Source organism: Shewanella sp. Choline-02u-19 (assembly GCF_002836205.1).
GTDB lineage: Bacteria > Pseudomonadota > Gammaproteobacteria > Enterobacterales > Shewanellaceae > Shewanella.
This window is the reverse complement of the sequence record NZ_PJBE01000012.1, coordinates 1-57671: the sequence shown is the minus strand read 5'-3', so window position 1 is coordinate 57671 and position 57671 is coordinate 1. Positions and strand designations below refer to the sequence as shown.

53 protein-coding genes (1 of these 53 running past the window's edge) are annotated in these 57671 nt (G+C 43.5%); 26 read left to right on the top strand and 27 right to left on the bottom strand.

All coding sequences use genetic code 11. The features are described 5' to 3' along the window. The 6 genes from CXF83_RS02300 to CXF83_RS02275 all read right to left on the bottom strand — a co-directional run. Positions 1-1228 carry the 5' portion of a formate dehydrogenase subunit alpha gene (locus tag CXF83_RS02300; RefSeq protein ID WP_101090113.1) on the bottom strand. 1622 nt of this gene lie to the left of the window's left edge, so the window shows 1228 of its 2850 coding nt (coding positions 1-1228); its start codon is at positions 1226-1228; its stop codon lies off the left edge, out of view. A gap of 35 nt (positions 1229-1263) precedes the next feature. Further along, positions 1264-1461, bottom strand: a complete 198-nt coding sequence (locus CXF83_RS02295) for a twin-arginine translocation signal domain-containing protein (protein ID WP_101090114.1) — start codon at positions 1459-1461, stop codon at positions 1264-1266. A gap of 154 nt (positions 1462-1615) precedes the next feature. Further along, complete coding sequence (locus tag CXF83_RS02290) at positions 1616-2281, bottom strand: TorD/DmsD family molecular chaperone (protein WP_101090115.1); 666 nt, start codon at positions 2279-2281, stop codon at positions 1616-1618. Positions 2282-2291: 10 nt separating this feature from the next. Then, positions 2292-3971, bottom strand: coding sequence for a 4Fe-4S binding protein (locus CXF83_RS02285; protein WP_101090116.1), 1680 nt, complete (start codon positions 3969-3971; stop codon positions 2292-2294). A 144-nt stretch (positions 3972-4115) separates the two neighbouring features. After that, the gene (locus CXF83_RS02280; RefSeq protein ID WP_101090117.1) at positions 4116-4739 is read right to left on the bottom strand and encodes a DUF3306 domain-containing protein; all 624 of its coding nucleotides are present in this window, start codon (positions 4737-4739) and stop codon (positions 4116-4118) included. Next, positions 4736-5206, bottom strand: a complete 471-nt coding sequence (locus CXF83_RS02275; protein ID WP_101090118.1) for a DUF3305 domain-containing protein — start codon at positions 5204-5206, stop codon at positions 4736-4738. Before CXF83_RS02275 ends, CXF83_RS02280 begins: the two co-directional genes overlap by 4 nt. A 293-nt stretch (positions 5207-5499) precedes the next feature. Between CXF83_RS02275 and CXF83_RS02270 the strand changes: the two genes are divergently transcribed. Both CXF83_RS02270 and CXF83_RS02265 read left to right on the top strand, forming a co-directional pair. Next, positions 5500-6327 carry a formate dehydrogenase accessory sulfurtransferase FdhD gene (locus tag CXF83_RS02270; protein ID WP_232775011.1) on the top strand — a complete coding sequence of 276 codons (828 nt, stop codon included), beginning with the start codon at positions 5500-5502 and terminating at the stop codon, positions 6325-6327. 45 nt (positions 6328-6372) lie between these two features. Beyond that, positions 6373-7278, top strand: a complete 906-nt coding sequence (locus CXF83_RS02265) for a helix-turn-helix transcriptional regulator (RefSeq protein WP_101090120.1) — start codon at positions 6373-6375, stop codon at positions 7276-7278. Between the two features lie 8 nt (positions 7279-7286). On the opposite strand, the gene CXF83_RS02260 is transcribed toward CXF83_RS02265, so the two are convergent. The 3 genes from CXF83_RS02260 to CXF83_RS02250 form a co-directional block, all read right to left on the bottom strand. After that, positions 7287-7658 (bottom strand): nuclear transport factor 2 family protein, encoded by a 372-nt coding sequence (locus tag CXF83_RS02260; RefSeq protein WP_101090168.1) that lies wholly within the window; start codon positions 7656-7658, stop codon positions 7287-7289. A 123-nt stretch (positions 7659-7781) separates the two neighbouring features. Then, entirely contained in the window at positions 7782-8834 is a 1053-nt protein-coding gene (rlmF, locus tag CXF83_RS02255; RefSeq protein WP_101090121.1) for a 23S rRNA (adenine(1618)-N(6))-methyltransferase RlmF, read from the bottom strand. Positions 8835-8895: 61 nt separating this feature from the next. Then, positions 8896-9294: a flagellar basal body-associated protein FliL gene (locus CXF83_RS02250; RefSeq protein ID WP_101090122.1), complete on the bottom strand. Its 399-nt coding sequence runs from the start codon at positions 9292-9294 to the stop codon at positions 8896-8898. 154 nt (positions 9295-9448) lie between these two features. Between CXF83_RS02250 and CXF83_RS02245 the strand changes: the two genes are divergently transcribed. Beyond that, positions 9449-10018, top strand: a complete 570-nt coding sequence (locus CXF83_RS02245; protein ID WP_101090123.1) for a chorismate--pyruvate lyase family protein — start codon at positions 9449-9451, stop codon at positions 10016-10018. An 87-nt stretch (positions 10019-10105) separates the two neighbouring features. Here the strand turns inward: CXF83_RS02245 and CXF83_RS02240 are convergent, their stop codons facing one another. The 3 genes from CXF83_RS02240 to CXF83_RS02230 form a co-directional block, all read right to left on the bottom strand. Then, the gene (locus CXF83_RS02240) at positions 10106-12943 is read right to left on the bottom strand and encodes an immune inhibitor A domain-containing protein (RefSeq protein ID WP_101090124.1); all 2838 of its coding nucleotides are present in this window, start codon (positions 12941-12943) and stop codon (positions 10106-10108) included. A gap of 300 nt (positions 12944-13243) precedes the next feature. Continuing rightward, entirely contained in the window at positions 13244-15403 is a 2160-nt protein-coding gene (locus tag CXF83_RS02235; RefSeq protein WP_101090125.1) for an MGH1-like glycoside hydrolase domain-containing protein, read from the bottom strand. 141 nt (positions 15404-15544) lie between these two features. Further along, positions 15545-16135, bottom strand: a complete 591-nt coding sequence (locus CXF83_RS02230) for a YhgN family NAAT transporter (protein ID WP_101090169.1) — start codon at positions 16133-16135, stop codon at positions 15545-15547. A 240-nt stretch (positions 16136-16375) separates the two neighbouring features. Here CXF83_RS02230 and CXF83_RS02225 point away from each other — a divergent pair, with 240 nt between their 5' ends. Both CXF83_RS02225 and CXF83_RS02220 read left to right on the top strand, forming a co-directional pair. Next, entirely contained in the window at positions 16376-17914 is a 1539-nt protein-coding gene (locus tag CXF83_RS02225; RefSeq protein ID WP_101090126.1) for a metal transporter, read from the top strand. Positions 17915-17979: 65 nt separating this feature from the next. Then, positions 17980-18729 carry an NRDE family protein gene (locus CXF83_RS02220; RefSeq protein WP_101090127.1) on the top strand — a complete coding sequence of 250 codons (750 nt, stop codon included), beginning with the start codon at positions 17980-17982 and terminating at the stop codon, positions 18727-18729. A gap of 51 nt (positions 18730-18780) precedes the next feature. Here the strand turns inward: CXF83_RS02220 and CXF83_RS02215 are convergent, their stop codons facing one another. Further along, positions 18781-19203, bottom strand: coding sequence for a YybH family protein (locus CXF83_RS02215; protein ID WP_101090128.1), 423 nt, complete (start codon positions 19201-19203; stop codon positions 18781-18783). 133 nt (positions 19204-19336) lie between these two features. Between CXF83_RS02215 and CXF83_RS02210 the strand changes: the two genes are divergently transcribed. After that, a complete protein-coding gene (locus CXF83_RS02210) occupies positions 19337-19888 on the top strand; it encodes a lysophospholipid acyltransferase family protein (RefSeq protein ID WP_101090129.1) in 552 nt (183 codons plus the stop codon). A 67-nt stretch (positions 19889-19955) separates the two neighbouring features. Next, positions 19956-20576, top strand: coding sequence for a LysE family translocator (locus CXF83_RS02205; protein ID WP_101090130.1), 621 nt, complete (start codon positions 19956-19958; stop codon positions 20574-20576). 331 nt (positions 20577-20907) lie between these two features. Here the strand turns inward: CXF83_RS02205 and gltS are convergent, their stop codons facing one another. Further along, the gene (gene gltS / locus CXF83_RS02200; RefSeq protein WP_101090131.1) at positions 20908-22131 is read right to left on the bottom strand and encodes a sodium/glutamate symporter; all 1224 of its coding nucleotides are present in this window, start codon (positions 22129-22131) and stop codon (positions 20908-20910) included. 165 nt (positions 22132-22296) lie between these two features. After that, a complete protein-coding gene (locus CXF83_RS02195) occupies positions 22297-22446 on the bottom strand; it encodes a DUF2986 domain-containing protein (RefSeq protein WP_101090132.1) in 150 nt (49 codons plus the stop codon). A gap of 789 nt (positions 22447-23235) precedes the next feature. Between CXF83_RS02195 and CXF83_RS02185 the strand changes: the two genes are divergently transcribed. The 4 genes from CXF83_RS02185 (at position 23236) to kdsB (ending at position 27578) form a co-directional block, all read left to right on the top strand. Then, positions 23236-24315: a glycosyltransferase gene (locus tag CXF83_RS02185; protein ID WP_101090134.1), complete on the top strand. Its 1080-nt coding sequence runs from the start codon at positions 23236-23238 to the stop codon at positions 24313-24315. Between the two features lie 262 nt (positions 24316-24577). Beyond that, positions 24578-26188, top strand: coding sequence for an aldolase catalytic domain-containing protein (locus tag CXF83_RS02180; RefSeq protein WP_101090135.1), 1611 nt, complete (start codon positions 24578-24580; stop codon positions 26186-26188). Next, entirely contained in the window at positions 26172-26828 is a 657-nt protein-coding gene (locus CXF83_RS02175; RefSeq protein ID WP_101090136.1) for an HAD family hydrolase, read from the top strand. Before CXF83_RS02180 ends, CXF83_RS02175 begins: the two co-directional genes overlap by 17 nt. Before the next feature lie 30 nt (positions 26829-26858). Continuing rightward, positions 26859-27578, top strand: coding sequence for a 3-deoxy-manno-octulosonate cytidylyltransferase (gene kdsB / locus CXF83_RS02170; RefSeq protein ID WP_101090137.1), 720 nt, complete (start codon positions 26859-26861; stop codon positions 27576-27578). Between the two features lie 51 nt (positions 27579-27629). Here kdsB and CXF83_RS02165 read toward each other — a convergent pair whose 3' ends face one another. Genes CXF83_RS02165 through CXF83_RS02145 form a run of 5 tightly spaced genes read right to left on the bottom strand, consistent with a single transcriptional unit; the run spans position 27630 to position 33024 of the window. Next, a complete protein-coding gene (locus CXF83_RS02165; protein ID WP_157822890.1) occupies positions 27630-28637 on the bottom strand; it encodes a glycosyltransferase family 52 in 1008 nt (335 codons plus the stop codon). A 4-nt stretch (positions 28638-28641) separates the two neighbouring features. Continuing rightward, positions 28642-29706, bottom strand: coding sequence for a CDP-glycerol glycerophosphotransferase family protein (locus CXF83_RS02160; protein ID WP_101090139.1), 1065 nt, complete (start codon positions 29704-29706; stop codon positions 28642-28644). 29 nt (positions 29707-29735) lie between these two features. Next, positions 29736-30821 (bottom strand): glycosyltransferase, encoded by a 1086-nt coding sequence (locus CXF83_RS02155; RefSeq protein ID WP_101090140.1) that lies wholly within the window; start codon positions 30819-30821, stop codon positions 29736-29738. Further along, positions 30818-31903, bottom strand: a complete 1086-nt coding sequence (locus CXF83_RS02150) for a hypothetical protein (protein WP_101090141.1) — start codon at positions 31901-31903, stop codon at positions 30818-30820. Before CXF83_RS02150 ends, CXF83_RS02155 begins: the two co-directional genes overlap by 4 nt. Positions 31904-31962: 59 nt before the next feature. Continuing rightward, positions 31963-33024, bottom strand: coding sequence for a glycosyltransferase family 9 protein (locus CXF83_RS02145; protein WP_101090142.1), 1062 nt, complete (start codon positions 33022-33024; stop codon positions 31963-31965). A gap of 84 nt (positions 33025-33108) precedes the next feature. Here CXF83_RS02145 and CXF83_RS02140 point away from each other — a divergent pair, with 84 nt between their 5' ends. Continuing rightward, a complete protein-coding gene (locus tag CXF83_RS02140) occupies positions 33109-33843 on the top strand; it encodes a 3-deoxy-D-manno-octulosonic acid kinase (protein WP_101090143.1) in 735 nt (244 codons plus the stop codon). 42 nt (positions 33844-33885) lie between these two features. On the opposite strand, the gene waaA is transcribed toward CXF83_RS02140, so the two are convergent. Beyond that, on the bottom strand, positions 33886-35157 hold the full coding sequence (waaA, locus tag CXF83_RS02135; RefSeq protein WP_101090144.1) for a lipid IV(A) 3-deoxy-D-manno-octulosonic acid transferase: 1272 nt from the start codon (positions 35155-35157) through the stop codon (positions 33886-33888). A 178-nt stretch (positions 35158-35335) separates the two neighbouring features. On the opposite strand from waaA, the gene CXF83_RS02130 reads away from it, so the two are divergent. From CXF83_RS02130 to glpG, 5 genes are all read left to right on the top strand, one after another. Next, complete coding sequence (locus CXF83_RS02130) at positions 35336-35995, top strand: TetR/AcrR family transcriptional regulator (RefSeq protein WP_101090145.1); 660 nt, start codon at positions 35336-35338, stop codon at positions 35993-35995. A gap of 390 nt (positions 35996-36385) precedes the next feature. Continuing rightward, positions 36386-37582, top strand: coding sequence for a glycine C-acetyltransferase (locus tag CXF83_RS02120; protein ID WP_101090147.1), 1197 nt, complete (start codon positions 36386-36388; stop codon positions 37580-37582). A gap of 89 nt (positions 37583-37671) precedes the next feature. Beyond that, positions 37672-38697, top strand: a complete 1026-nt coding sequence (gene tdh, locus CXF83_RS02115) for an L-threonine 3-dehydrogenase (protein WP_101090148.1) — start codon at positions 37672-37674, stop codon at positions 38695-38697. Between the two features lie 64 nt (positions 38698-38761). Next, positions 38762-39070, top strand: a complete 309-nt coding sequence (glpE, locus tag CXF83_RS02110; RefSeq protein WP_101090149.1) for a thiosulfate sulfurtransferase GlpE — start codon at positions 38762-38764, stop codon at positions 39068-39070. A gap of 280 nt (positions 39071-39350) precedes the next feature. Continuing rightward, on the top strand, positions 39351-40190 hold the full coding sequence (gene glpG / locus CXF83_RS02105) for a rhomboid family intramembrane serine protease GlpG (RefSeq protein ID WP_101090150.1): 840 nt from the start codon (positions 39351-39353) through the stop codon (positions 40188-40190). Positions 40191-40254: 64 nt separating this feature from the next. On the opposite strand, the gene elbB is transcribed toward glpG, so the two are convergent. Next, positions 40255-40908 carry an isoprenoid biosynthesis glyoxalase ElbB gene (gene elbB / locus CXF83_RS02100; RefSeq protein WP_101090151.1) on the bottom strand — a complete coding sequence of 218 codons (654 nt, stop codon included), beginning with the start codon at positions 40906-40908 and terminating at the stop codon, positions 40255-40257. Between the two features lie 386 nt (positions 40909-41294). On the opposite strand from elbB, the gene polA reads away from it, so the two are divergent. Beyond that, positions 41295-44048 (top strand): DNA polymerase I, encoded by a 2754-nt coding sequence (gene polA, locus CXF83_RS02095; RefSeq protein ID WP_101090152.1) that lies wholly within the window; start codon positions 41295-41297, stop codon positions 44046-44048. Positions 44049-44717: 669 nt separating this feature from the next. On the opposite strand, the gene yihA is transcribed toward polA, so the two are convergent. Then, complete coding sequence (gene yihA, locus CXF83_RS02090) at positions 44718-45386, bottom strand: ribosome biogenesis GTP-binding protein YihA/YsxC (RefSeq protein ID WP_101090153.1); 669 nt, start codon at positions 45384-45386, stop codon at positions 44718-44720. A 169-nt stretch (positions 45387-45555) separates the two neighbouring features. Here yihA and CXF83_RS02085 point away from each other — a divergent pair, with 169 nt between their 5' ends. From CXF83_RS02085 to hemN, 5 genes are all read left to right on the top strand, one after another. After that, complete coding sequence (locus CXF83_RS02085; protein WP_101090154.1) at positions 45556-46176, top strand: c-type cytochrome; 621 nt, start codon at positions 45556-45558, stop codon at positions 46174-46176. Between the two features lie 1488 nt (positions 46177-47664). Beyond that, positions 47665-48342 (top strand): class I SAM-dependent methyltransferase, encoded by a 678-nt coding sequence (locus CXF83_RS02080; RefSeq protein ID WP_101090155.1) that lies wholly within the window; start codon positions 47665-47667, stop codon positions 48340-48342. Between the two features lie 45 nt (positions 48343-48387). Continuing rightward, entirely contained in the window at positions 48388-48933 is a 546-nt protein-coding gene (gene yihI, locus CXF83_RS02075) for a Der GTPase-activating protein YihI (protein WP_101090156.1), read from the top strand. Between the two features lie 89 nt (positions 48934-49022). Further along, complete coding sequence (locus CXF83_RS02070; protein ID WP_101090157.1) at positions 49023-49490, top strand: DUF2489 domain-containing protein; 468 nt, start codon at positions 49023-49025, stop codon at positions 49488-49490. Between the two features lie 264 nt (positions 49491-49754). After that, positions 49755-51131, top strand: coding sequence for an oxygen-independent coproporphyrinogen III oxidase (hemN, locus tag CXF83_RS02065; protein WP_101090170.1), 1377 nt, complete (start codon positions 49755-49757; stop codon positions 51129-51131). A 342-nt stretch (positions 51132-51473) separates the two neighbouring features. On the opposite strand, the gene CXF83_RS02060 is transcribed toward hemN, so the two are convergent. The 4 genes from CXF83_RS02060 to CXF83_RS02055 all read right to left on the bottom strand — a co-directional run bounded on the left by CXF83_RS02060 (position 51474) and on the right by CXF83_RS02055 (position 54053). Further along, positions 51474-52757, bottom strand: a complete 1284-nt coding sequence (locus CXF83_RS02060; protein WP_232775010.1) for an alkyl/aryl-sulfatase — start codon at positions 52755-52757, stop codon at positions 51474-51476. 6 nt (positions 52758-52763) lie between these two features. Next, positions 52764-53129, bottom strand: a complete 366-nt coding sequence (locus tag CXF83_RS22765) for an MBL fold metallo-hydrolase (RefSeq protein WP_232775009.1) — start codon at positions 53127-53129, stop codon at positions 52764-52766. Positions 53130-53209: 80 nt separating this feature from the next. Then, positions 53210-53446, bottom strand: a complete 237-nt coding sequence (locus tag CXF83_RS22760) for a hypothetical protein (RefSeq protein WP_232775008.1) — start codon at positions 53444-53446, stop codon at positions 53210-53212. Positions 53447-53813: 367 nt separating this feature from the next. Then, positions 53814-54053: a hypothetical protein gene (locus CXF83_RS02055; RefSeq protein WP_101090158.1), complete on the bottom strand. Its 240-nt coding sequence runs from the start codon at positions 54051-54053 to the stop codon at positions 53814-53816. A 162-nt stretch (positions 54054-54215) separates the two neighbouring features. Between CXF83_RS02055 and CXF83_RS02050 the strand changes: the two genes are divergently transcribed. The 3 genes from CXF83_RS02050 (at position 54216) to CXF83_RS22435 (ending at position 57583) form a co-directional block, all read left to right on the top strand. After that, positions 54216-56012 carry a DUF885 domain-containing protein gene (locus tag CXF83_RS02050; protein ID WP_101090159.1) on the top strand — a complete coding sequence of 599 codons (1797 nt, stop codon included), beginning with the start codon at positions 54216-54218 and terminating at the stop codon, positions 56010-56012. Between the two features lie 112 nt (positions 56013-56124). Next, positions 56125-57099, top strand: coding sequence for an alpha/beta fold hydrolase (locus CXF83_RS02045; RefSeq protein ID WP_101090160.1), 975 nt, complete (start codon positions 56125-56127; stop codon positions 57097-57099). A gap of 295 nt (positions 57100-57394) precedes the next feature. Beyond that, positions 57395-57583 carry a hypothetical protein gene (locus tag CXF83_RS22435; protein ID WP_157822891.1) on the top strand — a complete coding sequence of 63 codons (189 nt, stop codon included), beginning with the start codon at positions 57395-57397 and terminating at the stop codon, positions 57581-57583. The last annotated feature ends 88 nt before the right edge of the window (positions 57584-57671 follow it).

Below are 57671 nucleotides of genomic sequence, written 5' to 3'. Positions count from 1 at the left end.
ATCCATAATATCCTGGCAAAGTATCACATAATAAACCAAAGTCAGTTGCACCCTGAACATTATCGTGACCACGCAAAATATTCGTACCACCACCAGACACGCCCATATTACCTAGGGCTAACTGGAGAATACAGTATGAACGAGTGTTCGCATTACCGATGTGATGCTGAGTACCACCCATACACCAAACAACTGTACCAGGCTTAGTTTCAGCTAAAAGCTTAGCAACACGGTACATCTGCGCTTTTGGTATCCCAACCACGTTTTCAACTTCAGCTGGATCATATTTTTTCACTTCTTCACGGATACGTTCCATACCGTAAACACGCTGATTAATGAAATCTTGATCTTCCCAACCATTTTCGAAAATGTGCCATAACAGGCCATAGATGAATGGAATATCAGTACCCGGACGGATATGTACGAACTCATCAGCCTTAGCTGCAGTTCGAGTAAAACGAGGGTCGACAACAATAATTTTAGCGCCACGCTCTTTACCTTCCAGAATATGCTGCATCGCGACAGGATGCGCTTCTGAAGGGTTAGAACCGATAAACATCATCACTTTGGAGTTGCGCATATCGTTGATTGAGTTGGTTTGCGCACCGTAGCCCCAAGTGTTTGCAACACCGGCTACAGTGGTAGAGTGACAAATACGCGCTGAGTGGTCGACATTGTTGGTGCCCCACATTGCCGCTAATTTGCGATACATATAACATTGTTCGTTAGAGAACTTGGCACTTCCCATGAAGAAAACTGAATCTGGACCAGACTCTTTACGGATATCAAGCGCTTTTTGTCCCACTTCTTCAATCGCTTGTTCCCATGAAAGACGTTTCCACTTACCGCCTTCTAGCTTCATTGGGTATTTAAGACGCTTAGCTCCATGACCTACTTCACGTAAAGCCGCACCTTTTGCACAATGTCCACCCGCATTAAATGGGTGATCAAATGCAGGTTCTTGACCTGTCCAAACACCATTTTGGACTTCGGCGTACACACCACAACCCACTGAACAGTGAGAACAGATAGTACGCTTAATTTCAGTTGGGGCATCGTGAGGTACATCTTTTGCTTCTGCTTTACGCATCATTCCTGCGCCAAGCATTGATGCCGCAGCAATACCACCTGTTGCGAGACTCGCAGACTTGAGGAATTGACGACGGTTTAAACCTAAGACAGCCTTAGTAGTTGTGGCTGCTTGGTCTGTTTTGCGGGTTAATCGCATCACACACTCTCCTTTAATTATTGACTACGAAACGCTTATTTACTGCGTAACGACGCATAATAACTACGAACATGATCGGACTCTTGGTAGCCATCGCCTTTCGCAGCGGGGGCAACTTCAGGTGTCGCAGCTAGCGCTTGACCACTGACCGTTGCCACTGCGCCAGCGGCACTGCCGATCGCCAATGCTTTAAGCAGTTGACGACGACCCATGTCGGAAGCTTGCTTCTTCATAGTGTCTCCTTTGGTTTTACTGATATTGAGATAATTTGCTTAATAAAGATTAAACGTATCACTCATTTAATATAGAGATTGCTCTCTTTTTTTGTCTATGCCTGCTAACTCTAAGACTCAGCAGACATAAATTCAGCCTTACACTAACAATGGCTTACGAAGCCAGTTCGTTAGTGCTTGGTTCAATCTTTTCCGCTTCGCTGCCTGGGCAGTTAACTGGAATATTTAAACTTAACTGTTCAAACTCATTTGCTTCGATAACAAAAAATGCTTTTGCAAGTTCTGCTACCGTGGCATAAAACGCCGCGCTGGGTGTTTTAGCTAACGTTTCGCAAAAACGTGCAATCCAGCTACCCATATGGCGCTGATAGAACGCTAGCTGACGGTAACCTGGTGCTTCAAGGATCAAAGTGCCCATCACTTCGCATAAAGCGGCAACGTGATCTTCAGGTTCTTTCACTTCCTCTTCGCGCTCGAAACCAAGCTGCATTAGGTCATTACGTAACAAGGCTAATGGCTTATCCATTAGTGACCCTGTCATAAACCAGCTGCCATAAGGTAAGATTTCACCACTGCCCACACCGAGGAAAATATCGAAATACTCATCCTCAAGCTGCTCTGAAGTGAATTGCTCTGCCGCCAACTTGAGTCCAACCCAAGCTTTGGTCATATCGCTATCGTCATTAGCATCAATCTCTAATCCCGCTAAAAACTGCAATAATTCGGTGCTAGGCTGGCGACGTAATAGTGCAGCTAGTAGCTGATAAATATCCGCTCTCAACTGATCGTTTTCTGAAACTTCTCTTACTAATTCGGTCATGGCTAAACTCTTATCGCAGTTGCTTTTCAGGATCTTGAAGAATGTCTTCAAACATGTCTTTCACTCGACAGTCGCCACACATCTTTAAACGATCTGTGTTGGCACTGAAGGCACTGTGGGTTCCTACCACTTCTAGCATCCGTTTGACCATGGATTGCGTTGCGAATGGTGTGCCGCAAGTAATACATTCAAACGGGGCTTCCTCATGTAAGGTTTGACGCGCCTGACGCGCAGCTTTATCTAAATTAACCTGTGGCGTTAAGCTGATGACGTTTTCAGGACAGGCGGCTTCACATAGTCCACATTGCACGCAATCTTGCTCTACAAAGTGCAGTGAAGGCAGGTCACCACCGTCGGTTAACGCTGCAGTAGGACACGTTGCCACACAAGACATACACAAGGTGCAGCTCTCAACATTAACGCTGACACGGCCATAAGGGATGTTACTTTGAGACAGGCAAGTGTCGACTGATGCCGCTTGGTTATTGAGATGATCGATAGCCTCATAGATCGTTTCACGCTTGGTTGTAGCCACAAATTCTGCAGGTACTATAACTGGCCAGCTTGCGCTGGTAGTCAGCAGTTCAGATAACTCATCTGCACCCGCTTCCGTTAAGTGATGTTCGCTGATTAAGCTAATACGACGTGGTTGCCCCATCTCATCGAGAATGTCGTTGGCTAACGCCAGTTCACCCTTCAGCATTTGAGTTAGTGTAGGCGCTGTAGCATCAGTGTTAAGGATCAAGATTTGACGAGCGCCCCAGGCAAGAGACGACATCCAGTGATCAACACTAGCGACGGTTATCTCTTCCAATTCAACAGGGATAATATCGCCCGCTAATTGGTCAGTGACCAGTTCTGCACCTTTACCAATATCATGGAACAACACGACAGGGGCTATTTGCGCTTTCGAGCGAAAACGAGTCACCAGTTGATTCAGATAGGTATGCATAGATTGCGGAGTCGGAAGGTCATAACTAATCGCGCCTGTTGGGCACGCATTCGTACAACTACCCGCACCGTGGCAGAGGTATGGATCGATTTCGATTTTTTTCTCAACACTGGCAATCGCATCTGCGGGGCAGAAATTCAAGCAACGAGTACAACCTTCATTACCATTACGATTATGTGCGCAGATGTCGCTATTAACTTTGATATAACGCGGCTTGTCGAACTCGCCGATTAGATCGGGTAACTGCTCAATTGCTTCGGCTAGTTTGACTTGATCTTGGCCAACATAAAAATAGCCAGGCGGTAGCATTTCAAGGTTAATACAAGGACTCATGCTCAAATCAAGAATCAAGTCGAAATGCGCTTTACGAATAGCAACAACACTTAAATCCGCACTACCCTCTTCATGTTCAACTTTAACTTGGAATTGACCAAGGAAACCTTTTATCTCGATAAGCTTGTTGTAATAGCTCTCAACATCTTCAGCTGAAGTCATGACGAGCTCTAAATGTGCTTCGTCTTGGCTAGTGATGGCTTCGTTTGCCAAAATGGCACACTTACCCATGTGGGACAATTTGTCGGCTGCTAGACGCGCCAAGTCTTCTGGCCCGATAACGAGCACATTGCCCTCGGTGGTATAACTCACGGTCGGTGGGATTAGATTTTGAATAACCTGGGTCCCAGCAAGAACCTGTTGTCGAACCTCTTTGAGTCCAACTTGTGTTTCACGATTGCTCACATTGCGTTCCTGAACAGTTCTTTGGCTGCTTCTATACTTATAAGTTGCTGTTTATTTAATGCGTCTATCATTAACGCCAGCTTTACCCTAAGTACAGCAATTCACATACCAATATTGTGGAATTAAAAACACTCTATACTGACGTTAAACAACTTTGTTTGTTATGGCGTCTGGGTGCTCTGGTTCATTTTGGGCTAATTCATCATCATCAACGTCCAAAATGTCCGATACCTGTTTAGTATCGCTAACAACTTCAGTTTCAACAGTATTTTCAGCGTCGGTCATCTCATCTGACTCAAGCTCTGAAACTGTTTCAATTTCGTTCTCCTCCTCATCATCTTTTTCTTCAACGACATGACGGAATACTTTCTTTGCCAATTCAGCAGATACTTCAGCCGACAACTTAGGTTGATTACTGTAGTCCAATGCATATTCAAGCAGCCCATCAATCTCACTAAAATGAGGCTGTTTCCAAAGGGCTTTTAGTGCAGCAGATTTAGCAGCAGGGTCTACGTTGGCGCCCATAAAGCTGGCAAAACTGCCACCAACTTCAATCTTTTCTGGATCTGGAAGGTCTTCCGCAGTGAGCAGTGTTTCTTCGCCAGACTCAATGACCTCAGCATCAGTACTTTCTGCTGTGGTTAACGTCTCTGACGGTGCGAGTTCAGCTGTTACCGATTGTTCCTCAACGGCTTCAGACACCTCTATATCAGCTTCCTGCTCTACTTTCTGTCGACGCAAGTTCCAACGTGACAGCAAACCACTCATGAGTTACCCGCTAAATGATTGGTACTTGGACCTTCATTCTTGCGTCGGTTAACATGTTTCGCGCGGCGATGAGCCTTGATTTCGACTTCACCATGACGAGTAATAAACGCTTCAATCCAACACGCGATAGCGGGTGGCATCAGAATATTAAGCACCGGGGTATCGCCTTCTAGGCAGCTTGCTGCAACATTTTGATCAGCTGATAGGGCTGCGGGGATCCAGTCACCGTCATGGTTTTCATCACAAACGATGTATAACATAGCGTTATCCATGTCGATATTGATACGGTAACTACCGCGTTCGTCTTTATGCAGTTCTAGCAAGACGAGAGTGGCACCTTCTGGTGCGGCGTGGGTAGCAGGAAGGATTTGATCGACTTCCCACTGTACTGAGGTCCATCTTCCGACTTGTGTCTCAATCTTTTTAAGAGAAACGTACATTGGCCATTGGCTTTCGGTATGTTGCATTCAGTCTCCGTCTTGCCTGAGATGGCTGCCTAAATGACAGACCAACTAAATAGATACTTATCTAACAAAGCAATTTATGTGCCACACAGTTTGGGCAAAATAGTTTGAACTGGATCAACTAATATCATCCAAGACTAGGACATTTTGTCCAAATAGCAATCTGCAATAGGACATAAAAGGGCGACTGATAGCTAATAAATGTGATCTGCCACTAACTTTATCTCTTATAAAGTTAGGTACAGATATTGCTTAGTATTAGACGCATTTAATTCTCTTAACTGATGATGGGCTATATGACAGCAAACAAGAGCAACCCAACTTTAATCAAAACTAACACCGAAGTCCCCCTGACAATTGCAGTGACAGCAATTAATGAGAAGGGCGAAAAAGTGGATAAATTTATTGCTTGCGAACGCCCACTCACTGTTTATTTAAACTGGCGTCCGATAGTAACCTTGATGACATTAGGTGCCAGAGCAGAAGCTCTTGCGTTAGGTTATCTCAAGAATCAGGGCTTTATTTCTGACCTGAGTAAGCTCGAATCTGTCATTGTCGATTGGGATGTGAGCTCAGCCGCGATTATTACCAGTGAGACAATCGAAGATTTAGATGAAAAACTATCGGAGAAAACAGTCACTTCAGGTTGTGGCCAAGGGACGGTATACGGCAGTTTTATGGCTGGCCTCGATGACATCAATCTGACAACACCACAAATTAAACAAAGTACAATTTATAGCTTACTTAATAATATAAGTGCCTATAACGAAACTTATAAGAATGCCGGCGCCGTGCACGGTTGCGGTTTATGCCAAGGCGACCAGATAAAAGGTTTTGTTGAAGATGTCGGTCGTCACAACGCGGTGGATACACTTGCTGGTGAAATGTGGCTTAATCATGATTTCGGACACAACAAATTATTTTATACCACTGGGCGCTTAACCTCAGAAATGGTGATTAAAGTTGCCAAGATGGGCATACCCGTTCTGCTTTCTCGAAGTGGCGCCACGCAAATGGGGTTAGAGTTAGCACAACAAATGGGGATTACTATGATAGCTCGCGCTAAAGGTCGCCACTTTTTAGTTTATAATGGTGCTGAAAACATTGAATTTGATGCTATTTAACCTGCCAAATGATGACCAAACGATTTTGCGCCACAAGGACAGAAAATGACTGAGCCAACAGAACTGATCTACATGAGTGCTAGACAGGTCTCGGAGTATCTTGATCTCAATGAGAAAAAAGTCTACTCAATGGCGAATGATCGTATTCTCCCTGCGACTAAAATTACTGGTAAATGGCTCTTTCCTAAAATATTAATTGACCGTTGGATTATGGACTCTTGCCACAGCGGTATGCTATCAGATCGTATGCATATCACTGGCAGTGATGACCCTTTACTGTCGATGTTGGTCGCTCGCATGATGTCGCAGGTCGGTAAAAGTGAGCTCATCAGTTATAGCTCCACGGGCTCCCGTCTGGGGCTAGATCTATTATCTCGTGGTTATGCTGATGTATGTACTTTACATTGGGGCAGCGTTGAAGAGCGTGCAATCCGTCACCCTGCTTTACTGCAAGGTTACGCAAACCACCAGCAATGGGTGATGGTGCATGGTTATACCCGTAAACAAGGCTTAATGATGCGCCCCGATATGCATCACCGTTGCCAAGAACTGGACAAAATATCCCAACAGTCTTGGCGCTGGGTTGCACGTCAGGCTGGTGCTGGCAGTCAACAGCACTTAGAGCAATGGTTAATGAAGCAAGGCGCTGCGTTTGAGCAATTAAACTCAAGTTTAGTGGCACAAAGCGAGCGAGAACTTGCGGGTTATATTGCCAGAAGTGATGCGGATATCGGTTTCGGTTGTCAATCTGTAGCACTTGAAAGTGGTTTAAGCTTTGTGCCATTGGTAACAGAGTCTTTTGATTTTGTTATGCCACAAGGCATTTACTTCAGACGTCAGCTGCAACGTTTATTCAATTTACTGGCCGAGCCACAAACAAAGCAATTAGCAGCAACACTCGGTGGGTATGACTTAACGGATTGTGGCAAACTCCTTTGGAATGGACAATAAGCCCACTGTCAAAATGGTTTACAGGGTGTGCCCTGGTGAAACACCATTTGCCAAACCTCTTGGTGGTTACGCCAAATAGAGCTTCGCATAGAAAAGCTGGTGATGTTATTACCAGCTTTTTTTAGCTTGGCGCGATAAAAGACCTGACATAACCCAGCTTTGAGCTCTCGCACTTCAAAATGGCTGGTTTCAATATACGGGGCGCGTTCATCCGGTAATCGAGCGAGTACTTCCGCTTTACCAAAACGACAACCCGTTGCGGTAAACTCCATAAAGTCATCACTAATTAGACGTTCTAGCTCCCCCCGAGATGCTCTCACCTCAGGCTTCTGCAGATATAGCTCCAACTGTATGAGTAGATGTTCTAACTTGAAATTCACCACTAAACCCAACTAACTCAACCACATTGCTATCAGTCTAGGCTAAGTTTTGAAATAATTGAAATAGTTCAGCCGGTTATTTCGAACTTTAAATACACACCGGTAAGAAAGCGCATTAATAGCTTAAAGTTGATCCCGATATTGCTGCCATAACTGTTGCTGCTCAAGCGTTAAAAATGTCCAAGCCAAAATACGGGTAATTTTGTTACCTTGGTGCATCTCAATCACTTTAATCTCGCGCGCTTTAACTTTTTGCAGTAACGATTGCGCAGGCTTTAAATTCTCTTTTTTAGATACTAAGGTAGTGAACCATAAACATTGATCGGCAAACATTTGGCTTTCGGTGATCATGTTACTCAAAAACTGCCTCTCGCCGCCTTCACACCAAAGCTCCGCTTTTTGACCACCGAAATTAAGCACTCCAGAATCAGCTTGTGGTACTGCAACTGTACTTTTCTGCCCAAATTTAGCGGCACGATTTGCGGCAAGGTTAGTGAGTTTACGTGTTGTCCCGGCATTCGCTTCGGCAAGAGATGCGTGAAAAGGCGGGTTACAGATAGTGACATCAAAACGGTCACCCTTACCAATAACACCTTGAAATACATGTTGGGAGTTACACTGTAATCGAGAGGAAAACTTGTTACTAAGATCGGGGTTATTAGCAAAAATTTGTTGGGCATTGTTGATTGAAATAGGATCAACATCGCTACCAACAAATTGCCAGCCATAAGATTGGATCCCCAACAGCGGATAAATAACGTTCGCCCCGGTACCAACATCCAACGCCCTAATTTTTTCACCTTTAGGCACACGCTGCTTACTCAATTTGGTTATCGCTAGCAGATCAGCTACATGATGAATGTAATCTGCCCGTCCCGGGATCGGCGGGCATAAAAACCCTGACGGAATATCCCAAGCATCTACAGCGTAATGATGCTTAAGCAAAGCAGCATTGAGTGCTTTAACCGCTTTAGGCGCAGAAAAATCTATCGATAAATTACCAAATGCATTGGTACTCACAAATGGCTTAAGTTCGCCATAACTGTTCATTAACGCGGGAAAGTCATAGCCTGCATTGTGAAGATTACGCGGATGCATCCCTTTATTTAGCTTTGGAGCGGGCTTGTCAGTTGTCACAGATGCTAGCGTAGTAGGCGTTTTCGTCGGTTTATTCATGTTCACTCTGCTGCATAACTTCACTATGGCGACGTAAAAATCGATATCGGCTAAGGTGATTTTAATCGTATAGATATTTAGTAAAAAGTAGATTAACCACCAGATCTTTACCTGTTTCTTGTTCTAGTAGGCGATTGACCATCTCATAGCACTCTCGCCTAATTTCCTCTTTACCAGTCAACGACTTCACTTTGTCTTCAGTTTGATTACCCAAAATCTCTACGATCGCGGCTCGTAATAACGGATCGTGTCTTTCCAAACTCACTAAATCTTCAGGATTTTTTACCATTAACTCAACGCTAAGCCTGACATAGCCCAGCTTATTTCGATTAGATATGTAGTTAGTGACGATTTCAGGCTCAAAACCGTAATAAGCGTATTCCTCTAGCGGTTTGTCATTCGCAGCAAACAGACTAAAGCTGCTTAAACCTAAGAGTAATATCGCGATAATTGTTTTCATTGTGGAACTGACTCCTAGTCGATATGTGATGAGGCAAAACCTCATGCTATTTTCTTATCACGCCAACCTACCCGTTCAACGCCGACAACGGCTATCTGGGATGACACTGGCATGCTAGACTGCTTCGGTTTGCTAACATTGTACCGAGAATTAGATGAGTGTGACTAGGTTAAGCTTCCCCTATGGTGAATCAATTAAGTGGATTTCACCAGAAAAAATAACTAATTTGCCTTCGCCGCCTTTTAAAGATTGGTTGCTAAGCACCAGTAGTTTGACTGAAAAGCTAAAAGCTCAATGCCAACATTTCGAAGTAAAAGTACTAGGTGAAGACACCCTTTCACCGCTGACCAACGAGTATCCCGATTATCAACAAGTGTGGATCCGTGAGGTATTGTTAGTCTTGGATGGCGTACCTTGGATTTTTGCTCGTACATTAATCCCTGGACGTTTGCTCGAAAAAAAGCAGCAGGACTTTCTGGGCTTAGGTACGAGACCGTTAGGGGAGTTGCTCTATTCTAAAGATGAATTCACTCCGGGCAGAATTGAAATTGCACATTTTGAGGCTTGTAGCAAAATAGCCAAACTCGCCGAATCGTTAGACCAAGATACCAGCCATGCACTTTGGGGGCGTCGACGTTATTTCCAACATGAACAAGAACAACTCATTGTGAGTGAAATATTCCTACCAGCCGCTCAAAAGGCCATTGCGGCACTCACAAATTAATCGCCGTTACATTGTTCAGATTAGAGTAATAAGGCAAGCCACTTTACGCAAATACAGTGCTTGCCCAAACTGTCCAAGTTTAAATATCTAAGTCCAAATGTCTATTCGGCCACTCAGCATAATTTTACGGCGATAACCCGCAAGCAAACATAAGAGCCCTATCGATAACATGCCTAAACCGCCCCCGCTGGAACTACTCTTCTGAGTCGTGGTGGTTGTCACTGCTGACGCGACGTTGATCATACCTCTCATAACACCGATTTTACCTAGACTATCCGTTACGGTGAGTATTACATTATAGTCGCCTGCTGCTACGTATGTATGTGATGGAGATGTCTCGATACTGGTCGCGCCATCGCCAAATTGCCATGCATAGCTCAGCTCACCGCTGCCACCCACCGATTTATTATTAAAGGTCACCGACAGACCACTCACGGTTAATGTAAAACCAACATCTAGCACTGCGCTAACATTCACCGTCGTGCTATTGGTAAACTCAACGCCATTGCCGTCAGTAATGGTCAGTGTGACTAAATAGCTGCCTGCATTATTGTAGGTATAGCTAGCCGCCGCCTCAATGCTCGTTGCACCATCGACACCAAAGTCCCACGCATATTGGTAAGTGCCATCACCACCACTGACAGCTGCCGTAAAGGTAACTTGAGCGCCCTGTTGGCTTTGAGAAATAACAGCGCTCAACTCTGTCGACGGCTCAGTCATCCCACTATATTTAAACTGCACAGTCGCGCTGCGACTATTTTCTGCTTGTGTCATCACCTCTATCGATAAACCGAGCTCAGGTAATGCCATGCCAGACTCAGGCTGAAGCGGCGCCGTATAATCGCTGGCGTCATCAAATAGCTTGTTAGCCGATAAATGCTCATCAGACGAGCCGCCATAGCTGAAAAATGATTGGTTAAAGAGGCTAAACGCAGCATCACGGATCTGAAACTCAGAATCTAAACTGCCAATCAAATTCTGATCGGCATCAACAACTCCAATCAAGCTGTAGCCTGCATGTTTGCTGACTTCATTTGAACTGTAATCATTGTTCTCTAACCAAAGCACCACCCCAGGGTCGTAACGTTGACTCTTCAAACCTTTATCAACGCCTTGGAGACTCCGTAGCTGAACAATGTAGCGACGATCTTTACCTGGTCGCGTATCAGTGACACGTAAAAAACCGGCGTAAGCAATATCCGTTAAGGTTTCCGCGCCATTGAATAACACCACGGTATCAGCTTGATTAATGCTGATATCATCAATCACAATACCGTAATCTCCAACGGCTTGATCAGTAACGTAATTGATTGCTAAGCGTACATTGCGTCCAGCATAAGGACTTAAATCATACTCGAGCTCGACCCAGCCATTGGTCCCTTCGGCCGCAGCCAAATCACTCGACTTGCCCGTTATGATGTTACGTGCTGAATTTCTTCCATTGCTGGCTTTGGTGTAACGCCCTTCCAGCGCAATACCATCAACCATAATTTGAGCATAATCATAATCTAACTCAATACTCCAATGCGCTTTCATCAATAGTGTTAACGGTGTCGCCACGGGGAGTTCAATATCAAACGACATCGCATGATTAATCATGTCACCTTGATCAGAATAAAATTGGTAATCCCCCGCATAAGGGGCGGTAAAACTAACTTCCTCAGCAGGGATAGCCAGTGACACCTGATTAACTTGATCATGATTCACCGCCTCAACTAAGGCGATATCCAGTCCCGATGAGTCGAGTGTGTTTAGCAAAACTTTTTGCTCAGACACCCAATTGCCTTGATATTTACCTTGTAGGTATGAACGTGCATAAGGGCTAAATCCAGTGGGTTCGGTACCTCGAATGGCACCTGACCAACTACCTGAAGCCATAACTGACCAAAAACCGACGGGTGAGCCTTTGCCTTTAGCGCTAATATCGTATTCATCTGGTAGGCCAAGATCATGACCGAATTCATGTACGCATACCCCCAGTGCCGCATCGATAGGCTGAATAGTATAACTAGACAGCTTCATACTGGTTCCAGGGATAGTGTACGGAGTGATTGATGAACGATGCGACCAAATAGCATCGGCACCTAACATTCCTCCCCCTGTTTCTTCACCAATACTGGAGTGGAAAATCATCACATGATCTATCTCACCATCAGGTTCGTTTAAGTTACCATTTTGGTTAACGTCAAACGGGTCTTCAACATCATAAGTCGCTAATTCAGTACTACTCATCTGGGCTGTGGCGGCACTCACGGCTTCTTTAACCAGCTCTATTGCCCCAATATCATCATCTGCATCATCGTTTCCACCATAAGCTGCCGCGTTATTTGCCGCTCGGTACCAGCCTTTAACGTCACCGGTAAAAAAGAAACTACCACCCGATTCAGCCTGATAATACTCATAGCCTGTCATTAACGTTTGCCCTGTTGGGCCAGCATAACCATTGGTCGAAAACAGTAAGTTGTTATAATGTTCAGCAGTATAAGCGCTGTAATACATAGAGGTATCACTACTGCTTAAGCCATTTTTGTCATAAGGGAGATCGGGGAAATCGATCAATACCGCCAACACTTTAACGGTTTTGTTGGTGATACTTTGTGTTTGTGCAGCTGTAAAACTGACAAACTTATTTGTTTGCTTTTTTTGCTGCAGGCGGGCCGCTTCGTACCGAGCTTCACGTAGCGATATTTTTCTCGCCCCTCTTGAACGAGCTATAAAAGCTTCAACAGCCTGTTTTTTTTCGGTATCAGATGCACTGCTGGCGACTTCTCCCCGCTTAATTAACCAATAAAGAACACGCTCTTTATCGACAATATTAGCATCCGCGGTAGTGCCATAAATGGGGACTGCCAACGCTGTATTCATCACGACCAAAGCACTCAGTAAAAAGCTAATAACGGCACTTTTTTGGAAAAAACCCTTCATCTCAAGCGCTCCTCTTATTGCTGCTTTGTACTGCATAATCATTTATGCCCACTCGAATGCTGTCACTCTGTTAATAATCAGACCGCATTGTTGCAAATAAGTTTTCATCTTTAGCTATCTATTTTAGGAGAGTTTGCAGTAAAAGACCTAAACCACAGAATACGGCTAAAAATACTAGTCACAAAATCAGTGCCAATAAGTATCAATATATATAGCCCAGCCCAACATAACGCAGTCAAATTGCAGAGCTTCCATCGTTAACATAAACGATGGAAGCTCTAAATATCGAAGGATGAATACTTACTCAGGTCCGCTTAACCAAGCATCGTAGATGAGCAATAGCACCGAGGCTGACCAACTAAAGTTAGTACAATGCAAGCCTTCACCAGTGATTGGATGATAGTTTTCGCGAATAGGACTTTGTCCAATAATCCCCTCGCCTTCGGTCACAAGTTGCAATGCTAATCTTTGCGCCTGCTCGTGGTAACCATAGCGAGCGATACCTTGTAAGCCAAACAAAGCTTGATCGAGCCAGACAGGGCCGCGCCAGTATTGCGCTGCGGCAAAATGAGGACTGTCGGCACTGACGGTTGGAAATGGCATTTTGGTGCCAAACTGCTGTTGATTCAAATGACGGTCAACAATGATTTTTGCTTGCGCATTCGATGCTGCACCCGCCCATAATGGCAACCAACCTTCGACTCCTTTGCCTTTATCGATCATCAACTCGCTATCCGTTGCGGTATAGCGAATATCGTAGAAGAACCCCGATTCTGGATCATACATCTGCATCTGGATCTGTTTGGCTAGCCGCTCTGCTTCAACATCCCACTTTTGGACATCTGCATCTAGCTCAAGCACCTTTGCCATCTGCTGTAAAAAGCGCTTCTCCGCATAAAGATAGGCGTTAAGATCTACCGACTCCTGCGACACTGAATAGCCCACCACTTTGCCACCTTGACTGTTTTGCCACACTTGTAAGCTAGCGTCGGCATCAAACCTGGGGGCATTATCCATACCAGACTCCCATGCAGCAGCCTCAATAATGGCCTCGACATTGAGCTCGCCATCATCATTAATGTGCGCAGGGTGAAGATTGGCACCATACTCCGCCAGACCATTATCATTATTATCACGGTTGCGATACCACCATTGATGATAGGCAACAAGTTTCGGGTACATGCTGTTAATGAACTCACGGTCACCATCTTGCTGATAGATCTGCCATACCGCCCATGCAGCTAACGGCGGCTTGCCATTGCGTTCGTTCCAATTTCCGCCTTCACCACCACGCTCTGAGTCCTGATTATAGAAAATAGCATCGGGCAAGCTTCCCGCATCTTGTGGCCGTACTTTGTCTTGCTCTGTGTACTGGTAATCAAACATCGCCAGTACATTTGATTTAGCTAACTCAGGCTCAAATCGTGCCACTGCAACCGCTTGCTTCCAAGTATCCCAAGCCCACACGCCATTAAACCACTTATAAGTGATTGAGGGGGTAATACCATCATGCAGCAGTGCACCTGCGGGGCTGCGCCAGTTATGTATGATGGTTTGCATACTCTTGACTGCAAGCTGACGTGCCGTTTTATCGCCACCGACTAATAGCTTGTCCATTCTGCTTTGCCAGCGTTGTCGGTTGTTTACTAGCTGTTGCTCTATCTGTTGCCAATCGGGATCAGTATGCGCTTGTGCCTCTTTCTCGTTATGAAAATAACGCTGTGCGCTTTTGAATAAATAAGATTGCTTGGCAGCAATCGTGACAGGTTCAGCAATGGCCAAATAACCCGACTGGGCATTAATTCTAATCGCCATATCACGGTCAAACCAAAGCTGATATTGGGCATCCGCGAGTTGCATACGCCATGTTTGCATCACCGGCTTAAAGTGCCAGCTGATATGATTTGCGCTCGATTCAGTCTCAGAAATGAGCGAGTGTTGTGGTTGTTCTGGGTGACTGGCAAAAGGTTGGCCACGCCATACTAACTGCCATTGCTGATCGCGGTTTGAAAGATTTGTCAGCTCAGTCATCACCGTTGCAGTGCGGTTGTCGCTATAACTCAGTTTCAAACTGACTTTTATATCTGACCATGTATAGGTTTGAACCAGCCCATCGGGCTGGCTGTGAATATCAATTTTGGCGGCACTATCAAAAGATAAGAACTTATCAGTAGTGACGTTGATCAGCTGTAAGCGTTGCAAACTATCGCTAAGGTGCAGACTATACTCTTGCGCAATAAACAGCGGCCCGGTGAAGCTGCCATAGTACTCAGCAGAGTTGGGCAGATGAAAACCATGCCATGCGCCTTGATCGACATATACAGAGCCTATGCTCAAGTTACCTTTGTTATCTCGCTGCTCCATTGAAGTTGGCACTCCCTGATAAGGCAGCAAATTTTGATAATCAACAGAATCGATGGAGGTCAGACTTGCAGCACAAAGCAGTAGGCAGGTAATCATGATTGTTATTATAATTTTTGAATATTGTATTCAGAGTATTACAGGCTAGTATTTGTTCTGCAACATTTGTATTTCACGATTAAGTCCTACGATGTTGATTGGCGTAACGGCAAGTGACACCAATCAAGATAAGAGTTGTTGCTAGAGTGCCTTCATATAACTTGCAATGCCATCGAGGAACATCTGCACCGATATCATCACTAGCACCATGCCCATCAGCCGTTCTACTGCCGTTAAACCTTTTTCTCCTAACACTTTAGTAAAGACTTTATAAAACAATAGAATGATGGCACTTAATCCCCACGCGGCAAGTAATGCAACGGTCCAGTCCATCATTCTGCTGCCATCGGTATGAGCGAGCAAGATGAGCGCCGCCAACACCGAAGGTCCCGCCATCAATGGAATAGCCATTGGCACAATGAAGGGCTCTTCACCTGCTGCCAGTCCGACAACGCCACCAGGCTGTGGAAAAATCATTCTAATGGCGATCAAAAACAGAATAATACCGCCCGCAATACTCACTGATTCTGAACGTAGGTTAAGGAAATTAAGGATCGCTTCACCCGCAAACAAGAACAACATCATAATAGCTAATGCAAAAAGCAATTCACGGATCAACACGCGACGACGCTTTTTTGGCTCGATGTGCCTTAAGATGGAGGCAAATATGGGTAAGTTGCCCAACGGGTCCATAATGAGAAATAGCATGACTGCCGCTGAGAAAGTATCCATTGTATCCATTGCTTGGGTGACGCCTAATGACTTGAAAAGAAGATTATTCTAGTATGTTTTACAGTAAAGCTAACAAAAAGTTATAAAATATTTGCACTCGTCAACAATACATTAAGAATTAACATGAATTTGGCCGTAGTTATATATCAATGTAAATTCGGCTTATCGCTCTGCTAATTACCCTTAACACTGGTATACTGTGGCGCTTTTTCGCACTCGCGGATTTTAAATGGGTTCCCTATGCTGTATCTCTTAGCTAGCTGTATCGCACTATTATTAGGACCCTTGTTTTACCGGTTTTTTTCATCGGGAACGGGGTTACAAAAAGGCCTAGACGGATTCATATTCGTTTCACTGGGCGGCTTAGTGCTGATCCATATTTTACCCGAACTTTTAGAGCACGGTGGCTTTCTGGCTATTGTGTTTGTCATCATTGGTATTTGGGGGCCCACGCTGAGCGAACGCTTATTTCATCGTTACTCTGAAGTCACCCATAACCTGACCCTTATCCTTGGTGTTGGTGGATTACTGCTGCATACCATTACTGATGGCGGTGCAATGATTTTGGCCCAGCAAGACGGTAACTCACCGCTGCTTGCCCTCGGTATTATCTTGCATCGCTTGCCTGTTGGTGTCGCTATCTGGTGGCTGCTAAAGCCTCAAGTTGGCAGCCGTTGGGCGATGTTAGTTTTGACCGGTATGATGCTGCTAACGGGCATTGGCTACTTTGCTGGCGAACAGTTCTTGTCGCATCTAAGTCTGGAAAATACGGTTTATTTACAGGCGTTTGTTACAGGTTCCATATTGCACGTTGTGTTGCATCAACCCCATGGTCAACCCAATACAGATAAACAGGGTCGATTTGAGTACCACGCGGGGATAGGAAGTTTACTCGGTATCGGACTGCTCTTTCTGCTATTAATGATGGACTCTGGTGGAAATGATCATCAGCACAGTCATTCAACTGAACATCTATTGGATTGGATGCTCACCATTGCGCCGATCTTATTACTCAGCTATGCCGTTGCGAGCATTCGTTTTTACTTTGGGCTAACACCTCAAAATAAGGCGCTCGGTCAACGCTGGTTACAACGACTACTAGGCCCTGAAGCGATCATCATTACCGGCTTGTTGCTCGGACCTATTTTCGCGCTCATCCAAGCGATTTCAGTCGTTTTGATAGGTGCGTTGTTAACTTACTGCAAAGTTGAACCAACAGATCCCCATGACTCATTGCCAACCTCTGCGGTGCGTTTTGGTTTTGCCCACTTAGTTGACCGCAGTGCGCCTTGGATTGTGCTTAGCCTTATTTTAGCCAACTTAATTGGTCATCCAGCAGTGCCTTTATCCAACCCAATAGTGCAAGTTGCTGTATTACTATTGGTGTTTTTACCGATGCGTTTTTGTAATCTCGGCGCCGCGGTACTATCACTTTCATTGGCTTATAGCGGCTGGACGACAACAGCAGTAATGTTGCCATTAATTGCCGCACCCATTATCAACTTCGCGCAGTTAAAGTTAATGGGTTGGCCACAAAGAGTGGCCTTGTTTGTTCTCCTCTTCGGCTTACTTGCCGTTATTGAATGGATCCAACCGCAATGGCAGGCATTGGGGCATTTACCACACCTACTCAACAGTATGAGTCTTTGGGTGGTTGCCGCCTTGTTTGCAGCCAGCTTACTTCGCTTAGGCCCGCGTAAATTTATGAGCCGACTCATGTTACTTAAAACGAAGCCGCACGCTCATGAGCACAACCACGACAATGGTCATCATCACTAAGCCAGAATAGCTTTTCTTGGGGATGAGTATTAGTCTGTACTCATCACTCCATTTTATTCTGGCTTATGTGCATTCTATTTGTCGCCCTCGAGGCGCACCCTGAATACCCACTGATTATTTGCGCCAATCGTGATGAATTTCATCATCGCCCGACCGAACCCGCTCATTTCTGGCCCAGTCATGACCAGCTACTCGCAGGCAAAGATCTAGAGGCGGGTGGCACTTGGCTTGGTGTTAATCAACATGGCATGGTTGCGGGGTTAACCAATATTCGCGACCCTGAGTTAATTCAGTCAGATATGAGAAGCCGCGGGGAATTAGTCCTAAATGCGCTAATGGACGGTGGCATAGATGAGCCATGGTTAACACGTTATAGCCCATTCTATAATCCATTTAACCTGCTATATGGCGATGAACAGGCGCTATATTGTTTTGATAGCCGTAGCCAACAACTCATGCAACTTACGGCTGGATTTCACTCTATCAGTAACGGCGCACTTGATGATATATGGCCAAAAATGTCACGCGGTACTCAAGCGATTCAAGCGCACATAACCAATAACAGTATCCCCTGTATTGATTCGCTGTTGGCCATTATGAAGGACGGGACACAGGCTCCAGATGCCGAATTACCAAAAACAGGGGTAAGTTTAGAGTGGGAACGCCACCTTTCATCGATCTATATTCACCACCAAGAGTACGGTACCCGTTCAACCAGTATTATTCTGAAAGACAAGCATGGAAAAGTGCAGTTTTCTGAAGTGCGTTATGATGGCAAAGGCAGGGATCTAGGCCGGGATGATTTTACCTTATAAGCACTCTACACCCTAGGTGATGACGTGTACCACCATCTATAGGCTTAGTGACTAATCAGAAGTGTGATCATGGGTTATCACCCAGCGATCATCTATCTTCTCTACTAACAGGGTAAAAACACCATTGGGATTATCTTTAGCTCGCTCAAGCGCCCAGCGGCCAACAACAATCGCCGCATAATTGCTCAACATTTTAGTTTCTTTGATAGTGAAAGTCAGCTTACCCAAGGTTGCTTTATCTGGGTAATGCTTTTTATATGCAGCAAGGGTTTCTTCCCAGCCATAGCGAAACTTGCCATTAGATACAAAGCGCATTTTTTCGTTATGCCAATAGCCTTGCATGTATTCGTCTAAGTCCCCCTGGTTCCAAGCTGCTGCTTGTCCAGCCAAAACATTAGCAATATCATCCGTCGGTACCGCATTCGCGTTAAATGCTAAACATAGTAGTAAAACGCTGAACCCTTTTTTAAACATGACTCTCTCCACACTATTGCGTGTACTATACCCAAACACCATTCAGGCATCTTATTACCCATTATGGCTGTTCATTGGTAAAAGTCACAGAAAACAATAATACTAAGAATAAAGCTAGGGCGGTTTTCATTACATGTTTCAATCATTTTTCAAATTCTTACTCAAAGCCAGCGGCTGGAAAATATCGGGTGCATTGCCAACCGATCATCAATATATCGCTATCGTCGGTCCGCATACCAGTAATTGGGATTTTGTCATTGGCCTAGTCGCGCGTGGCGCTATGGGAGCCAAGGTTAACTTTTTGGGTAAACATCAGCTTTTTATTCCGCCTTGGGGTTGGTTCTTCCGCGCAATGGGCGGCACGCCCGTAGACAGAAGAAAGAATAATAACTTGGTCGATGCCGTCGTTGAGATCTTTAATAGCAATGCGAACTTTAGCTTAGCACTCGCACCTGAAGGTACACGTAGCCCAGTAGCACGTTGGAAAACGGGGTTTTATCATATCGCCAGTAAAGCTCAAGTCCCCATCGTCACTGTGGGGTTAGATTTTGGCAGTAAGACCGTTGTCATTCCTGAAGGCAAAGACACCACCGATGATATCCAACAAGATATGGATAATATCATCGCTTTCTATCGCTCCATTAAGGGACGTCATCCCAAAGTGATCCCTGATTTCCAGCGCTAAGCATCATTGCCTAAAGATAATTTGCCCGCTATAGTGCAGCCAGATCCTAGACATTGTATAAAATATTATGATTTTTGATACTTGGCTGCTGTACCTTTTCGCCATTCTGCTTATTGCTATCTCCCCCGGCACTATGGCCGTGTTATCGATGGGGCACGGTATTCATTATGGTAAAAGCCGCTGCTTAGCGACCGCTTTAGGTAGCGTGACTTCCGCACTCATACTGATGATGGCATCCGCCGCGGGTTTAGGTGCGTTATTAAATGCAACAGAGTATGGCTTCACGATATTGAAATGGTGTGGTGGCGCTTATTTACTCTTTCTAGGCATAAAACTACTGCTCACCAAAGCTGATGGGCAAGGCCTCAAGCTAGCGCAAGCAAAAGGAAATGGAGCGCCTCTGCAGCTATTTAAACAGGCCTTTTTAGTCGGGATAAGCAATCCAAAGGATCTACTCTTTTTTGCTGCTTTATTCCCACAGTTTATCGATATCACCCTGCCGCAAGGGCCACAGTTAGCTATATTGGCGCTAACCTGGGCGATAGTCGACTTTAGCTTCGTTATGATTTATGCGTGTATGGCAAATGTACTTGCGCCAACACTAAAATCCAGCAACAAACTGCATTGGTTTGATCGCACCAGCGGCGGGGTATTTATTACCCTCGCCGCCATTTTATTGATCCGTTAAATTATACCAATTCCACTAAAGATGTGATCAATTCAGAGCTTTCTCAGGGCTTTCAATTCAAGGCGCATTGTGGAAGAAATGGTTATTCCCTTTTAAGACCATGCAACGCAGCAGTGAATCTCCTGAGAAGCTCACTGCGTGCGGCTGATGTTTAAGGCATAGGAAATCCCTTAACACAGCGCATGTGGCTTTCGATATACGCCTGCATGGATGCAGAAGGTAGAGCGAAGCAGGATGCTAGAGCCGAGAATAACTATTAGCTACAACCCACGTGCTTCTCTAAAGTGATTTAAATTCCCGCTGAATGACCAACTATTTAATGGAATTGGTATTACAGGATAAAGCCAATATAGCCCTGCAGCACAATTAGATTAACGATATCGATAAAAAACGCACCCACAATCGGCACTACCATAAATGCTTGTGGAGAGGGGCCATTTCGAGACACTAACGCCCCCATATTCATCACTGCCGTTGGGGTTGCCCCCATACCAAACCCGCAATGACCACCCGCAATAACGGCAGCATCATAATTCGAGCCCATCAATCTAAAGGTGACAAAATAAGCAAAAAATCCGAGCACTATTGTTTGCACTAATAAGATAATCAGCAGAGGAATGGCCAGATCAAAAATCTCCCATAGCTTTAAGCTCATTAATGCCATCGCTAGAAACAGTGATAAAGAAACGGTACCCAATATATCTACACATTCACTATTGGTTTTATACCCGCGAGTTAATTCGGTAAGATTGGTTATCACCACACCAAGAAACAATGCATAGACAAAGTCAGGCATTTTTAACCAGCGGATCTCAAACACCGATACCAAGTGCTCAATCCACCTAGCACCCACTACGCAAAGTAACAAAATAAACAAGGTCTCCATGACGCTTTTGGCGGTGACTCGGTCCTCTTCAAGCTGATCATAGGTAACAAGATCGGGGTGATCTTTATGATGATTTCCCCCTATGCCATAAGATGATACCAGTTTGTTTTTATCAATTAATCTCTGTGCAACAGGGCCACCAATAATCCCGCCCATGACTAGACCAAATGTTGCGGCGGCCATCGCAAACTCTAGCGTACTCATACCATAATTGTCAGAAAACGTTTGTGCCCAAGCGGCACCAGTACCGTGACCGCCTGATAACGTAATAGAGCCTGCAACCAAGCCCATTAATGGTTCTAAGCCTAATGCTGTCGCTAGACTCACGCCGACGGCATTTTGAATAACAATGTAGATGGAGGCTATGCCAAGGAAGATAAACACCTTCTTGCCTCCTTTAGCTAACAGCTTATAGCTTGCAGCCAAGCCCACCGTACTAAAAAACATTAGCATTAAGGTGTTCTGCATCGGCAAAGAGAACTTAAGGGTAATATTCTGAAAATGTAAGGCGGTGGTAATGGCCGCAACCACTAACCCACCGATAATGGGTTCTGGAATGTTGTACTTTTTAAAGAAACCCACATGGCGATTAACACTATGCCCGATAAATAGCACCATTATCGCGACCAAAAATGATTCTAGTTCCCCGATTGAATATACGATATCCATGAAACTCCTATCCGTTACATCGGCTTCGCAGTTAGCACTGCTAAGCTAAAATTAGCCGAGCATTCTGCCATATCTATTAGGGTAATTAATATTAGCTGAGTCCGAAATATGAATATTCATGTAATAAAACCACATTTTTGAGCAATAATTACTCTACGCCATCTCTTAGAGAGCCTTTTCCGCTACCTCTAATGCTTCCAAACGATCTCTTTCAGCTTTAGAAACGTATTTTGGTTTGTTACTAGTATTCATTTTGGCGTTGGCTTTTTTAGCCTTACCCATAAATTTTTTGGTGATTTTTTTAGTGCGGTTCATTGTATTACTTTAGTATAAATTCATGTGATAGATTATAACTTAAAATCGACATATCTGTTTTTATGAACCAAACATTTATCCTTTTGTGGCTAAAAAGGAATGCTTATTATCTTGCTATTGCAGCGTGGCTTACCAATTCAGTTTTCCCGTGTAGCATGGTAATCTAGACGCCTTAAAAAGGTGCTTATAGCCCGTTTTATATTAGGCCAGGTTGATCTTTCGAGCTTAGTTTTTGTTCGAATTCAATCATTTTAGTACAAGGCTTGATCGATGATGCATAGCTAGCTAAGCGGAAAGTTCTACATAGTGATGAAATATTACCAAAATCATCTGCGGAGCAAAGGTTTGCCTCAGCTTGGTTTTCAAAACGGTATCCTCATATAACACCGTTATCAAATCGATCTGAGCGAACATGAACTTTGGTTAAAAGTATTAATCAACCATATTCTTGTATTAGATGCAGAGGTGGGAGCTGTTGAAAGGCTCAACATTTTAAAGCACAGAGCTAACGAGTTGAGTCATCGCGAATGGTATATTATATATGGAAAATATTGCAGTAATAAATTCAATCTAACTGACATCAACGTCTATATGACGACTTGGTTATATAGACAAATAAAGCTTCCGGTTGAAAAGTTTAAGTTTAAGTTTAACTTAAAGCAACTGAAGAAAAATCACATCAACTAAGTCACAGCTCTAGCAACATACTCATGAGTATGGTGCCACATATAGAAGTGTTTAGGTATAATCTCCCAAATAGTCAATGATGAATCATTTAAGAGCCCTAAAATGAAAAAAGTAGCAATCTTCTGCCATAATCTCTTTGCCAACGGCACTGTAAAAGTAGCACTAACTCAAGCAGAAGTTTTGCAAGAGGCTGGCCAAGATGTACACCTCTTTATTTTCAATGAAGAAGGTGACTTTACTCCCCCTAAAAACGTCACCATTCACTATGTTTTTAAATCACAGAAGTCTCTGTCATTAGCAGCTCAAAAAAATAGGCTGATACAATGTGTGCAGAACATTGAAAACAGCGAGGGGGAGTTTTCACTTTTTTTGTGTAACTCCACCGATTGCGATATCGTCGTCAATGGTTGTGACTTTGATCCTTGTTACTATTTTTGCCACTGCGCACTCCAGCAAGAGCTCATCATGGAGTTAAAACGCGGACCAATCCATTTCTTACGCCGCTGGCGAAAAGCAAAGGCACTTATAGGCAAACGCATTATTACGGTTTCGGAAGGGATCGCTGATGAACTTAAGGCGACTCGTTGGCTGAAGCCTAAAAGCGTGCAGGCAATATACAATCCATTTCGAATAGATGAGATAAGAGAAAAAGCCAAAAAGGAAGTCGATGGGCTACCGAATGAGCCATTTATGATCCATATCGGCCGAGTAACCCGACAGAAGCGCCTAGATATTCTCTTCCAAACATTAAAGTTAATGCCAACAGCTCCTCGATTGGTACTGTTAACCAACCGTCCAGAGAAAGCCCGTAAACTAGCCAAAAAATATGACGTTGAAAATCGTATTATTACACCAGGATTCCAAAGTAACCCTTATGCTTGGATAGCCCGAGCTGAATTGATGTTGCTCAGTTCAGACTTTGAAGGACTGCCGACCGTGTTGATCGAATCACTTATCTGCCAAACACCCGTCGTGAGCACTCGCTGCCCCCATGGGCCTAGTGAAATTTTAACTGGAGAACTGGCACAATATTTAGTCCCTAGACGTCAACCCGAGTTATTAGCAGCATCGGCATTAGCATGCCTGCAGAAGCCACCATTACTGGAAAACCTACCGATCCTCGATGCTGTGGCTAGCCAATATATCGCAAAGCAATATATTGCGCTTTGTGCTAATAACTAAATGGTGTACAAGGCTACCAAAGCTTCACTCTAGTGGCCTTTTACTTACTTTAAAAACAAAATCAAGCAACGTAAAAGCAGCAATTAATCAACAAATAACTTACTGTTTAAGCTCAAGAAACGTGATGATTTTTATGCGATAATATTAAGCATGTTTTGTGAATTAACCATTGATACGCTGATAGATATCTCTTTTTCGTATTTCATAATGAAATACACTCTCAGCTCTTCGATTACTCCAGCTTTTAACCCGTAGGTGAAACATGTATATTCTTGATTGCACACTAAGAGATGGCGGCTATTACAACAATTGGGATTTCTCTCCAGAGGTAGTAACAGCTTATTTAAAAGCAATGGCTGTAGCAAAAATTGATTATGTGGAGTTGGGGCTACGTAATTTTCCTAAGCAAGGTTTTGACGGCCCATTTGCTTACACCACTGAAGCTTTTATTAAAGGCCTTAATTTACCGTCAGGTCCAACCTACGGTGTAATGGTCGATGCTAAAACCATTCTTGATGCACCTATGTCGATTGAACAAGCTGTAGATGCATTGTTCGTTGATGCAATTCAAAGCCCTGTCGATCTTGTTCGTGTTGCAGCCCATTTTCATGAAGTCGAAAACTCTGAAGCCATCGTTCACGCCCTCAAAGCCAAAGGCTATATCGTGGGTTATAACTTGATGCAAGCAGGTGGTAAACCTGACGCTATAATTGCTGAAAAAGCAGCAATAGCGGCTAAGTGGAATGGCCTAGATTCGCTTTATTTTGCAGATTCTCTCGGTAATATGGATGCAGAAGAAGTCACTCGTATCGTCAAAGCCCTTCGCACTCAATGGCAAGGTGATATTGGCATCCATACCCACAATAATATGGGTAAAGCTCTCGACAATACTATCACCGCAAAAAACCTAGGCGTGACCTGGTTAGACGTCACTGTCACAGGTATGGGCCGTGGCGCTGGTAATGCGCAAACAGAAAGTTTACTGGCTGTCATAGATAGTAATACAACGCCATATCAACCTTCTGCCGTTTATGAACTGGTTATTCGCCATTTCGAGCAGATGCAGAAAGACTATGGTTGGGGTAGCAGTTTACTGTACTTTCTTGGTGCACAAAATGATGTACACCCAACTTACATCCAAAACCTCATCTCGAATAAGCATTACGGCACCGAAGAAATAGTAGGCGCCATAAACTACTTAAGCCAACTTGAAGGTACAACGTCATACAATGGTGACGTGATGGAGTCAGCCATTTCTTTCGACACTTCCACCAAAGCGATATCTGGTACCGATAAGTTACTGGGCAAATTCAAAGATAAAGAAGTGCTTATTATCAGTAATGGCCCAAGTCTTAAGCGCTACTTACCCGCAATAGAAGCTTATATCCAAGATCGTCAACCTATTGTTATTGCGATCAATGCAGTAAGCACCTTGGCATCAAAGTTCGTTAATTATTACTGTGTGTCTCATAACAGTAAGTTCTTGTCTGAACATGATGTTTATAAGAATCTGCAGCAACCTCTGATCATGCCAGCACACCGATTTACGGATGACGAGCTTAGCAATGTCTCTAATAAATTCTTTGATTATGGCTTAAATATTGAAGCTGATGAGTTTATTGTTACTGATAACTATTGCGCTGTACCTTATGATCTCACTGCGGCTTACGCACTCGCAATAGCAGTGCACGCGCAAGCTACGCATATTTCGCTTGTCGGTGTTGATGGTTATGAGCGCGGGGATATTCGTCAAGCAGAGATGATTGACTTGTTGGCGAAATTCAAAGGTTTTGCGCCAACACTGCAGATTACAGCACTGACGCCAACAAGCTATCCAATCCAACAAGGCTCTATTTATGCACCCAATTTATAATTACGATCTATATATTTTTGATTGTGACGGGGTCATTTTAGATTCAAACGCACTTAAAGTGCAGGCGATGAAGGAAGCACTTGAAGCGCTTTCTTTTACTCCTGAGCTAGTTACTGAGTGCGTGACCTACTTTGCCAATAATTTTGGTAAGTCTAGGTTTCATCACATAGCTCATTTTGTTAATGACATACTTGAGCTCAAAGATGATCAAAAATCAACAATTGAAGAAAAAATACTCTGTGATTTTTCTTCTCAATGTAAGGCACTATATCTAACAGCAAAGCTCACTCCCGGCTTCTTAAACTTAATCCAAGCGCTGCCTGGACAAAAGTTTGTCGCCAGTGGTTCAGAGCAAAGCGAACTTCGCTCTGTATTCAAAAGCCGTGGTCTCGATAAGTATTTTGTTGATATTTTTGGGTCTCCCACACCAAAAGCCCAACTACTGGCCGACATTTTACAGAGCCAAGCACACAGCAAAGCGCTGATGATTGGCGATGCAGTGTCTGACTTTGATGCCAGCCAAGCCAACAATATTGATTTCATCTGCTATGTGCCATTTTCGAACGTGCCGCTGCGAATGCAATCACTAGCTAATGAACATCAGTTTGAAGTTATTGAGCGTTGGCCCCAACAAATATAAATCAATAATTAGAAATTGGATCCTCATAATATGAAATATGCAGTCGTCATTCCCGCTCGCTACCAATCAAGTCGCTTTCCGGGCAAGCCTTTAATCGATATCTTAGGAAAGTCGATGATACAGCGTGTTTGGGAGCGTTGCTGCACAGCCGTTGGCCAAGATAAAGTCTATGTTGCCACTGACAGTGATAAAATCCAGTCAGCGGCTGAACAGTTTGGCGCTCAGGTCATTATGACTTCATCAAACTGCCTAACCGGCACCGATAGGCTTGCGGAAGCTAACCAACAGTTAGGTTGTGACTTCGTTATCAACGTACAAGGTGATGAACCGTTAATCGAGCCTAACGATATCCTCAGTGTGATAAAGGAATATCAGCGACAACCAGAAACGGTGATAAATGCTATGTGCCCTATCACTGCTGAAGAGGAGTTTCGCTCTTTTACGGTACCAAAGGTGGTGGCCAGTAAAACAGGGAACTTACTCTATATGAGCCGTTCACCTATTCCAGTTAGTAAGACTAATGAGTTTTCATTTGGCTTTAAGCAGGTATGTATTTACGCCTTTTCTAAAGCTCATTTAGAGTTTTTTGCATCTCATCAGCAAAAAACGGCTATTGAGCAAGTAGAGGATATTGAGATCCTACGCTTCTTAGAAAATGATATTTCGGTTCAGATGATTGAAGTTGCTAGCTCCAGTATTGCTGTCGATGTACCAAGCGATGTCGATAGAGTGATTAAGGCGTTAAATTAACGTGAGAGGTTGAGAGGTAGGCAGTAACAAGTATCACTGCCTATTGCCAAGCTACAATTTCATATTATTGATACGATCAGCAAGCTTTTTAGGAAATTCAAAGTACGCTGGCGCTCTCGCGTAGATGACTTCGTCACTATAATTTCCGAAACAGCTACAAGCGGTAGAGTTCAACGACACCACACGATGAACTCTAACGTTTAACATAGTAATTAACTCACTTGGAAAACTGGAGTTCAATATAACTGAATCAGGGAAATACTTGTTATAGTCCGTTGTTTCTCGAGGGTGGGGTTTAATCACTAATTTCAACTCATCCATACCGAGCTCTTCAATCAACATCTTATAACCGCGAATTTTTTGGGCCTCTGTATAGGCGAAATCTTCACTCCAAGGTTGAGTAAATAACAGGTTGAACTGGCTATTAATAGAGTCAAAAGCTGTCGCATCGATACCGAATACATCTAATATCTCTGTCTTTTCCACACTCGTTTTTTCCAGCCAAAGTTTAAACATATCAACAGAACTAATTTTAGATTGATACTCTTCTTTAGCATCTATTTCTGCCGCAACAATGAACTTCTCGACACGAGATATTCTAACGGGTTCTTTTAGAACCAGTAGCTTAGCTAACGCATTTGCGAAACCTCTATTTCTTGCACCAAGCGTTAACTCATTGCGAGTTGAAGTGCCATCCTCTATCTGAACTCTAGGCACAGATACGAGCCAGTTATTGATATCTTTAACGTTTCCAATACAGGTAGAATAAGCATTAAAGAGATTTTTCTGTTGCAGTTTTTTCTGTACATAAACCAATGGATTCTGCCCTAATCTAGGCATTGGCTTCGGCATATACTCTAAGCTTTCATCCAGTACACAGGCATACTTTTTCAGCCTGTGTAGGCTATGCACAGACATCCTATCGCCAAAAATCAAATAGTCCCTTTTTTTCCAATCACTATCACAAAGCATAAACAGAAATAGACTGTAATAAGTATTCTCGAAAACAAGTACTTTTGCATCATCATTGATGATCGTTGTCATATTAAATTTTGACATAAGTTTATAACTTCCAGTAACCCAGCTTCTTGCGCATCTTGAAATGACGCAACAGATTAGCGGGTTTAGGTTTAAGGTCATCGGTACCTTGTGCAATCAATTCATCTACTGCGGTTAAGACACGCTCACTAGACAAACCATCACGGTACGGGTGGATATCATCACAATATTGCTCAATTTTCGCCATCAACTCCGCAGGTTTAGCTAAAACTCGTACTAATGCAGGCTGAATATCTTCAATATGATCGACATTCACTAGATGTGAACGTTTAGTCTTATTATTAAAGGTCACCACAGGTTTACCCTGCAATAAAAACATAATCAATATCGATGAAGTATCACATAGCATCACATCGGCAGCTTTCAATAACGGCAACACATTATCGGTTTCAACGAAGGTCAGATTCTCATTCTCGAGTGCTTTGTATTTTTCAACAATCTCTTGGCTCATTTTGGGGTGAAATTGCACCAACCAGCGCCAATCCCCCTGCGTCGACATCGCCTTAATCTGCTCATAAACTGCAGGTGCGCAGGATAAACTACGAGAAAATGTCGAACAAAAGAGGATAACAGGTCGATTATCGCCCTCTACAGCGTAGGGCTGTGGCAAATCTCCTTTAAACATGGGATCTAGTGTTGGCCAGCCAGTTTCAGCCACTTTAAACGTAGCAAACCTTTCAGCCAACCGAATAAATGGCAAGGTGGTAGCGGGACCTTGGGTGCAGTAAAGGTCAAAACAATCGCGTATTTCAAAATGGTCTTCGCGGCCTTTATGGTTCATTTTCCCTGCATTAAAACCATGAAAAACGCCCACTTTCACGCCAGGGATAAAATTGGGAACCACGTTGCCTGGAACCAGAACCGCATCAGGCTGCCAAGCTTGTACTTCTGTAACCGTGGATAATCGCTTTTCGGTCGGCTTCAGAAATGAGGGGTTCACTTCATCACCTTCGAAAAACCAGCACACCTCATCACCTCTCGCCCTAATTGCGCTCTGCAACGGCCTTAAGATGGCATAGGAATAACTTTGTGCGATATATAATAGATAACGCTTGCTGCTTGAACTCACAACAATTCCCCCCGAAAACGTTTCAATGTTTATTTAACCAAGGCCAGATATTCTTGAGCAATACGTGCTGCACTTACTTTTGCCAAAATATCAACTTCTACCAATGACGGCGGTGACACCAACACTTCATCCAACTTAGTTGCCAATGCCTTTGGATCACGACGCGGGACTAAGAATCTTGCGAGCTCTCCCGTCAAAATCTCACTCGGACCATGAGGACAATTAGTACTGACCACTGGCGTTCCACACGCTAGCGATTCAATTAATACCGTAGGTAACCCTTCAAAATCAGAACTCAACACTAAGGCTTTGGCATTGGCTATCCACGGAAAGGGATTTGGTTGAAACCCCGGAATAATCACCCGCTGTTCAACCCCATACTTCTTGGCGGCTTTTAATGCCTTTTTAGGGTTATGACATAAGAGTACAACGGGTATTTGGCTTTCCATTTGTGCGATGGCCTGAAACAACACATCGTGGCGTTTCTGCTTTACGTAACGTCCAATATGGATCAAGTAATCGCTATCAGGAATGCCCTCTGCTTTCTGTTGAGAAAGCGCAGTGATGTCGTCAAATCCAAAGGGGTTATAGATACACTGAATCGAAGCTGGTGCGATCCGCTTTGTTTGCTTTATTTCATTAGCAATACCCTGAGATACCGTCACCAAATGATGGCCATTTAAAGCCTTTTTAGCCCAAAGCTTCTTTAAAAATGCAAACGGGCCTAACTTAGCGTGTCGACTTAGCTCCTCTTCAACAGAAGCATGTACCACGACAAACAACGGCGACACCTGGGTTTTGGTCATTAATCGATTGGTTTTATCTAAATTGGACAAAAACAGATCAAACTTTCCGACACTCGATTCAATTTGCTTAATTTTATTTGTCAGCTTTGCAACAGCAGGTGCCAAATTCCAAAATCGATTAAAGTCTTTATCTTTTTTTTCAAAACAGACATGCACTGGTAAGCTATCAGGTATATCGAAAGCAACATCATCTGTCATAACTAAGAAATGTGGCTCATGCCCCATCGCTGTAAATTCGTTAGCAAGCGTTAACATCACTTTTTCTGCGCCGCCACCAGCCAAACTGTCAATTGCTATTGCAACTCTCATTGCCAAGCTCCAAATTTAGAATGAAATAAATCGCTTATTATAGTCATGCCAATATCTAATCCGTTTTCACAATCACACATCGCAAGTGCTGACTGCAGTGCGAGTTCATTATCTGTTTTAATTAACGTTATTAAGTGCTCAGTCATCAGTTGTGCATTTAGCTCAGAACTTATGGTAAAACCAGCCTCTTTACAGACTTTAACGCGATAATTTTGATCTTTAGCGACTGCGATAGATAAGGTCACTTTCTTTAGTGCTATAGCCTGTAATAACGTATCACCGCCACTTAACACGGCCACTTTTGCTGCATCAAGTAGATCAATTAGCGCTTCATGACTGAGCGTTTTAATCGCGATAACGCCTTCAACTAAGGGAATGTCATGGGGGTAACTCGGTCCGTACACAATCACACAAGGGATTTGTGTGGTCTGGTAAATACTCGCGGCCGCTCTCGCAAACTCTTCGATCGCGTAACCATTGCCAATTTTGTGTCCACCAGAGCCTGCGTTTAGCAAAATAAAGTGCCCTTTAGTTAAACCATAACGGGCTAACGATTCTGCTTGTCTATGTTCACTAGGGTTAACAAAAATGGGCCCAATGACTTTAGGTTCTGCTTTCGCTATTAATTTTAGTTTTAGTTGATCTAACCAACTAATATCACCAATAACAAATTGAGGCTGCACCACCCAATGGCTATCCGTCACCCGCGCACGCAGTATTTTCATGCCTCGACTGCGCTTACGCTTATGCTGACTTATAAATATGACTTTGCAACCCAACTTATTGGCATGAGCTAATTGTGAGCGACGACCCGATGCATCAAAAATAACAAAGTCAGGCATATAGTAAGAGATGAAGTCATTCACTGCTTTAATGTTTTTTGTAGGGGTATCGTCTAAAAGCGCCACAGGATATGGGCACGTTGAAGAATAAGGCGCGTGGCGACTCAAAATAAATTGAATATGAGCCTCCGGCCAGCGTTGCTTCACCTCATTGGCGACAATCAACGAGCGCATATACTCCCCAACGCCTTCAGCTGAAGACACAGGGACAAACAAAAACTTTGGAGCAGATAGGGTCATTGATTTACTCATCAGACGACAAAAGCAAAATGCTAGCGCATCATACTAACAAAAAACCACTAGTCCTGTTTATCCAACAACAAATCTAGTTCGCAAATAACGCTGTCAACACTAATTAATTCCATCAAGTGCGCACCTTTCGCTCTCATCCCCCACGGAATATCACCTTGCTTTTGCTCGGCAATAACCTGCTGATAAACACTGACAACTGAATCTAAACAGGTATAAGGACCTGTTCGGCCAGGATTTGAATGTGCATACAGCCCAATGACTGGCGTCCCTTGGGTTACCGCCATATGAGCAGGGCCCGTATCAGGCGCGAGCACGACACTCGCCTGTTTCAATATTGCTAAAAGTTGCAACAGTGAGGTTTTACCCACTTGGTTTTCAAGCTCAGATTTAGCCGCAGTTTGAATATTATCAGCAAGCACTCGCTCAAGTGGTGTCGGTCCGCCACATAAGATGACTCGATAGCCCTTCTCCACAGCATGATCCGCCACTGCCGCATAGCGCTCAGGTAACCAGTTACGTTCGGCTTTACTCGCGGCAGCGCAAATAACCAATACCGAACTGGCGTTTGGGATAAGCGCCTCGGCAAACTCAGTATCAGCTGCTAACACAGGAATATTCCAACATGGAGTAAGATCGGTAACGCCAACAGCTTTCGCAAATCCCATAAATCCTTCAAGTACGTGCGGGGTGGATTGTGGCTTAATTCGGTGATTAGTCACTAACCACTGACCCTCTTTTGCTCTAAATCGATCGAAGCCGATACGTAATTTTGCCGATATAGCCAAAGATGCAATCGTCGCCCTAAGGGCTATTTGCATGTGCAACAACACATCAAACTTCTTGCCTTTAAGTGCACGCTTTAAATTAAAGTAGCTGCGCCAGCCTTGCGATTTATCAAAAATGACAAACTCCACCCCAGGGAGGTGTTTTAATAGCTGATATTCAATTTTACCCAGAATCCAAGTAATTTGAAGATCAGGATAACGTCGCTGAATCGCTTGCACCATCGCCACGGCATGGCATACATCGCCAATGGCGGATAGCCGCAGCAAGCACAAAGACTGAGCATTGGTTAAATCTAGCGGTTCGGCGTGGTTACTTGGGCTCATAATGCTCGAAGGTTGTTTGGCGTAATCTACCGATCTTAATGTAGAATGGCTGCAGGTTCCACGCTTTAGCGTACAATTCTATCTATGAAGTTTAAAAAAACAGCCACTGGCAGCATCACTTATTGTGAACAAACACCTCAAGAAATTGAAGTCACTTGGTTTGATGTGGATTTTTGGCGTGGACACTCCGCGGTAACTGGATCATCTAAAGGCCGTTATACCACTTGGTTTGTCGATGCCAGCAAGCTAGATCCCACGCAGCAGCAGTGGGTACTGCGCCATTATTATCGTGGTGGACTTATTGAAAAAGTCAGTCGTGATCAATATTTTTTCACCAGCCTCAAAAATACCCGTGCAGTCGCTGAACTCACTTTACTCGAAAATTTATACCAACAAGGGTTTCCAGTGCCCAAACCCATCGCTGCTAATGTAGAACGTAATGGGCTGTGGTATCGCGCGGACTTGATAATTGAGCGAGTGGATGGAGCTGAAGATTTAGTCGCTAGGTTAAGTAAGACAGCTATGACCGCTGAGCAATGGCAATCTTTAGGGCAATGTATTGCTCGTTTTCATCATCACGGTGTATACCACGCCGATTTGAATGCTAAGAATATACTCATTACCGCAGAGAAATTCTATTTAATCGATTTTGATCGTGGTGAAATAAGAACGCCTAAGGCGAATTGGCAACGCGCCAATTTAGACCGTTTACTGCGTTCATTTAGAAAAGAGCTGGCCAAATTGCCACAACTGGCCTTTACCGAGGCTGATTGGCAGCACCTGCATAGAGCTTATCACAGCGCATTAGCCAGTAAGTAAGCAGAGCCGTACATCGCTTACTTACACTTAATGCAATTGGCATTAAACGTTACGATTAATCAGTGATTCAACCAGCGCAAACTGCTTTTTCAGCGCGCCTCGGTTGTCTGCGACCACTTTCTTAGCAGCATTGCTCGCTATTGTATAAGCCTGCTTATTGCCGAAAAATTCAATTAACATCTGAGCTAATGGCTCACTTGCATCAACAATTTGCAATGCACCTTCATTTTGTAACAGCTGAGTGATCTCTTTGAAGTCCCAATGGTGAGGCCCTACAAAAACAGGTAAACCTACCGCTGCTGGCTCCAAAGGGTTATGTCCCCCTCCCTCGATTAAAGTGCCGCCGACAAAAGCTTGATCGCCCGCGGCATACAACGTCAGTAGTTCCCCCATCGTATCGCCAACGACAATTTGTGTTTGTGCTGTCACATCATCGTTAAGGCTACGTCGAGCCACCAGCATATTGGCTTGCTTTACGGCGGTAACGGCGGTATCAAACTGCTCAGGGTGCCGCGGCACCATCACCATCAATGCTGTTGGATAGTGCTGCATGACTCTTTGATGCGCTTGTAGCATTAGCTCAAACTCTCCAGGGTGAACAGACCCCGCCACCCAAATAGGCCGATGCTCTGCTTGCCAGCCCTCACGCACAGCCTTCGCGGCTTCAATGCGTGCGGGTGCCACATCTAACTCAAATTTCAGACTGCCACATACCGTCACCTTGTCTTTGTTGACACCGAGCTCAATAAAACGAGCTGCGGCTTGCTCTGACTGAGCAGCGATTGCATCTAAGCTTTGTAGCATTGGCAAGTTCAAGTGGGGGCGTTTTTGATAAGCATCAGCAGATTTTTGCGATAATCGAGCATTGGCCAGTAACACTTTGCTGTTATTACACTTTAGATAATGAATTAAGTTGGGCCAAAGCTCTGTTTCCATAATGATGCAGGTTTTCGGTGCCACTTGCGTTACAAACCGCCTGCTACACCAAGCCAAATCAAAGGGTAAATAACAATGCTGTACCTCATCACTAAACGCGCGTAACACTGCAGCAGATCCTGTTGGGCTGGTTGTTGTTACCGTAATCGTTAAGTGTGGGTAGTTCGCTTGGATCTGTTTTATCAACGGGATCGCCGCGATGGTCTCTCCCATTGAAACACAATGTAGTAACAGATCAGTTTGTTGTAAGCCTTTAAAGCCAAATCGTTCATTCCAACGACTGCGGTAATCGGGGCTTTTAAAAGCACGTACAGCGAGGTAGACCAATAACAGCGGCAAAATGAGGTAGAGCAAAGCGGAATAAAGGCTGCGATTCATGAATTTTTTTACTTTAGTGATTTTTACTTGAAGAATGACATCAATGCTAACATGATAGTCATAACTTAACGTAGATGCATAATCGCGAATATGTAGAGTTGCTCTCGCATTTTAGATTGCCAAGCAAAACATTCACTAAGCTTGGCGATTTCGTGGATATTAATCATTTAGGATGAATATGAAAACCCGTGACAAAATCGTACAAGCCAGCTTGGAGTTATTTAATCAGCATGGCGAAAGAGCTATCACAACCAATCATATTGCAGCCCACCTAAATATTAGTCCAGGTAACCTCTATTATCACTTCCGTAATAAAGAAGACATCATCCGTTCCATTTTCAGTCTCTATGAGCAACATTTAGAATCAGGCTTTCAGCCCTACGTAGACAAAGAGGTCGATGTCGATCTCTTGGTCGGTTACTTTGATGCGATGTTCTACACCTTATGGCAGTTCCGCTTTATGTATGCCAACCTTGCAGACATTCTTAGCCGCGATGAAGCGTTAAAAAATCGATATTTACAGGCGCAACAAGACGTTTTAGCACGCTCTAGCAGTGTCCTTATAAAACTGACTCAAGATGGTTTTTTAGCGATTAATGAAGAAAATATAGCCCCGCTTGCTGATACCATTAAAATGCTGGTTAGCTTCTGGATAAGCTATAAACTGACCCAAACACAGTCTTGTATCGGCTCAATCACTAAAGAGTCACTATATGAAGGGCTGCTTAGGGTGATCATGATATTCAAAGCCTATTCTACTCCGAATTCTACCGCCACATTTGAAAGGCTTGAAGAGTACTACCGGTCAATGGCGCTCAGTACAAGTACACCCTCTTAGTTTAATAAGGTGCTATCGCAATATCTTACTTGATGCCATTTTTGCAAAAAGTAACTTTTGAATTAACGTATCCTTGTCATTAAGCAGCCAAGGCATTGGCTTCTCATTAGCCATAATGACCTCTGTTGGCATTAAATTTTGGACGGCGGCACGTTCAAGTGCAAATCTAAGCGCCCTATGAAACAGCCAACGACACGAATTCATGAATATGGCGACCTCAAGCACTAAAATACAAAACAAACAATTAGTTTAACTAATCTGAAACATACAGTAGCCCTAATCTAACTTATCTCGCTAGCGCTGCTAAAAAAAGGCTGTGGGGCTGGGCTGTTTAAGGTTAAAATGCCGCCACTCCAATAATCAAAACAATACTAATTAAGGAGAATTTAGGTGTCAAAGACCTCATTCTACGACCAAATAAATCAACAAATTACCGATGTAAAAGCAGAAGGCCTTTATAAGAGTGAACGCGTAATTGTTTCTCCTCAACAAACAGCAATTGAGGTTAATGGCGACCAAGTCATTAACTTTTGTGCCAATAACTACTTAGGTTTGGCTAATCACCCTGAGTTGATTAAAGCTGCCCATGGCGGGCTTGATGCCCACGGTTTTGGCATGGCATCAGTACGATTTATCTGTGGCACACAGGATATCCATAAGCAACTGGAAGCCAGTTTAAGCGCTTTCCTTGGCATGGAAGATACCATTCTTTACTCTTCATGCTTTGATGCTAATGCTGGTTTGTTTGAGACACTGTTAAGTGCAGAAGACGCGATTGTCTCTGATGCACTTAACCATGCATCAATCATTGATGGTGTGCGTTTATGTAAAGCCAAGCGCTTCCGTTATGCCAACAATGATATGGCCGATCTTGAGACGCAACTAAAAGCCGCTAAAGAAGCCGGTGCACGTAATATCCTGATTGCGACTGACGGTGTATTTTCAATGGATGGCGTCATCGCTAACCTCAAAGGCGTATGCGATCTTGCAGACAAGTACGATGCGCTGGTAATGGTTGATGACTCACACGCTGTTGGCTTTGTTGGTCAAGAAGGTCGCGGCACCCACGAATTTTGCGATGTGATGGACCGTGTAGACATTATTACCGGTACTTTAGGTAAAGCACTTGGTGGGGCTTCAGGTGGATTCACTTCTGCTAAGAAAGAGGTTGTTGAATGGTTACGCCAACGTTCACGCCCATACCTCTTCTCTAACTCGTTGGCTCCTTCAATTGTTACCGCATCGATTCATGTTCTTGAAATGCTCAAAACAGGTCAAGATTTACGTGAAGCCGTTTGGGAAAACAGTCGTTATTTCCGTGAGAAGATGTCAGCAGCAGGCTTTACGCTTGGGGGCGCCGATCATGCCATTATTCCAGTAATGATTGGCGACGCCAAAATTGCGGGTGATTTTGCTAATCGTCTACTCGCAGAAAAAATCTACGTCGTTGGCTTCTCTTTCCCTGTGGTACCAAAAGGCCAAGCACGTATTCGTACTCAAATGTCAGCCGCGCACACTAAAGCGCAAATCGACAAAGCAATCGAAGCCTTCACCCGTATCGCTAAAGAGATGGGTATTATCAGCTAGAATTAAACCAAATAGGGTCACACGATGTTGTCACCCTAGTTGAATCAATTTAACAGACTGCAACTGAGTGGTCTGTCATAGGTCATAAGATGAAAGCGCTTAGCAAATTAAAGCCTGAAGAAGGCATCTGGATGGTTGATGCTCCTAAACCTGAAATGGGACACAACGATCTACTGATTAAGATCCGCAAAACAGCTATTTGCGGTACTGATGTTCATATCTACAACTGGGACGAATGGGCACAGAACACCATTCCCGTGCCTATGGTTGTCGGCCACGAATATGTGGGTGAAGTCGTCGAGATGGGCCAAGAAGTACGTGGTTTTACTATTGGTGACCGAGTCTCGGGTGAAGGTCATATAACCTGTGGTCATTGCCGTAATTGTCGCGGTGGTCGCACCCATTTATGCCGTAACACTTCAGGCGTTGGTGTAAACCGAGAAGGGGCTTTTGCTGAATATTTAGTGATCCCAGCGTTTAACGCTTTTAAGATCCCTGATGATATCTCTGACGATTTAGCGTCTATCTTTGACCCCTTTGGTAATGCTGTTCATACCGCATTGTCATTCGACCTTGTCGGTGAAGATGTATTAATCACCGGTGCCGGTCCTATTGGGATTATGGCTGCCGCAGTATGTCGCCATGTTGGTGCGCGCCACGTGGTAATCACCGACGTTAATGACTATCGCCTCGAGCTCGCCGAAAAAATGGGCGCGACTCGTGCAGTCAACGTTGCTAAAGAAAGCTTAGATGACGTTATGAGCGAACTTGGCATGACCGAAGGGTTCGATGTCGGTCTTGAAATGTCGGGCGTACCCGCTGCATTTCACTCAATGCTCGACACTATGAACCATGGCGGTAAAGTCGCCATGTTGGGTATTCCAGGTGGCGAGATGGCGATTGATTGGAGCAAAGTGATCTTTAAAGGATTAATCATCAAAGGTATTTATGGCCGTGAGATGTTTGAAACCTGGTACAAGATGGCAAGCTTAATCCAGTCAGGCTTAGATTTATCTCCTATTATTACTCATCACTTTAAGATTGATGATTTCCAACAAGGTTTTGACGCTATGCGTTCAGGCCAATCAGGAAAAGTCATCTTAAACTGGGACTAGTTAGTCCTATGGGGCTAACAGTAATGTCAGCCCCTTTTTATTCCACTATCACTACAGGTTTCCTATGTCAGCTTTTCAACACTTAAGTATCAACCAACTTATTCATATGCAGGAAGCCGCCGCCGATTTACAGATTGTCGATATAAGAGATGCCGCGAGCTTCGAAGCTGGACACATTGACGCTGCTGTTAATCTCAATAACGAAAACCTCAGTCACTTTATTGCTGAAGCTGATATGGATCAGCCCGTTATCGTTGTCTGTTATCATGGGATTAGTAGCCAAAGTGCGGCCACCTATTTAAGTGAGCAGGGGTTTGATCATGTTTATAGCTTGGATGGCGGCTATAGTGCTTGGCATCAGGCTAACGCGTAATACCAGTTCCATTAAATATGTGTTCAATTCAGAGCTCTTTCAGGGCTTTCAATTCTAGGCGCATTGTTGAAAAAATGGTTATTCCCTTTTAAGGCTATGCAACGCAACAGTGAAAGTCCTGAGAAGCTCACGTTGTGCGGGTTTAAAATCACTTTATACTACGCATGTGATTTTCGATATAGAATAACTATTAGCTACAACCCACTTGCTTGCCTAAAGTAATTTTAATTCCCGCTGAATGATCAACTATTTAGTGGAATTGGTATAAGAGGAAAGGTCGATGATAGAGATAGGCAGCTTACCCAATAGCAGAGCAGCGCAAGCACTCATCGACTACCTAAAAGGGCAAAACATAAACTGCGCAGTAGTGCCAGCCGAGCAAGGCGTTATGCTGGTATTGCACGATGATCCACACCTAGCTCGCGTACAGCAAGAGTATCAAGCCTTTCTAAGTAACCCTTATGATGAAAAATACTTAGCCGCATCATGGGACTATGGCGACACCCATACAAATTTAGATTACGGCAATCCCAAATTACTATTACTGAGCCAATTTTTGACGGGAGCGGGACCACTCACTTTAGGCGTGTTTTTCACCTGCGTTGTTATTTATGCCGCAATGAACCTCGGCTTTGCAAACCCTATCTTTGAAACTTTGTCATTTTTTGGCGCGACTTCACCTGCATCTTTCAGTGAATTTTGGCGACTATTTACCCCCAGTCTTATCCACTTTTCCGCAATGCACATCATCTTTAATTTATTATGGTGGTGGTACTTAGGCGGTAAGATCGAAAATAAAATAGGCTTTAAACCGCTGTTTATTCTTTTATTAATTGGCGGCACTCTACCTAACATATTGCAATATTATATGGCGGGCCCTAATTTTGGCGGGTTATCTGGGGTTGTATATGCCGTGGTCGGCTACACCTGGATTATGGGCGTTAAACGTCCTGAATCTGGAATAGGACTTCCCCCCGCCTACATCGGCTTTATGTTGCTATGGCTAGTATTTGGTTTTACCGATATGTTCGGTCTTTCTATCGCAAATGGCGCACATCTAGGCGGTTTACTTGTCGGCGTGTTACAAGGCTTTATCGATAGCCGCAAACAGCAGGTATAGCTTAATCTTGCCTTGCTGAAAATGCTTATACCCACGCCACTCGGGTATAAGCCCAATATTATGATTAAGCCATACTTAACACTCTCGCCACCAGCTTAGTGATGCCGTTATGCGCATCGACTATATTGTCCGCAAGCATATAAGCGGGCGTGCTCACCACCTTGTTGATCTCATCGACAACAATACCATCAACCAGAGCCACCTGATGGACTCCTCCTTGCTTTTCAAACGCTGCAGCGGTGCCAACATCAGATCCTATGGTGCCGACCACACCAGCTTCATAACACTGCGGGATCATGACGGGTGAGATACACATAAAGCCAACGGGCTTTTTAGCCTGAGTAAACTGACTAATGAATTGTTTTACACTGGGTTCAATAATATGATCGGCCCCGGCTAAAGCAAAGTTACACAGGTTTTTAGCCGCACCAAAACCACCCGGAATAATTAACGCCACGAATTCGTCAACATTAAGATCAGCAACCGGCTTCACATCGCCACGAGCAATTCGTGCCGACTCCACTAACACATTGCGATTATCGGCTTCATCAACTTCACCTGTAAGATGATTGACGACATGTAACTGAGCGATGTCAGGCGCAAAACATTGGTAACTAGCGCCAGAACGAGCAATCTCCAGTAAGGTTAAAACCGATTCATGCAGCTCCACACCATCGAAAACACCACTACCACTTAAAAGAACTGCGACTTTTTTCATTAAAATCTCCATTTATATATCATATTGTTTTAACAAAAGTGCAACGAAGCACTTGATCAGATTAATTATCGTGCTAAGTTATCACTGCACTTTATCAAACGGTGATTATTTGACCAAGGAATAGGTTTGTAATGCGAGCTAAAATAAAAAGTCCACATTTATAGTTTAATTATCTAAAATAGCACCCACTTCACACAATTAGATTTAATAGCTAATTTTCAATCACTTATGTCTTATCAGTTTTACTGATAGAAATCAGTGAATTTAAGTTTGCCTGTTCCATGCACAGAGTTATCCACAGGCTCTCTAATATTTATCCGTGGCTGAAACAGCCTTGATATGGCATGCTAGCGCCATCATCGAAATGCGATAAACGAATACCTAATATGCCTAAAATTGCCGACAACCCTTTAGTTCTTGTGGATGGTTCTTCTTACCTTTACCGCGCCTATTATTCTCCGCCTCATTTGACTAACTCTAAAGGTGAAGCAACTGGTGCAGTATATGGTGTGATCAACATGCTTCGCAGCCTTTTAAATCAATATAAACCTAGCCAAATGGCAGTTATTTTTGATGCAAAGGGTAAAACATTCCGTAACGACATGTATTCGGAATATAAGGCGCAGCGTCCGCCAATGCCTGATGATCTTCGTAGCCAGATAGCCCCCTTACATAAACTCATTAAAGCCCTAGGATTGCCGCTCGTGTGTATTTCGGGTGTTGAAGCTGATGATGTTATCGGTACGATTGCCACTCAAGCAAGTAAAGAGGGGCGTGCCGTATTAATCAGTACTGGTGATAAAGATATGGCGCAACTGGTTGACGAAAATGTCACCCTGATCAATACCATGACTAATACCATAATGGGACCAGCTGAGGTCACTGAAAAGTTTGGTGTGGGCCCAGAGCTCATTATTGACCTGCTCGCGCTACAGGGTGATAAGGCCGATAATATTCCCGGTCTGCCTGGCGTGGGTGAGAAAACGGCTTTAGCCATGTTAACCGGCGTTGGTTCAGTCGCTAATATTCTAGCGGCACCAGAAAAAATGCCTGCGCTTGGTTTTCGCGGCTCAAAAACAATGCCAGCTAAGATTATTGAGCATGGCGATATTCTCAAGTTAAGTTATGAGCTCGCCACCATTAAGCTCGATGTAGAGCTTGAACAAGACTGGCGCAAGATGGACATTGAGCCAGCAAACAAAGATGAGTTAATTAAGTGCTATGGCGAAATGGAGTTTAAGCGCTGGTTAGCTGAAGTCTTGGATAATAAATCAAGTTCAACAGCAGCAAGCGATAACACTGATGAAGTAGTGGTAAAGCAAGACATCACCGCCGAATATGACACAATTCTAACGGTTGAACAGCTCGATGGCTGGTTAGAAAAGCTTAGTAAAGCAGAGCTTATCGCCATCGATACTGAAACAACCAGCCTCAATTATATGGAAGCTGAACTTGTCGGTATATCCTTTGCCATTGAAGCAGGCAAAGCCGCTTACTTGCCGTTAGCACACGATTATATTGATGCGCCTGAGCAGCTCGATAAAGCAATGGTGTTTGCAAAGTTAACGCCTTTGTTAGAAAACGATGCCATCAAGAAGGTCGGTCAAAACCTCAAGTATGACATCAGCATTTTCGCTAATGCAGGCATCACCTTACGCGGCGTACAGTTCGATACCATGCTTGAGTCATACGTGTTTAACTCTGTAGCCACAAAGCACAACATGGACGACTTAGCCCTTAAGTATCTTGGTCATAAAAACATTAGCTTCGAAGAGATTGCCGGCAAAGGCGTAAAACAGATCACCTTTAACCAAGTTCCACTTGAGGTTGCAGCACCTTACGCAGCTGAAGATGCAGATATTACGCTAAGACTTCATCAACATTTGTGGCCTCGACTAGAAAAGCAGCCTGAGTTAGCCAGTGTCTTTACTGATATTGAGCTGCCGTTAATTGATATTCTATCGACCATTGAGCGCCAAGGTGTGCTTATTGATAGCATGTTGTTAGGGCAGCAAAGTGAAGAGCTCGCCCGAAAAATAGATGAGCTTCAAAGTAAAGCGCATGAGATTGCTGGCCAGCCTTTTAACCTTGCCTCACCGAAACAGCTACAAGAGCTGTTTTTCGAGAAACTCGGCTACCCTATCTTAAAGAAAACGCCTAAAGGTGCGCCTTCAACAGCTGAAGAGGTACTGGTTGAACTCGCATTAGACTACCCTCTGCCAAAGATTATTCTTGAGCATCGTAGCCTGGCAAAACTAAAGAGCACTTATACTGACAAGCTGCCTTTGATGGTTAATGCCAAAACAGGGCGAGTCCACACCAGTTACCATCAAGCCAACGCTGCCACTGGTCGCTTATCGTCTAGTGAGCCAAACTTGCAGAATATTCCGATTAGAACAGAAGAGGGTCGCCGTATTCGCCACGCGTTTATAGCCCCGGCAGGGAAAAAGATTCTCGCAGCCGATTACTCGCAAATCGAACTACGCATCATGGCGCATTTGTCTCAAGATAAAGGCCTGCTGACCGCCTTTGCTGCAGGCAAAGATATTCATAAAGCTACTGCAGCAGAAGTATTCAATGTTGATTTCAGTGAAGTCACCACCGATCAGCGTCGTCGCGCTAAAGCGGTTAACTTTGGTCTAATCTATGGCATGTCAGCTTTTGGCTTAGCCAAACAACTTGATATCCCACGCGCAGAAGCACAGCTTTATATCGACACCTACTTTAAGCGCTATCCAGGTGTGCTGAAGTATATGGAAGAAACGCGCGCCATAGCAGCAGATCTCGGTTATGTGTCGACTCTGTACGGCCGTCGTCTATATTTACCGGCCATTAAGGACCGCAATGCCATGCGCAGACAAGCTGCAGAACGTGCAGCGATTAATGCGCCGATGCAAGGAACAGCTGCCGATATTATTAAGAAAGCCATGATCGATGTTGCCAAATGGATTGAAACGGAGACTCAAGGTGAGATAACCATGATCATGCAAGTGCACGATGAATTGGTATTTGAGGTAGATGCAGCGCAAGCAGAGACACTAAAAGTCAAAGTCTGTCAGTTAATGGCTGCAGCCGCCAAGCTCGATGTCGAATTACTCGCAGAAGCTGGTGTAGGCGACAACTGGGAACAAGCACATTAAGTAACCTAAGCTCAGTTACAGTCATTTTTCAGTTGGTTGTCTCGGCAACCAACTGAAATTATTAGTCTATGCGAGCAAAATCACCAACCCAAGCCCCCTTTAATAACGCCTCCACATTAATCGCTAAATAATTATCCAGTTAAAAGCCTAATATAAACCTATGTTTTTGAATCTGTAATATGAAATATATAGATCAATTAATGTGTTTTTATTGAACAAACCTTGAGATCCTCATCACATTATTGTGTCTTTTTTACAAAAACAGTTTTTCATAATACGGTTAATAGGGTAATATTCTCTGCGTAGGGTACAGAGGTTAAGATGTTCTATCTTTCAGACCTTTTTTAAATTCACTGATTTAAAGTGAATTGCCAAATTATGGCGCCTCAGCAAATCTAATTTGCTGGGGCTTTTTTTCGTCTAAAATTTACTTTAGAGTAATTACTTTAAATCGCTCAAAAAAAGAGTTATCATAGGTTCATTAAGTGCTATCAACTTAGGTTGGTAGGTCTTGAGTCTTGTTGAATTTAGCTTCTCCCCAAAAGAGCTAATTTACGCCGATGGTTTATTCCGTCGGTTTTTTTTTGCTTTCAAATCGACTTATGGCAATTCTAGCCATAAAAAAACGCCCCTAAATAGGAGCGTTTTAATCAATCAACAACCTCGACGTTACTCGCCATCAGCTTCGTCTGCGGCTTCTACCGCTAACTGTTGCTTCAACCATTCAGGCTTACACCATTCATCCAAAATACCAAGGGCCTTGCTTTTACCTATACCTTTGAGCGATGAGAACGGTTCAACTTTTACCGCATCATCAAAATGACTTAGCTTCTTACGCACTTCATTTACCATCTTCATTCTGTCACTTTGGCCTAACTTATCAGCCTTAGTTAACAGTGCCAAAACTGGAATGTCGCTTTCTACAGCCCACTCGATCATTTGCATATCAAGATCTTTAAGCGGATGGCGAATATCCATCAACACGACCACGCCACCTAAACAATTACGCTTGAGTAAATACTCACCAAGCGCCAGTTGCCATTTTTTCTTGAGCGCCAAAGGGACTTGGGCAAAACCATAACCGGGTAAATCCACTAAACGACGATGCTTATCGAGTTTAAATACGTTGATGAGCTGAGTACGACCAGGCGTTTTACTGGTACGGGCTATCTTCTGCTCCGTTAATAGATTCAACGCACTAGACTTACCCGCGTTCGAACGACCCGCAAAGGCTATCTCTACCCCAACATCACCAGGCAGGTATTCATTTAAGTGTGCGATGTCTGGCGCACTAATTAAAAACTCAGCTTTACGGAAATCGATACGAGATTCACTCACAATTAACTCCAAAATTTTATCAACTAACTTTGTTAAATATCGAAGAGTTGCTTACATTTTCACAATTTCGTGTAAAATATTACCTCGATCACATAAAATACATTTTATCACGCTTGCGGGTCTCCCTAGTAAGCCCATGACAAATATTTTAATAAGAAGTTGGAACGCTATGAAAAAGTTAGCTCTTGCGCTGTCTGTTTTAGTCACAATATCTTCGCCAGTAATGGCTGAAGGTAATGCTGAAGCAGGAAAAACTAAAACCATTGTTTGTTCTGCTTGTCACGGCGTTGACGGCAACAGCATGATAGACATGTACCCTAAACTTGCAGGTCAACAATCGACCTATATCGAAAAGCAACTACATGATTTCCGCAGTGCGGCTAAATCAGGTGGTAAAGAAGGCCGTGCCGATCCAATAATGGGTGGTATGGCAATGATGCTTAGCGATGAAGACATCGCTGATGTCGCTGCATTCTATTCAAGCCAAATAAAGCAAGTGATCGACGTTAAAGACGTTCCTGCTTTAGGTGAACAGCTATACAAGGGTGGTGACTCCGCTCGTGGCGTCACGGCATGTATTGCTTGTCATGGACCTGAAGGCAAAGGCTCTGAAGCTGCTGGCTTCCCTGATCTTAGCGGACAACACGCTAATTATATCAAGATCCAACTAAATAAGTTCCACGATACAAATCGTAACAACGACTTAAATGGCATGATGCAAGACATCGCTAAAAAGCTAAATGCTGACGATATGGACGCATTATCTAAGTATATATCAAGCCTTAAGTAAATATTAGTTAATCCTAAAAGGGCAGCAAAGCTGCCCTTTTTCATTTAACAAGATTAACGTTTACGTAAACTTCCCTTAAAAAACTTACTTGACAGCGATCACAGATTTCGGTTTAATGAGCCCCGTACCGAGATGAACCCAACTGTTAGTACAAAACTTTTAATAATAACTTTCAGATTTCGGTATCTATACATTTAAGATATAAGAATAAATTAACGACATAATAATAATATGATTAAGACCACTCACTAATAATAATAAGAGTAGAGATTTCTGTTTGAAATCCAGGTCGTAAGAATTTTAGTAAGGATTTTGGTTAGGAAGGCCAAAGCGCTATTTAGCATTTACCCTTACGTTCAGAGAAACACGCATAAATAGGAGAATGTTTGTAGGATACAAACATTGGCATAGGAAGCTAATTGCTTAGGATGCACTCGCTGGAAGCTTGTTATCACTGGAAGATACTTAGATACAACTAACATGGATGGTTACTTAGGCGTCATTGATAGACGATGAATTGAGATGTGTCATAAAGACCATCTACGGAAACTGTGGTCAGGAAGACAACAGGATTAACAATAAAGTGTCATGAAGACCAAAAACTAAAATAATTGCATGGAAAGCAATCAAAAAATAAGATGGATATTGACCGGGATCGTCACTAGCAAGTATGGATACTTGAAATAAGAATTGGTGCTAATTGCACTTTTATAGGCGACAGTTTATCTGTCGCCTTTTTTATTGCTCAAAAAAGCCGATTCACTGTATTCCATTCAAATTTCCTCGCGTTACAGTCAAACAACGTCGAAATACAGGGTTCACTATGTTGAGCAGGCCTGGATTCAAGCTCGATAATGGCCCAGGATTAACGACTTTCCGTCCGTGACTGTCTTCATGAAATAGCCGTTCTGGATATTCGAATTTAAAATCTTTGCTTATCGATAAAGAATACAAGAGCAGATGACTTCTCGCCTTGCTCTTCGAGAGCCCCTTAGGAACACTGCACTGCCTTATCCGGCTATCTTACGTTGCGCTCTGAAACAAGCATTTTAAACTCACTTGGGTATATAGCCATTCTACTTGAAGGTGCTCGTTTCAGAGGCGGTGTGCGAGTTCAATTCTAGACGCATTAATATAGAAATGGTTATTCCCTTTTAAGTTAATGCAACAACAAAGTGGGCTTGCACAACGCCTTCTACGATCGGGATGCTTTTATATAAAGAGTGGGGTTTACTCAACATTATTGATTTTATCAAGGGAGCGACCATTACTTGCAATCAATGCTTTGATTAAACCTCATTAAACTCCCACTGATTCCTGCATCTTCAGGGAGAACGGGTATATACTGGCTAAAGACCCTTTAAAAATTGGTTTATATCTTGCTATCAATTCATACTCTTAGTTCGCCATTTAGCGTAGCACCACGTTTTTATCAGTCTCTTTCGGTTTCAATATCTTTAATGCATTAATTTGAGAGGGAGTCGTTTTATGCGTCGATGCCCGTTGTGCTTGAGTAGCAATAGCCAACTATTCTATGAAAATAAAAAGCGCAGTTTATATCGTTGTCACCAATGTGAACTAGTATTTGCTGACGCCAACTCGCATTTGCCACCCAATGCCGAACGACAAAAGTATCGCCTCGCTAACAACAAACACAAATTACTCTCACAATTCCTGTTTGATTTAGTGTCTCAATGCGAAACAAGCGGACAATCATTACTCGGTCTTAATTTCGGCAGAACCTTAGATCCCAAGAGCTTGCAAAGGGTGACAGAGCGTGGCCATATAATTAATCAATATGACCCTAGCCTAGCACCTTGGAATAGACAGCTAAAACAGCAATACGATTTCATCTGCTGTTATCGTGTTTTTGAGCATTTCAGGTTTCCCTACAAAGAGTGGAGACTACTGTGTGAGTTAGTCAAACCTGGCGGCTGGATTGCGATTAATACGCCATTACTGACCGATCTCGACGGATTTGATAAATGGCACCACAAAAATAACATCACCCACGTTAGCTTCTATCAACAACAAAGTTTCAAATATCTGGCTAATAATGCCGGTTTTAAGCTATTATTTGCGGCAAACGATCTCATTCTGGTGCAAAAACCATCAGGATCTGGTATAACACGCGGCCAAACTTCAATTGTTGATAGAGATTATTAGTTTTGTCGGCAGCAGAGTCATTTAAGTTAACGAGATAAGCAAATCATGTCCCGTAGTAAGAAATCGCGTAAGAGCAACGAGAATGCTCCAAAATTAGCCCCAAGAACTAAGAAAAATGATCGTGTTCTTGGAGGTAAGAAACAAATTGCCGGCAATAAAGCGGGAAGTCGTCATAACGCTTCAATGATTGAAAGCCAAGCGAACGGTGGCAGCGCTAAAAACAGCGATCCACGTCACGGCAGTAAAAAGCCTATTCAGCTTAATATCGTTAAAGAGCAGAAGGTAGAAAGCAAGCCAAAAGGGCCTAAACTATCTGATGATGAAAAACTATTAAAGCTAGAAGAGAATCCGAGACTCAATGGTCTATTGGATATGCTTGAGGAGGGTAAAAACCTAACTCCAGATGATCAAAAGTGGTTAAATAAGCAATTAACCCAAATTGAAACTCTGTTAGATAAACTCGGTATTACCGAAGAAGAAGAGCTACCTCAGCCTAAGACTAAACCGAAGAAAGCCGTCAGCGATGACGACCTCTTCGACAAGTTTGAATCTGGTGCAGATCTGCTTAAAGATTTCCAACAGAAAGACTAGTCCTTAGAGACACAGCTCCTATATGGCATCTTAATTGATGCCATATTTTTATCTGACACTCTCACTTCCCGACTGTAACAGGATTTAGCATGACAACAGTTCTTATCGTTATTGGCTTTTTTATTATCGTTGCACTAACGACTTATGCAACTTACCTGCTGATGCGTATACGTAAGCAGAATCAAGCTAAAATCAAGCAGCAACAAGAACAGGCTGCAACGGCAAAAGCAAAGTCAGAAGAGTTACTCGATAGTGTACGTTACATAGCAGCAGCGATGCTCGAGGAGCGTTGTGAGTTATCAGAAGGGGTAATGCGTATCGCTAAGTTATTTAACTTAGTTGGTATGTCAGAGTTAGTCAGCGAACAGTATCCTGCAACATTCAAGCATTTTGAAGTCATCAAAGAGCACCCAATTAAAGAAAGTCGCACTGCACTGTCCAAAAAACAGCGGATGAAACTGGATTTTGCTCGAATACAATCAGAGGGTGAGCTAGAGAGTGAAATCTTAAAAGAAGCTAAACTACTTAGTCAATTTAACGCCTCCGCACTGCATTAATCACCCGCTACAACTATGGTTATAGCTTGTACTATGGCTATATTGGATCTCTACCCAGATCTCAGTTATAGAAGATTTTATTAATATAGGGTGAGTCTGTGCACAAAATCTACTTAACAGCGCAGACATAAACTCCAAATTCAGCGATATTCTATCGCTCTTTGTTACCCACATTTCAAATTTACAACATGGATCAAAGTTATTGCACAAATAACGATGCATACTTCACATGTTGCTAAATTACTATACATCGGAGGATACGCCTTGAAGCAGCCCACCCAAATTAGCTGGGATCAGTCAATGATCGAGAAGTACAACTATAGCGGCCCACGTTATACCTCTTATCCAACGGCGCTTGAGTTCGATGATTCGTTTACCGAAGATAAATTGCTGACCTCCATTAAAAACAGCAAGAGTGATAAGCTTTCTCTTTATATCCATATCCCTTTTTGCGCCAAGCTTTGTTACTACTGTGGCTGCAATAAAGTCATCACTCGTCATCAGCATAAAGCCGATCAGTATCTTGAGTATCTTGCGAAAGAGATAATTAAACGCGCGCCGTTATTTAAAAACTATTTAGTCACACAAATTCATTGGGGTGGCGGTACGCCGACATTCCTTACTCCTGAGCAAATTCTAACGCTGTCAGCACTTGTTAAAGCAAACTTTAATGTTGCTGAAGTCGGTGAATACTCGATTGAAGTTGACCCACGTGAAATAGAGCTATCGATGCTCGACACGCTAAAAGAAGCGGGCTTTAACCGCATCTCTATCGGTGTTCAGGATTTCAATAAAAAGGTTCAAATTGCTGTCAATCGCGAACAAGACGAGCAGTTTATTTTTGACCTGATGGCACGCGCTAAAGAACTTGGCTTTGTTTCTACAAACATTGATCTTATCTACGGCTTGCCACATCAAACTCCAGAGACATTTGCTGAAACAATGCAACGTGTTCTCGATCTTGATCCGGACCGTTTGTCTGTCTTTAACTATGCTCACCTGCCATCACGTTTTGCAGCGCAACGTAAGATTAAAGATGAAGACTTAGCGTCTCCACAGCAAAAGCTAGATATGCTGCATCAAACAATCGAAACCTTAACCGGTGCAGGTTACCAATATATCGGTATGGATCACTTTGCTAAACCTGATGATGAGCTTTCAATTTTACAAAATGAAGGCCGCTTGCACCGTAACTTCCAAGGTTATACCACTCAAGAAGAGTGTGACCTACTTGGTTTAGGTGTCTCATCTATCAGCCAAATTGGTGATTGTTATGCTCAGAACCAAAAAGATGTTCGCCCTTACTTCGAATCTATCGATGCTAATGGTCACGCACTTTGGAAAGGTTGTGGCTTAAACCGCGATGACGAGATTCGTCGCGTCGTTATTAAGCAGCTTATCTGTCACTTCGAGCTTGATATGGCCTTGATAGAAGAAAAGCTGAATATCAACTTTGAAGAGTACTTTGTAGAAGACTTAAAACTGCTACAGACATTCATTGATGATGAGTTAGTCGACATTACTGACAGAAAGATCACCATCAGCCCAACAGGCCGTTTGTTGATCCGTAATATCTGTATCTGCTTTGATGTTTACTACCGTGAAAAAGCAAGACAGCAACAGTTCTCGCGTGTTATCTAATTAAGATGCACACATAAAAAACCGGCATTAGCCGGTTTTTTTATGTCTCGAACAAACCGATTATGTATTAGCTGCGTATAATGTAAAGTGTTCATCCTCTGAGATAAATGCCACCTCAACACCCTTTACATTGCAAACGAGTAAACTCTACATCACTAAGTCCGCCTTCGTTTTAGCGTGTTTGCGCCCATTCCCTCGTAATGACATTTCTCTTTTACTTTAAAATCGGTTTCATCGAGTTCCCCAATGAGCTCAACCGAATAAATTGGTGATCCAAGCAGCTCAGTAAAAAGAGCACCTAGGATCTCAGCTCTAGGCACTCCCTTTCTAGTGAACCTTCAGCTATGGCGTCACGACGTTAAACCAAAAATTGAAGTCATCTAACATGCCGAGAAACTCTTTAAACTGCTTTTGGTCACCGCTGATGTTCACCGAACCATTCTTAATTGCTTCATCGAAGCTGAGCTCTTTGAGCTGGATACTATTCATGGTTTTCATGCTCATCACCAAGGCTACATCGGGTTTTTCAACTTGGTTCTGACTATGGTGCAGCACAGCGTTCTCTAAAGTGAGTGTGTACTGACTTTGGAGGTCCGTAAAATCAATATTAATATTAATATTAAGTAATTTACCTTCAGCTTTACTCGAATCAAGTCTTACCGCTAAGAAATCAAACAGCATTGCTGGTGTCATTGCACGTATGGTATCTGGTGTTGCTGTTTGAGTACCTCCTGCTGATGGTACACCGTTTCGTAACTCATAAGCCCCCTGTAGATACACTGAGCGCCAAGGACCAGATTCAGCCTGATAGCCAAGTTGCTCAAAAGCATCAGCTAACAACTCTTTCGCGGGTTGGCTCTTAGCGTTGGCAAATACGGCATGCTTCATCACTTCGGCGACCCAGCGATATTCTCCTTTATCAAATGAGGCTTGAGCTTTCTTAATCACTGCCGCTTCGCCTCCCATAAACGCTATATACTTTTTAGCGACCATCTCGGGCGGTAGGTTGTTGAGGTTAGATGGATTACCGTTATACCACCCCATATATCTTTGATATACAGCCCGACTGTTATGACGCAAGGTGCCGTAATAGCCCCGAGTCGCCCAGTTCTGTTCAAGCTCTGCAGGTAGGGTAATCATCTCGGAGATCTCTTCCCCCGTATAACCTTGGTTCATCATACGAACAGATTGGTCATGGGTAAATTTGTAGATATCACGTTGTTTTTTAAAGTAGGGAATAATGTTTTCGCTATCCCATAGCGGCCAGTGATGACTCTGGAATTTCACTTTTGCTTGGTCACCCCACGTGTCTATGGTTTCATCAAGAAAGCTTGACCAAATCAATACATCCCGCACTTGAGCCCCACGCAAGGTCAAAATATTGTGCATGGTATTGGTGGTATTTTCCGCCATCCATAGTGCTTTCATGTCAGGGAACCAGGTATTCATTTCCGCGGGCGCCTCACTACCTGGTGTGAGTTGAAACTCCATGTTTACCCCATCAATATTGAGTTTCTCACCTGTTTTAGTGATCTCATGACTAGGTAATAATAAGCCAGCGAGGCCGGTTGAAACCGTCATACCTAGGCCGCCATTGACGCCGCCTTTAGCATTACGAGGTAGCATGGCACCTTACATATAGACGGCACGACGCCCCATAGCATTACCAGCAATTACATTTTCGGAGACCGCATGTTCGGTAAAGTGCTCGGGGGAGATCACTTGAACTTTTCCGGACGCGACCTCTTCAGCAGTCGCAATACCCGTTGCACCGCCGTAGTGATCAATATGGCTATGGCTATAGACGATAGCAACAACGGGACGTTCCCCTAGTTGCTTATTGATGAAATCGAGAGCCGCTTTTGCGGTCTCTGGTGAGATCAGTGGATCGAAGACAATCCAGCCTGTTTTACCCTTAATAAAAGTGATATTAGTTAGATCAAAGCCACGAATTTGATAAATGTTCTCGGTGACTTCAAAGAGGCCATGTTGGATCACGAGTTGCGAGTTACGCCACAAACTGGGGTTAACGGTATCAGGTGAATCTTTATCGATACTGATATAGGTTTTGTATTGCTCTAGATCCCAGACGACATTGCCCTGTGCATCTTTAATCGTGACAGTATCTGGCTTGGCGATAAAGCCACGCTGTGCATTTTTAAAATCTTGCCTATCGCTAAGGGAAGGGCTTTGAGTACTGCGGCATTTTCTTTTTTGGTAAATTCTGAGGCAGGTTTTGACTGAGTCGCAGCCATAGTTGAGTGAGGTAAAATCAGAGAAAATGCTATTAACAAGGCAAGCTTAGATCTATTCATTACAATTCCTTTTATAACTGAGAACTATCAACATCCAGATTCCTAACCTAGTCGGTATTAGTCGAATGAGCAATAGTTGAACCACAATATGAAAGACCTACCTATGCCGCGAGTAACTGTCACAGTAATGGTATCCGGCGGCTAATACAGCTACGAAAGCGATACCCGCAGCCAAGAACAAGACTAAGCCATTGTTTTTTAGCTTAATTAAGATGTAAAACAGAGATTAAGTGACGTCATATGTTAAGGTGAAAATCACGACGTAGACATATTCGCAGGGCTTTTTCTGTCGCATAGCGTATTTTGACACCTTGGTTTAAGGGAGATAATACGGTCCTGTCGCAGATAGATAAAACGTATATCAACATTAAGTACCTATGGCTTTACTATTGTCTAGCTGTCGGTAAATACGCTTTATAATTAATGTGTTGAACAAAAACATCTCATTAACATTGTCGAATATAACCATCAAAAATAAAAGAAATGATACATCAATATTCAGAATGAAAATCTTGGGAAGAAACTGAATAGTACTTGCTGGCGGTGCACTTAACTCATGCAGATAGACATCGCTAAAGGCATAGGTCCATAGGGAAACTTGTCTCATTCAGCCTCCTAGTTATATCAGAGGAGTCTGTTTTCATCGTTTATTGTGGTTTAGAGTCTGTTTGCGACAAAGCCCTTTAACTTATCGGCGTGACCTTTTACGCCGCGATCGGCATAATCAAAGTCAGAATAAAAATAAATCCATAACAAAAACGGATATAACATGTACAAATACTTGCTCCCCTCCATTTTAGTCATCAGTCTCAGCGCCTGCCAAACTCTCTCTATGGCTCCGACCTCTCAAACAACAACCGTTGCAACATCAGCAAAACAATCGATAGATGCACAACTGCAAATAGTAATCGACCAGGCATGGCAGATATCATTAGATGAAAGTCCTAGTTTGGCATATTCATTGGGCGATCTATCCGCAGCAGGAAAGCTGCAGGATCTATCGCCAACAGCCCTAGGCTCACTAAATCAACGTCGTGTTACGTTGTTAAGTGAAATAAAAGCACTTAATAGAGCGGAGTTGAGTGCCGATGATGTTATCAACGCCAAAATTTTACAAGACCAATTGCAAAATAGCGTTGACCTATATCGCTATAAAGACCACTACATCCCTTTGTCAGCCGAGAGCGGCTTTCATGCATATATAGCCTCAATCGCCAATGGTCGCTTTGCAAAAATAGAAGATTATCAAAATTATATTAGCCAGCTGAAAGCATTGCCGACTTACTTTTCACAGCAAACCTACTGGTTAAAGCAAGGACTTGCATCTGGGATCACACCAGCCAAAGTAACCCTAAATGGATTCGAAACCAGCATTAGTGCCTTTATTGTACCAGTGGAAGAAAGCGGCTATTTTAAGCCTTTCACTGAATACCCAGCGTATTTCAGTGACGCTGAAAAGATAGCGTTAACCAACCAAGGTTTAGAACTAGTAGAGAACACTGTATTACCTCAATACCAAGCTTTTTATGACTTCATGGTTAATGAATATATTCCAAATGCACGTACTGATATTGCGGCTTCAAAACTGCCTAATGGTAAAGAGTTTTACGAAAACCGAGTTCGTTACTACACCACACTGGACATGACATCAGATGAAGTGCACCAACTAGGCTTAAGCGAAGTTAAGCGTATTCGAGCAGAAATGCAGCAAATCATTGACGAGGTTGGATTTGAAGGCAGCTTTGCTGATTTCCTCCACTTTCTAAGAACAGATCCGCAGTTTTACCCTAAAACAGCAGAAGAACTTCTAAAAGAAGCGGCCTACATCGCAAAAAAGGCAGATGCTATGCTGCCCAAGTACTTCGGTAAACTACCGCGTCAGCCATACGGTATTGCCCCAGTGCCAGCTGAAATAGCCCCTAAATACACCACGGGCAGATACTCCGGCTCCAACCGAGATGATGAACCAGGCTACTATTGGGTCAACACCTATGCGCTCGATAAACGACCACTGTATGAAATGGAAGCTTTAACATTACACGAAGCAGTACCGGGGCATCACCTACAGATATCATTAAATCGAGAGCTAACAGAACTACCCAGTTTTCGCCGTTATGGTTATATCTCAGCATTTGGTGAAGGTTGGGGTCTCTACTCTGAGTATCTAGGGCTTGAAGCTGGATTCTATCAAGATCCTTACAGTAATTTTGGTCGACTTACCTATGAAATGTGGCGAGCAGCAAGACTTGTCGTCGATACGGGTATGCACGCAAAAGGGTGGAGTCGTCAGCAAGCAATCGACTTTATGGCAAGTAACACCGCCTTATCACTCCATAACGTGACTACAGAGATCGACCGCTACATCTCGTGGCCTGGCCAAGCTCTATCTTACAAAATAGGGGAGTTAACCATTAAGCGTTTACGCGCCCAAGCGGAGCAAGAACTAGGCGAAAACTTCGATATCAGGGCATTTCACGATGCTGTGTTAGCCAATGGTTCTGTTCCTATGTCGATTCTTGAGCAGCAAATTAACGACTTTATAGAGCAACAACAAGCCGCGCTTTAACCGGGTCCAATAAAATGGTCGCTATATGCGACCATTTTATTATCCACTAGACCCCCTTATAGCAAAGGGAGTTTGTTACACTGCAAATATCTTTATCCAATAGAATACAACCATGCCAAATGCTGCTGAACCTGCCATATCACTAAGCTCTGTCTGTACCTTTTCATCTGAGCATCATCTAAGCAGCCCCGAGCAAGCTGCATTTTGGCAGCAGGTAACACAAGCAAGTTTTAAAACCAAAGATGGTATATCACTCGCTTATGCATCGGTTATTCAACAAAATAGCAAAGGCACCATAGTACTAAGTAGTGGACGAGTCGAATCCTACTTAAAGTATAAAGAGCTCATGTTCGATCTTTACCGCCAAGGCTACGACTTGTTTGCTATTGATCATCGTGGCCAAGGACTTTCCAGCAGAACGACCGTAAACCTCCATCAAGGACATATCGACAAGTTCCAGCGTTATGTCGACGATTTCGACGAATTTATATACAACATCGTTAAACCAGTTCAAGAGAGAGACTATTTTCTTGTCGGTCATTCGATGGGGGGAGCCATAGGCACTTTGTATTTAGCTCAGCATCCAGGTGTGTTTAAATCAGCTGTATTTTCAGCCCCAATGTACGGTATAAAACTCCCGCTACCGAAGCGCTTCATTCGTAAACTAGCATCGCTGTTAGATAATCATAGTAACCAAAATCCAAACTATGTATTGGGCGGCAAAGATTATCATGCAGATCCATTTGAAAAGAACGACCTAACCAATAGCAAACTGCGTTATGACGACTATAGAGATCTCTATCAACAGCAACCTAAACTACAGTTAGGCTCACCAACAAACCGTTGGTTAGTAGAATCTATCGATGCTGGAGAGAGTGCGATAAAAGCAGCTCAGAATATCAATATTCCCTTATTAATACTTCAGGCAGAAGAAGACACCATTGTGTCTAATGCAGCTCAGAAACGCGCAAGTACAGGCTTTTGTAAGTTAATCAAAATCCCCTATGCACGGCATGAGATCTTTATGGAGCGTGATACAGCTAGAAACACAGCACTCACGGCTTTACTTAACTTTATACAAGTTTAAAACTCCATCTTCAGCAATACTACTACCTATAAAATAGCCCGTTGCGTTAACAACGGGCTGTTCACTCTCTTTCGAGACCAATCTTAGAAAGAGTGGCGCCTGGAAATGTTCCGCTCGCACTTAGCTGCGACGGCCACTACACGATTATGCCGATGCTATTGCCCTGCATTCCATCGTTCCGGCAATTCAACAACGTAAAAACGCCCAAATCGCAGACGTAAAAAAGCCCGTTGCGTTAGCAATGGGCTATTCACTCTCTTTCGAGACCCATCTTAGAAAGAGTCGGCGCCTGGAAATGTTCGATTCGCACCAGGGTTATATCGGCCACAACACGATTATGCCGATGCTACTGCCCCTGCATTCTGTCGTTCCGGCAATTCAGCAACGTAACAACACTCAAATCGCAGACGTAAAAAAGCCCGTTGCGTTAACAACGGGCTGTTCACTCTCTTTCGAGACCCATCTTAGAAAGAGTGGCGCCTGAAAATGTTCGATTCGCACCTGGGCTATATCGGCCACAACACGATTATATCGATGCTATTGCCCTGCATTCTGTCGTTCCGTCAATTCAA

Excerpts from the sequence above, each read along its gene's own strand:
- CXF83_RS02175 (WP_101090136.1), top strand. The coding sequence starts at position 26,172 with ATGCACCCAATTTATAATTACGATCTATATATTTTTGATTGTGACGGG.
- CXF83_RS02205 (WP_101090130.1), top strand. The coding sequence starts at position 19,956 with ATGATTTTTGATACTTGGCTGCTGTACCTTTTCGCCATTCTGCTTATT.
- yihI (WP_101090156.1), top strand. The coding sequence starts at position 48,388 with ATGTCCCGTAGTAAGAAATCGCGTAAGAGCAACGAGAATGCTCCAAAA.
- rlmF (WP_101090121.1), bottom strand. The coding sequence starts at position 8,834 with ATGAATAAACCGACGAAAACGCCTACTACGCTAGCATCTGTGACAACT.
- CXF83_RS02130 (WP_101090145.1), top strand. The coding sequence starts at position 35,336 with ATGAAAACCCGTGACAAAATCGTACAAGCCAGCTTGGAGTTATTTAAT.
- CXF83_RS02195 (WP_101090132.1), bottom strand. The coding sequence starts at position 22,446 with ATGAACCGCACTAAAAAAATCACCAAAAAATTTATGGGTAAGGCTAAA.
- CXF83_RS02180 (WP_101090135.1), top strand. The coding sequence starts at position 24,578 with ATGTATATTCTTGATTGCACACTAAGAGATGGCGGCTATTACAACAAT.
- CXF83_RS02270 (WP_232775011.1), top strand. The coding sequence starts at position 5,500 with ATGACAGCAAACAAGAGCAACCCAACTTTAATCAAAACTAACACCGAA.
- CXF83_RS02250 (WP_101090122.1), bottom strand. The coding sequence starts at position 9,294 with ATGAAAACAATTATCGCGATATTACTCTTAGGTTTAAGCAGCTTTAGT.
- glpG (WP_101090150.1), top strand. The coding sequence starts at position 39,351 with ATGATAGAGATAGGCAGCTTACCCAATAGCAGAGCAGCGCAAGCACTC.
- CXF83_RS02045 (WP_101090160.1), top strand. The coding sequence starts at position 56,125 with ATGCCAAATGCTGCTGAACCTGCCATATCACTAAGCTCTGTCTGTACC.
- glpE (WP_101090149.1), top strand. The coding sequence starts at position 38,762 with ATGTCAGCTTTTCAACACTTAAGTATCAACCAACTTATTCATATGCAG.
- CXF83_RS02280 (WP_101090117.1), bottom strand. The coding sequence starts at position 4,739 with ATGAGTGGTTTGCTGTCACGTTGGAACTTGCGTCGACAGAAAGTAGAG.
- CXF83_RS22760 (WP_232775008.1), bottom strand. The coding sequence starts at position 53,446 with ATGAATAGATCTAAGCTTGCCTTGTTAATAGCATTTTCTCTGATTTTA.
- CXF83_RS02155 (WP_101090140.1), bottom strand. The coding sequence starts at position 30,821 with ATGAGAGTTGCAATAGCAATTGACAGTTTGGCTGGTGGCGGCGCAGAA.
- CXF83_RS02145 (WP_101090142.1), bottom strand. The coding sequence starts at position 33,024 with ATGAGCCCAAGTAACCACGCCGAACCGCTAGATTTAACCAATGCTCAG.
- CXF83_RS02165 (WP_157822890.1), bottom strand. The coding sequence starts at position 28,637 with ATGTCAAAATTTAATATGACAACGATCATCAATGATGATGCAAAAGTA.
- CXF83_RS02230 (WP_101090169.1), bottom strand. The coding sequence starts at position 16,135 with ATGGATACTTTCTCAGCGGCAGTCATGCTATTTCTCATTATGGACCCG.
- CXF83_RS22435 (WP_157822891.1), top strand. The coding sequence starts at position 57,395 with ATGTTCGATTCGCACCAGGGTTATATCGGCCACAACACGATTATGCCG.
- CXF83_RS02265 (WP_101090120.1), top strand. The coding sequence starts at position 6,373 with ATGACTGAGCCAACAGAACTGATCTACATGAGTGCTAGACAGGTCTCG.
- CXF83_RS02185 (WP_101090134.1), top strand. The coding sequence starts at position 23,236 with ATGAAAAAAGTAGCAATCTTCTGCCATAATCTCTTTGCCAACGGCACT.
- CXF83_RS02050 (WP_101090159.1), top strand. The coding sequence starts at position 54,216 with ATGTACAAATACTTGCTCCCCTCCATTTTAGTCATCAGTCTCAGCGCC.
- CXF83_RS02215 (WP_101090128.1), bottom strand. The coding sequence starts at position 19,203 with ATGTTTAAAAAAGGGTTCAGCGTTTTACTACTATGTTTAGCATTTAAC.
- polA (WP_101090152.1), top strand. The coding sequence starts at position 41,295 with ATGCCTAAAATTGCCGACAACCCTTTAGTTCTTGTGGATGGTTCTTCT.
- CXF83_RS02290 (WP_101090115.1), bottom strand. The coding sequence starts at position 2,281 with ATGACCGAATTAGTAAGAGAAGTTTCAGAAAACGATCAGTTGAGAGCG.
- CXF83_RS02210 (WP_101090129.1), top strand. The coding sequence starts at position 19,337 with ATGTTTCAATCATTTTTCAAATTCTTACTCAAAGCCAGCGGCTGGAAA.
- elbB (WP_101090151.1), bottom strand. The coding sequence starts at position 40,908 with ATGAAAAAAGTCGCAGTTCTTTTAAGTGGTAGTGGTGTTTTCGATGGT.
- CXF83_RS02055 (WP_101090158.1), bottom strand. The coding sequence starts at position 54,053 with ATGAGACAAGTTTCCCTATGGACCTATGCCTTTAGCGATGTCTATCTG.
- CXF83_RS02235 (WP_101090125.1), bottom strand. The coding sequence starts at position 15,403 with ATGATTACCTGCCTACTGCTTTGTGCTGCAAGTCTGACCTCCATCGAT.
- waaA (WP_101090144.1), bottom strand. The coding sequence starts at position 35,157 with ATGAATCGCAGCCTTTATTCCGCTTTGCTCTACCTCATTTTGCCGCTG.
- CXF83_RS02245 (WP_101090123.1), top strand. The coding sequence starts at position 9,449 with ATGAGTGTGACTAGGTTAAGCTTCCCCTATGGTGAATCAATTAAGTGG.
- CXF83_RS02080 (WP_101090155.1), top strand. The coding sequence starts at position 47,665 with ATGCGTCGATGCCCGTTGTGCTTGAGTAGCAATAGCCAACTATTCTAT.
- CXF83_RS02220 (WP_101090127.1), top strand. The coding sequence starts at position 17,980 with ATGTGCATTCTATTTGTCGCCCTCGAGGCGCACCCTGAATACCCACTG.
- CXF83_RS02225 (WP_101090126.1), top strand. The coding sequence starts at position 16,376 with ATGCTGTATCTCTTAGCTAGCTGTATCGCACTATTATTAGGACCCTTG.
- CXF83_RS02295 (WP_101090114.1), bottom strand. The coding sequence starts at position 1,461 with ATGAAGAAGCAAGCTTCCGACATGGGTCGTCGTCAACTGCTTAAAGCA.
- CXF83_RS02240 (WP_101090124.1), bottom strand. The coding sequence starts at position 12,943 with ATGAAGGGTTTTTTCCAAAAAAGTGCCGTTATTAGCTTTTTACTGAGT.
- gltS (WP_101090131.1), bottom strand. The coding sequence starts at position 22,131 with ATGGATATCGTATATTCAATCGGGGAACTAGAATCATTTTTGGTCGCG.
- CXF83_RS02085 (WP_101090154.1), top strand. The coding sequence starts at position 45,556 with ATGAAAAAGTTAGCTCTTGCGCTGTCTGTTTTAGTCACAATATCTTCG.
- CXF83_RS02275 (WP_101090118.1), bottom strand. The coding sequence starts at position 5,206 with ATGCAACATACCGAAAGCCAATGGCCAATGTACGTTTCTCTTAAAAAG.
- CXF83_RS02150 (WP_101090141.1), bottom strand. The coding sequence starts at position 31,903 with ATGACCCTATCTGCTCCAAAGTTTTTGTTTGTCCCTGTGTCTTCAGCT.
- kdsB (WP_101090137.1), top strand. The coding sequence starts at position 26,859 with ATGAAATATGCAGTCGTCATTCCCGCTCGCTACCAATCAAGTCGCTTT.
- CXF83_RS02060 (WP_232775010.1), bottom strand. The coding sequence starts at position 52,757 with ATGCTACCTCGTAATGCTAAAGGCGGCGTCAATGGCGGCCTAGGTATG.
- CXF83_RS02070 (WP_101090157.1), top strand. The coding sequence starts at position 49,023 with ATGACAACAGTTCTTATCGTTATTGGCTTTTTTATTATCGTTGCACTA.
- CXF83_RS02140 (WP_101090143.1), top strand. The coding sequence starts at position 33,109 with ATGAAGTTTAAAAAAACAGCCACTGGCAGCATCACTTATTGTGAACAA.
- tdh (WP_101090148.1), top strand. The coding sequence starts at position 37,672 with ATGAAAGCGCTTAGCAAATTAAAGCCTGAAGAAGGCATCTGGATGGTT.